The organism is Chryseobacterium sp. DT-167 (genome assembly GCF_058310155.1).
In genome coordinates this window covers 115,343-173,013 of record NZ_JBZEEQ010000005.1, presented here as the reverse complement: position 1 = coordinate 173,013, position 57,671 = coordinate 115,343, and the positions used below count along the sequence as shown (strand labels likewise).

The following is a 57,671-nucleotide window of genomic DNA, read 5'->3' as shown; positions in this document are numbered from 1 at the left end:
AATCTATTTATCAGATCGTTCGGAAGCTTAAAAAAACATACTGACAGCCAACAATGGAATATTCTGTATCAGTATATGCCAATTGAGTTTCAGCAGATTTATCTTAACCAGACCCGACTGGATGAGATCATGTTTAAGAAGAATTAAATTTTGCAATAGACAGCGCCCAAGCTTTTAGTTTGGGCGCTGTCGTTTTTATTCCTACACATAATTTCTTAAGGTATTAGTTATTCGTAAATTCAATCATTGAGACGAGAATATAATTCAGAGACTTTTACAAAATAAAATCCCCTTGCTTTCGCGCGGGGATTTTATATTTAAATCTAAAAATAATTAAGGATTCTGCTCATATCCCGCTACCTGAATTTGGGATAAAGGAATCTGATACAGATAATCATTGGTGGTAATGGTAAAATTATAATTAAGATCTGCAGCAGCCTGATTAATAACGGCAACTCCCGTATTCCAACGTACCAAATCGTGCCAATAAACTCCTTCACCGGCAAACTCTACTCTTCTTTCTTTACGAAGTGCTGTAGTGAAATCTGCAGCTGAGATTGATGTAGAAAGTGGAGACAAACCTGCTCTCTGGCGGATTCTGTTGAGATAAGGAACAGCTGTACTTGTACTTCCTTGTATATTTAAAACCTCGGCATACATCAACAGTACGTCTGCATATCGAATAACCGGAAAGTTGATGGGCCAGTCGTATCGATTGGTAAGAACCATTCCCGGTTCACGAAATTTAATGAAATAGTTTGCATTATCTGGCTGTCCGTTTTGCGCTATAAATTGAGTTTTAATGGTTAAAGCACGTCTCAGATCTCCCGTTTCATACGAGTTGATCAGCGATTGGGAGACTCCCAGTTCGGCCGAGCTAAACAAGCTTCCTTGAGGATTATACAGTGGATCATTGACACCAAAGGTCGGCGAAACATAACTTGGCAGATAAGAGCCTTGCGACAAACCACCACTGATATGCTGGATTTCGAAAATATGGTATTTGTTATCATTGGCAGTCTTAAATAAATCTGCATAATTAGTAGCAAATGTAACAAATTGTCCTTCCCCCTGAATGACTGCGAATAGGTGATCTTTCGCTTTTGCCAAATAAGAACCATTGTTGAGGGGATAGCCGGATCCTGTAAGATAAATTCTGCCTAACATGGCATGAGCCGCAGATTTTGTAATTCTTCCTTTATTTTTTGCGTCATATACATTTTTTAAACCCGCAACGGAAGCCTCAATTTCTGAAGTGATGTAATTGTAAAGAGTCGCCAAATCTGTTCTGGGTATAGTTGCTGCTTCTTGCGGACTTACGGGATGGTCAATTAGGGGAATTTTTCCAAAATTTCGCATGAGCTCAAAATGAGCATATGCTCTTAAAAACCGGGTTTCAGAACGGTACTGCTCCTTTATTGCCGGATCTGCAAAAGGCACTGCATCTATTCTTGCCAGGATATTATTGGCGTAAGAAATCATCTGATAGGCATCTTCCCAAAGAATCTCCATTTCATCGGTTGAAGAAGTATCCTGAAAACGGTTGATTGCGTAGTAATCTCTGTTTCCATTTTGTGAAATTGCATTGAAATTATTAGAACGAACTTCCGAAGCAAGTAAATAAAAATTAACATCAAAACCTCCTCTGGAGGAAGCATTTATCATCCCGGAATATACTCCTGACAAGGCTTGCTGAATTTGCAATTCGGTGGTATAAAAAGAGTTTTGAGTAATGTTATTTTCCGGTTCCAGCATCAGATCTTCTTCGCAACTGATCATTCCAAAGAGTAATGCTGAGACAAGTAATGTGTTTCTGAAAGTTTTAAATATATTTTTTTTGTAGGTTGTTTTCATTTTTAATAAAATTTAGAAGTTAAAGTTTAAGCCCATCATATACACCTTTGCATTTGGGTAGGCGCCATAATCTGTACCGTCTGACTGTACAGATTCAGGATTGTAACCACCATAATAATGGTCTTTCCTCCAGACGTTTTCCAGACTGACATATACTCTCAGGTTAGAAATTTTTAATTTGCTTGCTAAATCCTGATCAAAATTGTAACCTAATGTTACATTTTTTAACTGAATGTAAGTCGCATCATACAACCATCTGGTATCGAGAAGACTTCCTGTAGTTCCGTCTAAACGTGGTGTTTTTCCGTCTCCCGGATCTGCGTCAGAACGCCAGCGGTTTGCCCAGTTTCCCATCACGTTGGTTGTAGTTCCCATTCCTGTGCGATCGATTGCACGACCTAATAATGCATAACTGTACCCTCCCTTCTGACCCTGAAAGAATACTGAAAGATCAAAATTCTTATACGAAAATGTATTGGTAAAACCCCAATAGTAATCAGGAGTCGGCCCACCAATGATGTGACGGTCGTTTTCATTAATAATACCATCACCGTTGACATCTTTATACTTAACGTCTCCCGCAATTGCTCCGTTTGTTTTAGCAATTCCTGTATTATTGATATCTGCTGTAGAAAGTACACCAATAGCTTCATAAAGATAAAATGAATTGAGCTCTTCTCCTACTTTTATGATATTGGTACTGCTGCTGAAACCTGTATAAATAGGTGCATTATCTGTCCCTAACTGTAAAACTTTGTTATTATTGAATGCAATATTCGCAGAGGTATTCCATTTGAATTCTCCTGTTAAATTTTTTGTACTTAAATCCAGCTCAAGACCTCTGTTTTGAACAGAACCAACATTTTTCCACATCACATTATATCCGGTTACATATGGTATGGGCTGCTGCAGAAGAAGGTCTTTGGTTTTTTTGATATAGTAATCTGCTGTAAAATCAATTCTGTTAAAAAGCCCTAATTCAAAACCAAAATCAGATGACTGTGTTTTTTCCCAAGTCAGATCAGGATTGGGAATAGTGTTGGGTATTAAACCGTTAGACAAATTTCCTCCGAATGAATAATTTCCTCCGGAAAGCGTTCCAAATGCTCTGTAATCACCAATTGAATTATTTCCGTTTTCTCCCCAACTGTATCTTAATTTAAGGTTGCTCAACCAGCTTGCATCTTTTAAGAATTCTTCCCGATCCACTTTCCAGCCTGCTCCGAATGCTGCAAATGTTCCCCAAAGATTATTCCAGCCAAATCTGGAAGAGCCATCTCTACGGATGCTTGCCGATAGCATATACTTTTCTTTATAATCATAATTGACACGACCAAAGGTAGAAAGCAACATCCATTCTGTAGCTGTAAATTCTGAATTGAGCACCGATGCAGACTGTGTGAAGTTGAATGTTCTTAAATCGTCATTGGGAAAACCTTTGTTTCGGTTGTATTGAGAGGTTGATCTGTAATTTTCTGCACTATAACCGGCGATTGCATTAATATCATGCTCACCAAAAGATTTTTTATAACTTAATAAAAGTTCTCCTAAATATCTGTTATAGTTTACTGTTCTTCGGCTTCCGATACTTACCTGTCCCGGAATATTGGTGATGAGATCAAACGTCGGTATATAGCCGTTGTTAAGATTAAAATTATTAGTTGCTCCTCCTGAAATTTTTAAATTTAAACCCGGTAAAATATCGTAAGACATATACAAGCTGGATAATAGTCGGAACTCGCTTGTATCATTTACAGTCTGTTCCATAACCCCGATCGGACTTTGAGTAGAACCCGCCCATCTGTATCTCGTATTTTTCCAGAAATTGGTATAAAGACCTGCACTTAATTCTGCGACAGGAACCATTGAAAGCATTTTGTGTGCCTGATTGTCTTTTCCATCAACAGTATCTCCGTAACTTTTGGATAAACTTGGTCGTAAAGCAATTCCTGCTTTCCATTTATCTGAAATATTAACATCAATAACTGCACTCAGATTAAATCTATTGAATCCCGTATTGATAGCCAAGCCTTCCTGATCAAAATATGCCCCGGAGATCAGATATTTTATATTTTTATTTCCGCCCCGTACTGAAAGCTGATAGCTTTGAATGGATGCGGGACGGTAAAATGCATCCTGCCAGTCAATATTATCAACCTGATTGGTTCCCCATCGAGGATCAACCATGTAATTGATATTGGCAAGATTATAATCGGTGGTATTTGCTAAATTGAAATAATTTGCTCTGACCGCGTAACTGTCTGATGCTGAATGACCGGGAGCTAAAGCAACCCATCTTTTATTTATTGCTTCAGAAGCGTAATCAATCCATTCAGCGCTATTCATTATGTCAAGTTTCTTTTCAATCGTCTGAACACCATAATACTGTGAAAAACTAAATGCCGGTTTTCCGGATGCACCTTTTTTTGTAGTCACGATGACTACTCCATTAGAACCTCTTGATCCGTACATTGCCGTGGATGCAGCATCTTTCAACACTTCGATAGACTGAATATCATCGGGGGAGATATTTCCCATATCATCGACTACCATTCCATCGACAACATAAACAGGTGAATTGCTTGCAGATATTGAGGCTGTACCCCGCACTCTGATTTCTAATGGTTCTCCTGGTTTCCCGGAAGTAGCACGTGTCTTGACTCCGGCGATCTGACCGGTCAATGCCTGATCTGCTCTTGCAATTGGTCTGTTCTTGAAGCTTTCAGCATCTACTCTTCCGACCGCTCCGGTAACTTCTCCTCTGGTTTGTGTGCCGTAAGCGATGATGACAACTTCTTCAATATCTTTGGTTTTATTACCAGGACTGGGTTGTATAGTATCCTGATCCTTGACCTTCCCGGTCGTTTGTTCTTCTTGGGCGAAGACAAATCCTGTAGTACTCAGTAAAATACCAAGCGTTATTATAGATTTTTTCATTGGGTGATTTGGTAGTTAAAACAACTCTTATCTTTCTTATCGTTAAGAAATAACCAATAACATGATATTTCTCATATATTAATTTTATAAAAGTATACTTATCCACCATTTCCGCTATCCTGCAGTTACCTGCTCAAATCTCTTCTGATAGAAATACTTTCAACGGCAAAATGTATTAGACATCAAAGAGGATTTCTGAACCTGCTATTTTAATCAAAAAAAAATCCCCAAGCTTACGCTTGGGGATTTCATTATTGCCTGACTCACTGAGTCTTATTTTACTTCTTCAAAAATAACAATACTGTAAACCAATTACTTATAACATAAAGGTACAAATAAGGTATTGATTTCACAGTGTAAGTTTTGAAGTTGTATTCTACAAACCAATTTTCATCGTTTAATAATGTACCTATATCCATAAAAAATTTATAATGAATAGTTTAAAACATATATTTAATAAGGTTTATTAGATGCATTATATAAAGTTAAGCTCTCTGACATATTATAATAATCATAAGCCCATTTATATTTTTAGCATTATAAAGATTTATATTACTCAATTTACAATTAAGGTTGATAATTCAATACCTGACGATAGACTACTCGTAGCTTATTTAATATAAAAGAAGACTGAGCGCACCATACGGTAGCAGTGCATATAAGGAATGCACCCATGTAGAGTTTTTTCAAATTGTGCTTTATTTATTATGGTTATTATTTTATGTGTGAATTTAACTTTTTTAACACACATTATATTCACATTATAAAGATTTAATATGAATACTATCATATGTGATTTTACAAAGCTAAATGCTTTAACAGCAAATTTGACGTATTTAAATGATATATATCTAAAAGAACCCACTGCCAAAAAGTGGGTTTTTTGTTAACATATATATAAATCTGTAGGCTCGCATTATAATATATTGACTTTTTTAAAGACTATTTTTTATCTGATACTGAGCTTTGCCGAATAAAATATATAACTAAAAATATTACATCTACACTGATTAAATATACCCCATTTATATCTTGAAAATATGCTTGAGATGTGAAAAAAAGATAGATTAAATAATCTAAAAATATTAATAAAAGCAATAGCAAATAAATATTGATAGCTTGTTTTATTTTTAAGATATAGTAAACAGGAATAGCAAAAAAAATAGTCAGCAGCAATGAAAATAATGATATCCAAAGTATATATCCCACTGAATTACGTATTAATTCATAGGTACTTTCTGATTTGTCTATCACCAGCTTGGCAAATCGATTTTCTCTAAATGCTAAGATGAAAAAGAATACTAAATTTTTTAAAAATAGATACTTTAAAACGGAACTTTTTTTATTTTCGGTCATTTTAATTTCTTTTATAAAACATAGATGGATAATATGAGAAATCTTTCCTAGGAGCCGATACACCGCCTCTACCATAGTTTCTCTCTGTTTTAGAATCAGGAGCGGTATGTGTTTTAATATATGATGGCTGATTGTATTGCATTAAGGAACTATTTGTATTGTCTAATTTTAAAGTAGCCGAAGGAAAAACATTTGTATAAGCGTTAATGCTGAGGTTACCATTACTATTGTTAAAATTTTTATTTAGTTTTTGAGCTACATCTTCTACTTGATATTCCCACAAATTTAAACCAGTTTCCTCAATTGATGACACACTTAAATGTTGTTCAAAATTAACATTCATTCCGCCTGAATAATTATTAAAGTCAAATACATTATTACTTCCACCTTTTCCAGGATAAAATGTTCGAGGTGTTCCTATAGGTGTTGGTCCTGGAGTTACACTAGCAGTACCTACAATGCTTGTTAATTCTCCATTAGCATTTTCTCTTCCGGTTATGGAAATATTACTTGTCAATTTTACACCAGTTGCATCAAGACCTAACGAAACATATGAGGGTACATCCCATAGTTTTTTATCAATATAACTTGTAAAAGTAAAATTTAGTGTTTTTCCTAACCATGTTTCTCCGCTTTTTGCAGTGCCATAAGAATTTGCATTATTATCCCAGTAAATACTTCCGTCCTTTCTTTGTACAAAATCCGTGGGTGATGCTCTTAGTAAGATTGCAAAGTATTTCGGAATGACTACCGATCAGATTATTAATTATGAAGACGGAACTCCTACAGAGATTACTGTAGAAGATAAAACGATTCTTGAGCAAGTAAAACTAATACAGGAACTCGAACCCGAAGAAAAAACAATGGTCTTTAAAATGATTGATACTTTCTTAACAAAGAAAAAATTTAAAGACTTCTTTAATAAAAATGTAGCAGCATTATAAAACATAAAACCCACCGCAACTGCGATGGGTTTTTACCTATTGTTTTTTTTACATAAAAGAACGAGCTTTATTAGTATAAGCTACAATATACCTTTCACCATGTTTTTCTAAATAAATAAATTTATACAATTTTAGTTTTTCTGTGGGAAGCAAAATATTTTTGTTATCTATAGTTATTAAAACATCACTGCTATTTTCTAATATGCAGGAGTCGGCGAAACCTAGTTGCTCAAGAGTTTCTATCTTTCTGTCAAAAATAATTTTTTCGCCAATAGCAACTTTAACATGATTATCATTAAAGCTTTCTGTAAAATACAGTATGGTTTTTTCATTTTCTAATTCAAATTTTTTAATTAACAAATTTGATCGTTTATCATCTTCAAGTAAACTACCTTTCTCATACACTTGCTTAACATTTGAACAACTGTAAAGTAATAAAACTAAAAATGTAAATTGTAAATATTTAATTATTTTCATTTATCTTCTTTTTTCTGTTGTTGCTCTATTAAATCTGTTATTTGGGTTCTTTGGGCTGGGCTAATTTGAGTACCCTTAGGAGTAATTTTTAATAAACTTCGAGGATTCTTTGTTGTTTCTTTATCTGTGTGTCTTAATCCCAATTCATGACCTGTTTCATGAGCACCAGTAATTGAAACAGTAGCTATATTTGAATTCTCCCAGTCAATGTATCCATCTTTATTCCATTTTATACCACTTGTTAAACCCATATTGATTTGAGTTCTATTATTTTGAGTATCACCAATTTTATCGGTCAATCCATCTGTAGTAACATTTGCCTGATCTCTAGCATTCTCACTTAATTTGTCAGCTTTTTCAACCCCATTTAAGTCTAAACCCATATTATACTCCCATGAAATTGTAGCTTTTTCACTTTGATTAAAAGTAATACCTACTTGATTTCCAGCAGAATCTTTTCCTCCATAAGAAGAAGCTATTTGAGCCTCACGATCCCTTGTCAAAGCAGACATTTGCTGTTTGGAAAGAACTCCTGGTGCATTATTAACAGATTTATATGTAAGATGCCAATTAACGGTTTTATTTTCTAAATTTCGGCTTGATACCCATTCTAATCCTTCTAATTCTCTGCCATCAATAACCCTATTTTCAGCAAATGCATAAGGACTATTATAGGTAAATTTTTCGGCAAGCGGATCAATATTAAAGAACCTGCCAACATCAGGCATGTAATTTCTCCACTTAAACGAGTAAAAACCAGTCTCCTGCAACTCTTGTCCTTGGTACTTATATTTATAAGCATTCGAGCTATTTGCCTGCGCATTATGATCGAACAGCATTCCAAAAGGGTAATACGTATTGTTAGCTACAATCTCTCCAGGAATAAAACTATCATTACAAAAGCCTCCCGAGCAATTCGTTACTCTCAGATCTCTTCCCCGTATATTTCCGTCATGATCTGAATCTGCATAGCTGATTCTTACATTGCCCAAATGATCTGTGTAATTATATACATACAAATTGAGTAATGCATCATAATATCCTTCTGAGGTCGGGATGATTCTCAGTTTCATCTCATCATTCTGCATGGTTTCAGTCTCATCTTCCCATGCATAAGTATATTTATACTGAAAACCATCCAGATAATCCGTTTCCACATCACTGTAGAGCTTTTTTACTTTTACTCCGTCTGCACGGTAAGTATAATTGGTTACCTGTGAATTCTGAGTAATCTGCTTGGGTAAATTTAGAAAATTATATTGAATTGATGAAATACCTTTATCTGCGAATGAAGTGATATTCCCGTTGTCATCGTATCCTATATCTGTAGGGGTTGCTTTGTAGGGGTAACCTTGTGAAATCGTAACAGCATCAGAGATTTTCTGAAGTCGGTTGCTTGTATTACCGTTTTCATATTGATACGAAAGATTATCAATCAATAAAGAAGTAGTACCCAACCTGTGAGCAGTTCTCTTCAGGGTTTTGATATTCCCATTAAGATCATAACTTACTTTCTCGTTATACTCTTTTACAGAAGGGTTCATTTCATTCTGATAAAATCCTGCCGATAAACGGTTGAGACCGTCATAAACATAGCCATATCTTTTCAGGGGCTCATTTTCCTGCGTAGAGGTTTTCCAGTCTACTTCGGCAATGTTGCCGTTGTATTTCGGAAGTACTTGTAAAGCCGTATCTGTAGCATCGGGTGTCTGTAAACCGTCTACCTGATTGTATTTGATTTTATACCCGAATAAGTTATTTCCAAGATTATTAGGATCATTAATCTGAGTCATCCAGCCACGGATGTTGTATTTGTAATCAATATTTTGTAATGGTACTGCTGCATTGGTTCCCCCTACCTTTTTGGTTTTAAGCTGAGACAATTCATTGTACTCATTCTGAGCCAAAATTTCTTCTGTATTATTATCTATTTTATGCTTGTGCGTCAGTAATCTGTTCTGATGATCGTAAGTGAAAGTTTCTGTAATTAATCTTTCAACATCGGTATCTAATCTTTTATGATAGGTTTTGGTCTGCAAGACTGCACCTGCAAAATCAAGCTCAGATTCCGTCTTGATATAGCCTCCCAAATGATTGATCGCGTAACTTCCGACAGGTCTTCCTTTGGTATCGTAATAAGAATAACTTTTCGTCCAGTTGTCATCCTCAATGTTCTTTACCAACGTCATTACGGGAAGGCTTTTGGTACTTTTTCCCAGTGTTGTTGCATTATCAGTTAGGATCGTTTTCCCGTAAATCGTTGAAGGAAAAGCAGGGTTGAAGCTGTAGGAAGGATAGCTGTCGTAATAATTGACCGACAGTACCGTTTCAAGATAAGGAAACATTCCGTTGGAATAATAAATCTGCATTCCGTTTTTGGTAAATCCTGCATTGTCTTTACTTTCTGTGATGACAATATTTCCAATCATATTCTGCAACGCCGATCTGCTGCCTTCACCTCTTACGATACCTGTATAGATTACCCTTCCAAACCTGTCATATTTTGTAAAAATCCATTTATCTGTAGTATGCATTACTGCATCCTGTGTGAATACCAGTCGGTCTGCTTTATCATACACCATATATTCCCAGCCTTTTCCGGGAAGTTTCTTTTCTACCAATCTGCCGTCTCCGTCATAGCGGTATTGGTAGCAGAGATTATCGAGAGCAGTAAGATCCACAGTTCCTACGGATGCCAAAGGTGGTACTACAAAAGCAAGCTGATTGTATTTGTTGTAAACATAATACGTATCGGCATTTTCGGTTGCAGAAAGTATTTTTCTTACTAAGATGATCTGTCCTTTCCCGTTTTTAAATTCGATGGTCTTGTTGCCGTCTTCATCAGTCACCGTGTTTTTGTAAAGCTGTCCCTGAGAATAACTCCCGCCTTCACCGAGGACAGATTTTGTGGCTCCGTTTTCCCAAATCGTTGTGGTGGTGTATTTTTTTACCTCCCCGTTAATGTTGACATCATAGTCAAACTTTACGGGTTTGCTGTTCCAGTCGTTACCTACTTGTTTCTGCTCAAAAACTCTGTCAAGAGGTGAGTTTTCCAACACCTTTTCGGCATAGATTTTTTCAGAACCGTAAATAGAAGGCTGTGTCGCATTATTCAGCGGATTAGAGATAATCGCCCCATTCATCGTTTCGGACTGTGGAACAGGAAGAAAGTCTTTTACCTGTCTTCCGAAGCCATCATACTCGATATGAGTTACCACATCTTTTCCTTGTGGTGATGCTTTTACGTTCACTACCTGCTTCGGTCTTCCCAAACCGTCAAGATACTGTACGGTCTGAATCTGTTTGGCGGTAGAACTGGATGTACTTACAGGCTCAAGATACACTCTGGTCTGTACATAATTTTCTGTATTGGTTGCCTGTGCATGGTAAAAACCCGCTACAAACAGCATACTGATAGGGATAATAAGTTTTTTCATTGTGTTTTTATGGTTTGTAGTTGTATTGATATTCTTTTAAGATCTTTCCTTCTTCATCGACGATCTTATCAAGTCTGTTGGAAGAATCGTACCTGTAGATCTCTCTGATCCCGGATGGAGGGGTGAGACTAGTAACACCAATCAACGGATCATAAGTAAACGTTGCCATTTGAAAATCTTTAAAGCTGATGTCATTTCTTAGTGCATCTAATGCAGTAATCAGAATGCCTTCCGCAGAAGGATTTGTAGCATCAGAATCAGATGCATTAATGATGGCAGTGATCAAAGGATTGTTTTTGATGCTGTCATACAATGCGCCTTCAATCTTGGCTATAGGCTGGGTATTGTTATACCCCCAGATCACCGACGTAGGAACTCCATCTTTGGTGGTATACTGCAGAATATTTCCTTTGTTGTCGTACTGATTAAATGTTATCTCTGAAGAAGCATTTCCGCTTTCAAGATTATAAGATAATGCCGAGCTCGGAAAAAGGTGGGAAGCATCATCATATTTGGTTTCCGATTTTGAAATCAGTGTTCCACTGTCTGAAGGGGTTTCTTTCTCTACAACTGACGTCTCCAGAGGAATACCAATCATATTGGCATTGATAAGTCTTGTGTTGTTCTTTTCGTAGGAGTACTGGTAAGAGGTTTCGGTGACGCTGTTGTCATTAAAAATGACTGCTTTTTTAATAGGCATAAAAATATTGTTACCATAAGAAAAATTCTCTTCTGTAATACTATTATCAGATGCAAAAATATTTTTTTCTTTTCTTGATAATATTCTCATGTTATTGGTGAAATTATAATAAAACCCTGAAATAATTCCGTTTGTTGAAGACCCTGTTACAGGAAACTGGAATGAGTAAAAACCTGCCGGAAATGATTCTCTTGTTTGATTTAAATGAGAATAATCATAGGTATAATCAACTTTTTTGACTTCTTCATAAAGACCTGACGGATTTGTTTTATATAAGATTTCGCTTTGATTTTTCTTTCTTTCCCAATTATTATCTACATTATTCATATTCATGATCCACATACAATCCGGGCAGCCGTAATTAATAACAGGCGACGCCGCGCTGTTAGCATTTGATTCGTAGGTATGCAGTATTTTTTGAGTGGAATGATGAATGACATCTTCTGAATACTCTGTAATTTTTGAATAAACAGTATTTCCAACAGGTAAAAATGAGTATACATTGTCTGAATAGATGACATCTCCCGGAGCTGCTGTTATATGACCATACATTCCGTAAGTAGGCAAAAATGTGTAGCCTGAACTTAATTCTTTACCTTCAGAATCAAAATAGTTGTAGCTGAAATATTTTTTATATTTCAGTTCGTTATCATTAGAATACGATCTGATTTCTTTTATTCTCAACCCTCCGACTCTTTTTATCAGTGGTTGAAGATCTTCCTTAATGGTTAAGCTCAAATTAAAATCAGACTGGCTCTCGTAGTTTGGCTCTGGAAGACCCATATATTGAATTTTAATTTTGTAAGTCCCTACAGGCAGACTGATCCATCTGCCATTTGAGATATCAACCGGCTGATTGGTTTCATCCAAAAGGCTGTAAATATAATTGCATCCTCCAATATGATTTCCTCCGGGATCTATTGTATTAACCGGACATCCGGTAATTTGAAAATTTTCGAGCTGAAGATTACTGTGCAGTTTGCTGTTAATAGTAAAAGGAAACTCCCAGTATCTGAAGATATTATTATAAAATATTGAAGTTGATTTATTAATAGTGTATGCTCTTTTTTGATAGTTTGATTTGATATTGACAATGCTTAGCTGAGCAGTGTCATTCTGCGGTAAATAATCAAAGGCTGAAGCTGTATTGGGCTCAAATGTATATTCTGTAAATCCTCCTGTAGGATATGTTATTTTTTTTAGTATTCCGGCTGTTATAAATTCAGGATTTACACTTCTTTCAGCATTTCCGTCTTCTAATAGATTAATGCCATACTGAAAAAGCATTCTGGGAAATAAGCTGCTGTTTGGCTCACCATTGTAATATCCCCAATAATCTGTAGAGTAGGAGCTTTTGTGAGGAAGTACAGTGTCATTATATTCAAATCTGTATTTTTTTTGTTGCTGATTAATATCGCTGTAAGACTCCTCTACACTATCCAGCTTTAAACGATGGGTTTGGTTTGTGACAGGCATGGAAGTATATGCAAATGAATCTCCGGAACTGTTTAAATCCCCAATGAAATAAGAATGGTTAAGTTTTACTTTTTTTATGAATTGTCCTGAATTGGAAAAAACATTCATTTCAGCAATTCTTTTGGAATTATTTAAGTCAAGACGAATATTACTATCCGGAGTAAAGATTACGTATCCGGTCGAAAAGCTTATTTTCTTAAGATATTTTTCAGAATATGTTCGGGATGTATAGACCGTAGGCGCTATCTTTTCCCTGCTCTTAGTATTCATCCCTTTTGAGACCTGCTTTATCTGTGCAATGGTATCATATTCAAAACTCACAATATTACCTTTTGTATCTATTATCTGGGAAAGATGCCAGTTGGTATAGTGATTGGGAATAGGACCGGTAGGAGGAAGTAATGTTAAAGGGTCTGATCCTCCTGTGATGCTTATTCCATTATTTGTAGATAATTCTCTTGAATTTTCATCACCGCCAAAAATATACTTTATTCCGTCTGGTTCAATGATTTCCCAACCAATAATAAGTTTGGTAGAAGTATTATAAATAGGGATGATTTTATTATTAGACAAAGGCATCTCTACAAACTTATGAGTCGTTTGATTATAAGAAGTCTTGCCAGAAGAATTTGGGAGATTATAATAAAATAGGTCTGCCTGTGCGTCATAAGCGTTATCGCTGATGTTTTGTTGCAAAGATACCATGTCAGAAGAACTTGCATTAGCTATATATGATACAGGTGTTTGAGTATATGCAAAACCGCCTCTAAGGTTTAAGGGATTGTAATAGTCATCAGGTATCCCAAGCATAGAGCGCGAGAAAGAACCGCCGGCAGCAAGACTCCAGCCAAGTCCTATATTAGATGCATTTTCATTTACTTTTATTCCAGAACTATTGTATTTTAAATTTATAGGGATATTTATATCACCGGAGGTAATATGATATAATGGTACTGAAATATCGGGTATCCCTGTAGAGTAATCTACATTTTGATTTACAAATTTCTCAATTGCCGAGGCATTTGGCGTTGTTGGTAGAGACTGGATTCCCAATGATTGTGATTGAAACAAGCTCACAAAAATCACAGAGGTGATTCCAAAAATTGTTTTCTTCATTTGTTTTTATTTTTTAATTAATTTAGCGTTCGCAGTCTTATTCGTATCCGTTTTGATGGTCACCAGATACGCTCCCTGAATCAAATTCTGGGTATTGATCTTGGTTACTTTATTCTTGGTTTTCAGGCTTTGAAGCTGTCTTCCTCCCATATCATAGACAGTAATATCTGCTTCCTTGAACTCCAAACCGATTTCTACATAAGCATAATCTGAAACAGGATTCGGATAGATCTTAATATCCTGCTTCTCGATCAGCTGATCCAACTGTTTGTCTCCCAGTTTTACGATCTTCCAGTTCTCCTTTCCGAGTTCTTCCGCACTCGTACCCGCCAGAATAATAGAACCGTCTCGGTTGAGTTTAATATCAGACAATCTTTCTTCTTTTTTTCTCGATTCTCCTTTAACGTGCTTTCTCCACTGCTCATTGCCATTTTGATCAAGATAAAGCATCCAGAATGTTTCATCATCCGCTTCTATTCTTCCTTCCGCCTGAGTATAACCTCCCAATAAAATCCCCTGAGTTAAATCCTTATTCTTTTCTCTTTCATCTTTCCTCTGAATCACATTCATTCCTATCAGAACATCTCTATTCTTAAAGCTATAAGACTTTTGCCAAAGCTCGTCACCTCGGTCATTTAAAGAGATTAACCAAACATCGGTTCCTTCTTCAATTCCCACCGTTTTATTTCCCGATCTTTCGGATCTCGATTCTCCGCCAACGATGAATCCTGTAGAAGTCATTGCCAGAGTTCTTAAATGATCATCACCTTTCCCGCCGAAATTCTTTTCCCATTCTACTCTTCCTTCTTTGCTTAGTTTTATAATCCAGAAGTCTCCTTCTCCGAAGTTTTCGGTTTTCTTAGATCCGCCAACATTACTTCTCGAATACATTCCTAATAATGCACCTCCATCAATCGTTGGAATCATCTTTTCCACTTCGTCCAATCCTTTTCCACCCAGAATAATTTGTGAAAGTTCTCTTCCGTTTTTATCTAATTTTGAAACGATTACATCTTTTGATCCGTACCCTTTCGGAGCATTCTGTACATTTCCTGCCACAAAAAATCCAAAATCTGTGGTCTGAATCACCGCCTTTGCTTCTTCATCCTGAGCAGTTCCCAATGTTCTCTGCCACAGCTCGTCTCCGAATTCATTGATTCTGATGAGCCAAAAATCCGATCCGCCTTTGGAATCGTCTTTTTTGTCTAAACCTTTCCCCGAAAACGAGGTGCCAACTGCTAAAAATCCACCTTCCTGGGTAGCCACAGTAGCTGATAGGAAATCGTGATTCTGTCCTGAAAAATATTTTTCCCAGACTTCTTCACCCTGCTGATTCAATTTTACCAAATGAAAATCGTAGCCGTTATTCTGTTTTGAGGTGGCAGATGTAAGATTGGAGGCTGCAGATTTTCCTGCCATCTGAATGCTGCTGCCTGTAATTAAATATTGCTGATCGATGGTTGTAGTGACCTGCGAGAAAAAATCCTGAGTGGAGGATTTGATGTCTTTCTGCCAAACCACATCCTGAGCTGAAATGCCCGTCACTGTGCATAAGAATAATGCACTCATGTAGAGTTTTTTCATCATTGAGTCTTTTAATGATTGTTAATTTTTTGCTAATTTAATTATTTTTTAATACTTCTGAATTAAATTAATGAGATTTAATATAATTGAAAAAGATTGATTTTTCACAAAGATAGAGCTGTAATGCGACAGAACTTGACGTGTTATTTTTTTTTATAATTATTCTAGAAAATAATAAACGAGGTCTCATACACATACTTGGGAAGTGTCGTTTTTGGATTAAAAATGAAAGCAGTTGATATGCTTAGCGAATTTTGTAATGCAACATTACAGCTATAAAGTTTAACTTAATAGAATATAAAATTATGAAAAGCTATATAATATTATCTTCAATTCCGAAAATAAAGTAAAAATAGATTTACAAAAATTATATAGTTATCTTAAATCATTATTGTCATAAGTGACATTACTTAATTGTTTCTATCTTTTGCTCGAAATTCTATATTAACAAGACATCTGCACTTTAGCATATTATAATATACAATTAAAGATTTCACCTATTTGTTGATTAATTCAGTTTCCACTGAAAATTCTTATACTATTAATCTTAGCGAAAAAATGACGCTTTATAATCTTCATAGATACTCTTAATTCTGAGGTACATTTTGCTATTCCTGTAAATGAAAATGCCTCTAAAAAGCGTTTAACTTTTTTAGAGGCAGACTATTTTTGAAATGTTTTACTTTCAAAATTAAAAAGTATTACGATTACAAAGAGTGGTCGTAAAGACAGACAAAATTATTTGATTCTAATAGTTCAATCATTTTAATCTTTTTATCCATCTTCCAACATCCGACATATAAAACCTTGGGACATAATCATACATTTCCGTCTCTTGTAACTCCTTGCTGTTGTGAATAATTAAATACTTTGTGTATAGAGTAGCTATAAAAAGATCAGTAAAGCAGTAAGTATCACTATTACTGAGTATTTAGATATAGCCCTTTTACATTACTTGACGAAAAGATTAATGGTAAAATTCCGTCTCTTTCTTGCTGCCATATTGTTTTGAATTTACCATTTTTTAAAAGTACACCAAAACCATCACTTGGGTTTCTAGTCCTATAATAACTTGTATCTAAAATTAACTCAAACCTATATATATAATTTAATTTAATTTTAACAGATTTGGAATCAATTTTTAAATTAGGATTATCACTTGCAATAAATCCTTTTATGTCTTTATTAGAAATTAATAATATGTAGTTATTTTTTTCTATTCTATAAATTTTTTCAACTCGATAATTTCCACTGTAATTTTGTGAAAAAATATTGATTGATATTAAACATAAAATAATATAAAAATATTTGAAAATTATTTTCATAAACATATATATTTTTATTTTTTAGGTGGTATATTATATAAAATTATAGCATTACCGTTGGGTTTACTTAATATTCGAACTGGTTGGCCAGTTACTGGATCTCTCGACGTATAAGGATCGGCAGTTCTTACATGTCTTGGATCAATATTATCCGCACTTTTGTGCGCTTTGACATAGTTAGCGTACCCTTCAGTGCCTTTAATTGCTGGTCCAGATCCTTGTTGTGTTTCATAAGCTCTTTTACCCTCCTCAAACCCCTCTAATCCTTCATGAAGAACACCTACTCCTTCGGGAGTATTTTCAAACCCATCAACAGCTCTCGCAAAATTAGGATTTACTGTTTGATTAACTGTTACAGTACCATCTGCATTTACTGTGCTACCATCAAAAGATCCTGAACTTGACAGAAGATCTCCACTTCCATCCTGTATTGTAGGATCTAGAGTCGAGTTGAGATTTACTGTAATAACTTTGCTGTTTATTGCATTTAATAGTTCTTGATCGGCTTTTGTTTTTACCTCACCCCCAACGACACTAACTTTTCCTGAGTCTTTATCTCTACTGAGAGTCAGATTAGAGGATTTATCCAGTTGATTGAGAGTATCCTCAGAACCCTCACCATTAATAAATAGATCTTCGTTTCTCCCATCCGGATCAATAAATCTAATCGGATTGTTATATGCATAACGATAAGGCGTCCATCTACGATCCTTCTCAGCTAAAGGATCCACCACTCCCCATCTCCCAATATCGGGCATATAGAACCTTGCTCCATAATCATACATTCCCGTCTCTTGTATTTCCTTTCCGTTGTACTTATAATTGTAATAGCTTCCCAGATAACCCTTGTCTACACCACCTATATGATTAAGACCAAAAGCGTAATAATCATTCGTATCTGTAATTTCTACACTGCCGTCAGTCTTTTTAGCATAACTTACTCTCGCATTTCCAAGATGGTCTCTATACTGGTAAATGTAACGATTTTCAGTAAAACTGTAAAATCCTTCTGAAGTACCAACAAAATCCAGCACAAAAGCAGGCTCCAATCCTATTGGATGTGGATCCACCTTCCGATAGGCACGCTCTTCGTAAGCAAATTCAATTGGACAAAACAAACATGGAGTTGAAACCTGAGTTTGATTGTAATGAAACCCATCAAGATAATCGGTGATTTTTGTAGTGGTAGCTCCTCCCCGCTCGGGACTTGATGTAAATTTTTTCCTGAGCTTTACACCGTCTGCTCTATACAGATAATCCATGTTATAACTTCCAAGAGTAGGATTGTACGGTTGAAAAATTGACATTTTGGATGGAAGGTTCAAATGATCATAAGTGATACTGAATATCCCTTTATCCGGCATTGTAGTCATATTTCCATTACTATCGTAAGTTATAATTCCATTGCCACCTTCATACCCAATATTTAAAGATGTCTCAATAACTTGGGTGAGACGATTACCTTCATACTGATAGTCAAGATCATCTACCTTCATTGCTATCGTACTGCCCACATCAGGATAGGCAAATCTTTTGAGCGTTTTTATATTGCCGTTTTTATCATAGGTTAGATTCTCATTGTAATAAAAGGTATTGGGATCTGTCTGATCCGGTTCTGTATAGACAGCATCTAATAATCTGTTTAAACCGTCATACGAATAGGTATATCGTTTCCGGCTGTTAACTGTAGACATATTCCAATCGACTTCTGCAATATTTCCATTGTACCTGCCGGAACCGGCAGTGGTATATTCAGGATCTGTATATTTCATTTTATAACCGAAAAAATCAGTTCCAAGATTCGCAGGATCATTGATATGTGTCATCCAGCCACGGATGTTGTACTTGTAATCTACACTCTGCAAACCGCTGCCCAGACTCGTCCCTCCCACCTTCTTGTTTCTCAATTGCGAGAGTTCATTGTAATCATTTTGAGCCAGAATCTCTTCCGTGTTGTTATCTACTTTATGCTTATGGGTCAGCAGACGGTTCTGATGATCATACGTAAAAGTTTCTGTAATTACTCTTTCCGTATCAGAATCCAGCCTCTTATGCCGGGTTACAACCTGCTGTGGAGTCCCCGAAAAATCAAAATTGGATTCCGTTTTCGTATAGCCCCCAAGATGATTGATCGAATGACCTGCTACAGCTCTTCCTCTCTCATCATACCAGGTATAGTTTTTCGTCCAGTTGTCATCCTCAATGTTTTTTACAAAACTCATCACAGGCAGACTTTTAGTACTTATATTGCTGCCCGTACTGTCATCCGTAATCACAGGAGCACTAAACACAGTCGTAGGAAAAGCAGGATTGAAAGCATACGAAGCGTACGTATCATAATAGTTAACGCTCAGCAGTTTTACATACTTCGAATTATCAGGATATGTCAAAAATGCTCTGTAGTAAACATCCATCCCCTCACTTGTATAAGATACTCCCGAGATTCTCGGCGTATTGTTACTGCCAAAGGTTTCTACATTAGCCTGTTCAGTAGTACGTGTTCCTCCCGTACTGATTCCTGTAAGCACAATACGCCCGAACTGATCATATTTCGTATACAGCCACTGTCCTTTAGCCTCAAGATTGGCATCCCTGGTAGCTACCAGCCTATCCTGTTTGTCATACAGCATAAATTCCCAGCCTTTTCCGGGAAGTTTCTTTTCTACCAGACGATTTCTGGCGTCATATTTATATTGGTAGCAGAGATTATTTAAAGTGGTTGTATCAACGGCATTCGCCGTAACTGCCAGAGGCGGGATTACGTAAGCGAGCTGATTGTAATCATTGTATACATAATACGTATCGGCACTGTTGGTACCGTCCAGCATCTTTCTTACCAATACCGTCTGACCCTGGCCGTTTTTAAACTCGATCGTCTTGTTTAAATCTTCATCAATAACCGTATTCTTATACAGCTGGTTGGCACCGTATCCCGTGGATGACAGAACAATCAAGGACTCAAAAGTAGAGTAATTAAATGTTGCCGTATACTTTTTGACCTCTCCGTCTGCATTCGCATCATATTCAAACTTGACAGGTTTACTGCTCCATGCCGTACCTACCTGCTTCTGCTCCATTACCCTGTCTAAAGGTGAGCTGTCAAATTCTTTTTTCGCGAAAATGATTTCAGATCCGTAAATATCAGTCTGTGTTGCATTTGACAAAGGGTTTGTGACAATGGCGCCGCTACCCGTGCCGCCCTGGGGTACCGGAAGGTAATCCAATGCCTGTCTCCCGTATTGGTCATACACAATATGCGACACAACATCACGACCCAACGGTGAAGCCTTAATATTCACAACCTGCTTGGGTCTACCCAAACCGTCTAAATATTGAACGGTCTCTGAAGTTTTGGGATTGGAAAGCGCAGGATCCGTCAAATAGGTTTTTGTATACACATAGTTCTCATTGGTACTGAGGTTCAGGCTCTGTGCATGGGAGAGACCCACTACAAACAAAGTACTGATTGGAATGATTATTTTTTTCATGGTTTGATTTTAGTGTTTGTAGTTGTATTTGAATTCCTTCAGGACTTTTCCGGTAGAATTATTCTCCCTGATCTCCTTCAATCGATTCGCTGTATCATAAAGATAAACCTCCCGGATTCCTGATGGCGGGGTAATGCTTCTTACTCCGATTAGAGGATCGTAGGTATATGTTGTGACTTGATAATTAGCTAAATTTGAATCTTTTCTAAAATTATCTAAAGCAACAATCAGCGAGGCTTCATCATTATTAGCACCTAACGATGCATCTGTATCTGATGCAAATACAATTGCAGACGCCAGACTGCTTACCAGAGCATACGTTGATCCTGTAACCTTTGCTATAGGCTGAGTCCCATTATATCCCCAGATAATTGAAGTAGGAATTCCATCCTTACTCGTGTACTGTAGCAGATTGCCCTTAATGTCATATTGATCATAAGTTAACTCGGTTACAAAATTGTTTTGAAAATCCAATGATTTTATCGAGGTAGGAAAATAATTTGATGTATCATCATAAAGTGTTTCAACTTTACTAATTACTTTGTTATTCTTTGTAGTTTCGGTTTCCAAAGGAATACCTATCATGTTGGCATTAATCAATCTCGTATTTGATTTTTCATGCGCATATTTATAGCTTGTAATGTTAGAATCTCCTTCTGGTAGCAGTTGTGTAACTGAAGTTGGATAATCTCTCGTATTATAAATAGTATTGGTTGTCGTAGTTACTGAATTCTGTACACCATTTCTATACAAATAAGACTTCTCAATCTTTTGTATAGGTAATGTAATTCCGAATTTTTCAAAATTCTTATAGGGCGAAGCCAGGGCACAGCTTGTTACTCCATGATTTAGAAGATCCTGGCATCCGTAATATGAAAAAACTTCAGCGACCATATTACTTGAGTACAAATCTTTTAGCTTTACTCCATCATTCTTCTCAAATACTTCACTCACATAATCATTTATCGTCTCAGACAACAGTTTATTGGTTGAATCATATTTCTTTTCCGACACCAAATGACCTCTTAAATAATCCTGGTTGGGAATTGGAATCGGTGATAAGGTTACTAAAATGGTTGCCTCATTAGGATAATCAATGGGAGATCGGAATTTATATTCAGTCCTGCCTTTTTTGGTATTGTCGTTATCGATTTGCTCTACAGTCACATATTTGTAGCCTACATCTGCACCTTGTGTTTTCTGTACGGGAAGAATATTGTAATCTGTAGTCACATCGAACTGTGCACTATACAATATACTTGGATTGCTGATTTTATTTTGAAATGTATAATACTCAGTTAGTTTAAAAATTGGTTTTGGGAACACTAATGCTCCGCTGCTTCTTTGAGAATCTTCCAAATTTTTATAGTCATAGACATACTTCTTGGCAAAAGAAGTTGAAGTGGTGTTATCAAAATATGATAAATCTTTAATTCTTATCCCACCCCCTTTACTGATTTTAACGTCGACATATATTGGTTCAGTGGTATGAGCGACAAAAGTATCATTCGTTGGTCCTGCATTAGAAAAAGCAAAGTTTCCGGTTAAAGACGCATAATAGGTTCCTGGTTCTAGATAAACAGTAGGATTAAACTCTGATATAATCTGCCCATCCGGATTAGGATTTAGATTTGGACATGCAGGTGGTTGAGGTTTATTACATGTCTGAGCAGAATACTGAAATGTATAAACCGCAGGCGAAAAAGTATTATCCGGATTCTTTTTAAATATTTGAAAATTCCAGTTATAATAAATTAGATTGCCTAGCAATAAATCCAAATTAACTGTTTGTGCTGATTGGATAGTGAAAAACTCCTGCTTAAATAAGTTATTGAACTGTGAAAAACTTATTGAACTTTCAAAATTATTCGTTGTATTATATCCGGTGACCGGAGTCATCGTTTCATATTCTGTTGGGTTGTAACTAAATTCGTTCTCATCAAAGTTAAAGACAACCTTCCCTTTTGTAGGATATGTCATCGATTTAATGACGTCGGTAGCAATCTCATTCTGCAAGCTAAGACCATCAATTGTTTTATAATATCCCCAGTCATCCTTTTTCAATAAAGATACATTTGTATTATAATCTAATAAATACTCTGAGTTCAGGTTATCTGCATTCATATTAGTAACCTTTTTCAAGAGCAATTTTTGAAGCTGCATAGAACCGCTAAACGTCTGAAGATTAACGTTCGAGTAATCATAGTCAAATACAAACTTATCAGTGTATAAGTTTGCGGGTTGCCCAATAAAATTGGTTTGTATTGACTTCAGTTTATATAAGTTAGCAGGTTGTAAATAATTTGAATCCAGTCTGCCTTGTTCATAATTTAAATATATTAATCCTTTTCCTTTAACATCGATATTCGTTAGTAATCTTGTTTGAGAATTATTATATACGGTCTGACTTTCTAATGATCCCGGCATACTACCATCCGGACTTTGCATCTGACCGGTATCTGCAGCAGAATTGTTTGTATAATAGACATTGCTTGCAAGCCTTGTTGTTCTCGTGGGGGTTTCACTGTATTTAACCCAAGATAAAAGATCATAATTAAATTCAACCAAAGTTGTATTTTCCTGATCATTAATTTTAACTAAATGAAATGCTGTGAAGTAATCTGCAATATCCATTGTTGGGTTTAAATTACCTGTTCCAGTAGTCATTCCGATTTTAATTGTAGTAATATCCTTTTGTGATTTTTCTTTAGCATCAAAAAGATATCTTATGCCTTTATCATCCGTAATTATAAATGATTTAATTGCACCATACGTATCAATTTCTCCACAAACAATCTTTAGGTTATTTTTATCTAATTTTTCAACCTCATAAGTATTATCTGGTTTTTTCACAACATAAAATCTACCTGACTGGCCTGAGAAATTATATTGATACAAGTCATATTCAGTATCAAACTTACCAATTCCTGCATCAAAAGTATAATCATTAAAATTGAATGAAAAATCATTGTTGATAATCTTATAGGTAGGATTGTAAATGTGATGATAGATACCATACTTAACTTTTGGTGGAGATGAAAACGCAACATCCCTAATTTTTTCATCCGGGCCCCCGCCTCTTACGGTTCTGGAGATAGTTCCACCCGCTATTAAACTCCATCCCAAACCTGTCTCGCCAGCTCGGTCATCAGGTTTTGCATTTAAAGGATGATATTTTAGCTGAACATTTACAGCTACATTTTTATTGTTAGTTGGAATATTAAAAAGGGGAATATTAATATCAGGAACACCTGTATAATAACTCACAGGAACTTCCTCAAATTTCATAAGATTATTAGAAGTAGGTGCTGCAGCAAACATTTCGTTGATATTCCCAACATAACTTTTCGCTTCTCCGCCAGATGGGAGTTGGGCGTTGATTGTAGAACCAGTTAATATCAATACTGCTGTTAATATAAAATTTTTCATAATTATTTCTTGATAATTTTCGCGTTGGCAGTTTTATTCGTATCCGTTTTTATCGTCACCAAATACGCTCCCTGGATCAGGTTCTGGGTATTGATTTTGGTCACTTTGTTTTTTGTTTTGAGACTTTGAAGCTGTCTTCCGCCCATATCGTAAATTGTAATATCGGCTTCTTTAAAATCAAAGCCAATTTCCACATAACAGTACTCTGACACAGGATTCGGATAAATCTTGATATCCAGTTTTTCAATCAGTTGATCCAACTGTTTGTCTCCCAGTTTTACGATCTTCCAGTTTTCTTTTCCGAGTTCTTCCGCACTTGTTCCTGCTAAAATAATAGAACCATCACGATTTAATTTGATATCAGATAACCTTTCTTCTTTCTTCCTTGATTCTCCTTTAACATGTTTTCTCCACTCCTCATTGCCGTTTTGATCCAGATACAACATCCAAAAGGTCTCATCATCTGCCTCAATTCTTCCTTCTGCCTGAGTGTAACCTCCTAGTAAAATACCTTTTGAGTTTTTATCGTCTCCGGTTTTTATCATATTCATTCCCATCAGGATATCCCGGTTCTTAAAATTGTATGATTTTTGCCAGAGTTCTTCACCTCTGTCGTTTAAAGAAATCAGCCAAATATCGGTTCCTTCTTCGATGCCTGCAGTTTTGTTTCCCGATCTTTCTGATCTTGATTCCCCGCCGACGATATATCCTGTAGAAGTCATCGCTACAGTTCTTAAATGATCATCACCTTTCCCACCGAAATTCTTTTCCCATTCTACTTTTCCGTCTTTGCTTAGCTTTACGATCCAGTAATCTCCCTCTCCGAAATTTTCGGTTTTCTTAGATCCGCCTACATTACTTCTCGAATAAATTCCGAGCAACGCACCGCCGTCAACCGTTGGAATCATCTTCTCAACTTCGTCTAAAGCTTTTCCACCTAAAATGATTTGTGATAATTCTTTTCCATTTTTATCAAGTTTTGAAACGATCACATCTTTAGAGCCGAAACCTTTCGGTGCATTCTGAGTATTTCCTGCCACAAAAAATCCAAAATCTGTAGTCTGGATCACCGCTCTGGCTTCCTCATCCTGAGCAGATCCCAGCGTTTTCTGCCAAAGCTCATCACCGAATTCGTTGATCCTGATCAGCCATATATCAGATCCGCCTTTAGCGTCATCTTTTTTGTCTAGATTTTTTCCCGAATAAGAAGTTCCCGCCAATAGAAAACCACCTTCCTGAGTAGCAACGGTAGCTGAAAGAAAATCGTGGTTCTGCCCTGAGAAATATTTTTCCCAGACTTCTTCACCTTGCTGGTTGAGTTTTACCAAATGAAAATCGTAACCGTTATTCTGTTTGTTTTCTGAAGTAAGCTTCTTCGATTGAATAGAGCTTCCTGTAATCAAATATTGCTGGTCGATAGTTGTGGTGACTTGTGAAAGAAAATCCTGCGTGGAGGATTTGATGTCTTTCTGCCATACCACTTCCTGTGCGTATAGTACACCGGCTGTGCATACCAGTAATGCACTCATGTAGAGTTTGTTCATGATTTGGTTAATAATTTTATTGTTGCTAATTTAACTTTTTTTAACACATATCACAATAGTTTGATACAAATTTGATCATTACTTAATATTTACTTATCAAAGCTAAATCACCGAGGCGTCAAAACTTGACGTATTATTTTTTGTCTAAATTCTATATTGTAAAGATAATTTTCTCCCGAGTTTTTTTCAAACTAACAATTATTCTAAAAATTAGGGGATATAGTTTTTATTTTCGCTCAAATCTTGTGCGCCGACCCGATACAGTATCTAAAGAAGTCTTTATTGATGGTGGTTTATACATATCGAGGTGGACAAAAGTGGTACACAATTAAGATGCTGCAACATCTTTTTTTTCTACTGCACGAATCTCGTCATGTTAAGTACTTGTAAAACAGTATTTTACAATGTTTGATGATAAAATTTAAATGCACATTTGTACTACTTTTGCACACCTCCAACTTTATAAGTTACTAAAAATCAAATAGTTAAAATTTCCCGAATGCTACAGTGATAATTGATACATTTCGCCTGTACACCTCAAATTTTATCAATTTTAAGGAAGAAAATAATCTGCAATTCTAAAAGTTACTGCTCAAATTTAATATTAAAACTTTTTAAGTAATTGACTTTTTAATTCTTAAAAGGAAATCATAATACCGCTTCTTAATAGAAGTTTGATGGAGAATCACTTTATCACATTTATTTACAAGTTCAATTTATAAGAAATTGAACGACCTCCACCCGATTTGAGAAAAACTCCAATTTCGGAAAGATGTTGTAAATCTCTTGTTGCAGTGGCTTTAGAAATTTTATTAATAGAAATATACTTTTTTGCATTCATTCCTCCAACAAAAGAATTTCCTCCCATTTCTGTCATTTTCTGAATAGCTTTTAATTCTCGTTCGTTAAGTTGACTTTTAAATTGATCAAAAAACAAAGTTTTCTTTAAAGTAAAAAGTGCTTGATTTTTAGAATCCAGTAAAGCATCTTGCAATATTGAACAAAAATAAAGCATCCAGCTACTTACTTCAAGATTTCGCTGAGCCAGCTTTAATTCTTCATAGTAACGGTTCTTATCCTTTTCAATAGACTTTGAAATGCTAATAAAAACAGGTGTTCCAAGTTTCTCGGACAAGGCTTTTTCTGCTAAAGCACGTCCGATTCTCCCATTTCCATCTTCAAAGGGATGCAGGGTCTCAAAATATAGATGCGCTAACGCCGAAAGCACAATACCTTCTCCGATTTTTCCAAAGTCGTTCACTTCAAAGTCATTATACCATTTCAAAAATTGTTGTATCATCAATGGCAAATTCTCAGAAGGTGGAGCTTCATAATGGATGATGAAATCACCAAATTTACCCGACACCACTTGCATTGGCTCTATTCCCATTCGAAATTGTCCGGCATTAATTCCTCTTTCATTTTCCATTAAGATATGATGCCAATCCAAAAGTATTTTTTCGGAAATTGGCTTGTAATAGCTGTTTTGAACTTCTATCATCAAATGTGCAATGGCATTTGCCTTTTTGTTCCGGTTATTTTGGTGGTAATCTTTGATGCCTAAATTGGCTTTCAGTGAGGACATCACATCTTCTCGACTAAAATATTCGCCTTCAATTTCTGATGTTTTTAGTGCTTCAGAAAGCATTACTTCAGCAAATAAGTCTTGTTTATTTTCTTCAGAAAAGCCCATCACAATTCCATTTATTTCTCCCAAATCGTGCGCAAACTGTTGAATCAGCGGAACGATTTCTTGCTTATTAAATACGAATTTCGGGAAATCTTTAGATTGCCAAATATATTCCATGAGGTGATTAAATAACTTATTTGGCTCAAATATACTAAAATTTATGAGCCGATTAAAAACATTAATCGGCTCATTATGATATGTTTTAATAAACACAGCATAATTTTAACTATCAATATTTATTCATTTTAAAATTCTCTTCTTTATGCAACACTTTTCAACCATTATAGTTGTTGAAACTAACAACTTTATACTTAAAGTTGATATATTTATAAAGTATTACAAACTACATCTAATTCAACCGTTCCTCCAACAGCCCTTTCCAAGTTGAAAACCCCTTATTAATGTCCGAATAATCGTGTATGATCCTTGAAAAGTATGTATACAGACACAACTATCCAAAAAAATAGCGGGCTCAACTTCCAGCTCAAAGCAATCCCTGATAAACTCATTATCAGCAAAATCACAATATCCTTTTTCTGAAAAACAGTTATAGTATGAATTTCCTAATTTCATATTATCGAGTTTAGATTTAGACAGCAGTTTGCATGACAACAAAATCGTATATAATCACGTTACTTAGCATTTACAGCTAAAGTATCCCACGTATTGATTTCATAAAGAACTGCAGCGTCACCATCGTTATTCCAAACACTATTTCCCAGGCCCCAAAAATATAGATATTCTGTTTTTCCTTCACCTAAGTTATTAATCTGGTTACTACCTGATTTCGTATGAAGAACTATCTTATCACCTTTTTTTACTGCCTGATTTAAGAATTCGTAAACATGCACCCACTTATTGGATATCGTATTGATCTTACTAAAGGTAGTATCCCGGATGATATAATACTCTAGATTCACATCTTCCAGTACATCTATCAGTACTTTTTCAGAATTGTGAGTACCTCTGTCGACAATTTTAGTCATTTTTAATTTCATGAGTTAGAGCGTTTAAGTTTTATAAATTTAGTTCCTCACTTATATAAAGAGGCATCGTCTAATATAAGGTATTTCATTTATTTAGTTCTGCGGTAAAAATAAAATTATAACCCGGAGATACATTACGGTTTCCCGTAATACTTATTAGAAGAAAATTTTGATAAAATTATCATGGCATCTCCTAAAGGCCGGGCTTTCCGCTATATCTCCCTAAAGGAGGATGCCGCTGCAATCCCTTATGCAAAAATAACTAACGAAGAGTAAATTATTAAAATAGAGATATTTTATTTATCTATTAAGAAAACTTTTGCGTTTCTTTTTCTGATTTAGAATGTTAAAATTTAATTGAATGAGTTCTTTCGTTTCATTATCTAATCCCATTACTCCGTAAAACTCCATAGGTTGAAAATTATCATTCATGATCCGTTTTTCGCCATGCATAGCCCAAAATATATCTAAGCCCGCTTGGTCCAGGCTTTTTAATAAAACTTCCTTATCAATTATTAGCTGATTTCTTCCCCCGAACTGGACAGATGGATCGAAGCAAACCAAATTTCCCTGACTGTCAACAAATTCTCCGTCTTTATCTCCGTCTTTCAATTGCAGGAGTTCATAAATTAACTTTGATGGTTTCAGTATATTTACTGTTCCTTCATTTGACTTGTCAAATTCCTTGTCCCAAAAATAATTAATTGTACTTACAGAAACCTTTCCTAACAGCTCACGGCGGTAGAAGATTTCCTGGTATTCATCTTCTGACTTATAATCTTCCATTGCAGGTGACCAATAATACTCACGGTGAAACATAGTGTGCCTCTCAGATGATTCTGGCATCCATCGACCGGTTAGATCAGCCTTTTTTAATCTATTTATAGTGTTCGCCTGGCTTTCTTTTTTTACGATGTAGCTGCGAATTTGCATCCAAAAATCTTTGTATTTTTCATGAAATGACTGATCATACTCGTCATTCCTACTGTTCCAATCAGGAAAAATTTGAAGGCAAAGCCACTGCTTACCTTCAGAATCTATAATCTCAGCAAATTTTGTCGGATCAGGAATATTATCACGACTTTCGAGCCACTTCCTATTGTTCTCGTGCAACCATTTACTAGAATCAATTTTTGGTAACCACTCTAATTTCATTTTCTTAGGAGGAACGGTTAAAAAGGTCGGGTCAATATCCCTTACATATGGATTCCAGGCACCTTTATACGTACTGCTAGCATTAGTCAATTCTCCTTTGCCATTAAAATTTAAGTAGCTGTCCGCCACTTTCGCCAAGATTTCAAAGAAGGCGATCCATTGGTATTTTTTGCCTATTCGTTCCTGACTGTATGATCTACCTCTACCCTTTTCAATATTATTATCAAAATTTCCGTGTTTATTTTCATCATAACCATATTTGGTGAAAATATATTTTACGGCAAGATTGCTCAAACCATCTGCATCGGCTTCTTTCCAAGCTCTTAAGCCCGACTCAAACACATATCTACCAAAATCTCCGTATGCCGATGTACCACGACCATATTCGGTTACCATAGATCTTACAATAGTATCAGAACCTCCATATTTTTTAATTTCTAAACCTTTTAATAAGTTATCAATTTCCTTATTTGAGGGCAGCTTTTTTGGAATTTTACTTGTGTAGGTAGCAGCGATTCTAGCTTCATCGTATGATAAATTTTTGACATTTTTTCTAGCAAACTCAAGAATCAGACTAGCGTAATCACGTTTTAATATATCTGGTATGACTTCCTTAAGACCAAAGAAATTTTTATAAACATAGTCAGATATATTCACTATCAATTCCGGATCTCGTTGTCTCACAATTACTCCGAACGCAACAGCATAAACCCTCTGGGTTATATACGGATCATTTATGCTTTCGAATATAGACATCCATTCTACGACTTGAGATGGTAAATGCAATAAAACATTTAGGATGCTCTTTGTTGCAGTATCCCTTAGCTCTCTATTTACACTGGTTAAAAACCAAGTGAGCGCTGTTAGTCCCATTAAAGCTGATTTATGATCAGCTGTAAATTCGGTAAACTCTAACCCCCACTTTATTAGCCGATTAACTGGTCCCGTTTCCTCTAAATAAAATCTATCGTTTATGTAAATACTCCATGTTGCATCACGGTCAGGCATGCTCATTTTACTCAGTATTTTGTGAAGAAAAAGGGCGTCTAATGATTGGTTCAGATTAAATGTCATCAAAAGATTGGTATCCCAGAAAGCGTATAAATTATCACCATTTTCAGCTAAAAGGAGATGATAAAATTCTTCCAAGTCATTAACAGCAACAGTCTTCTGACGCCATAAAAAACTATGTAGAACAGCATTTATAATCGATTTCTCATTTTTAATGTCAGAGGGTATTAATTCTGTATATATCTTGTCGGAAAATCGATCAATGGCTAAGGTTAGCGCAGCATTGACCAGCCCCTGATTTTCAAGTCTAGTTTTTTCGTCTTTTAAAAATAAGCGAATGACTCTCCTGTTAAAAACTTGATTGTGGGTTTTTAGTTTGTTACGAATATTACCTATAAATTCTTTAGCCCGAAAATGATCACCTAATCTTTGGTAAGCAAATGCTATCCGATAAATTGGGGTATAAAAATAATCATCAGAAAGCCGTATTTCATCAATCAGCACATTTTCATTAATGAGATCATCCAAGAATCTTTTTCTTGTTAAATATTTCCCAACCAGTTCTTGTGTAAGATCAAATGCTTTTTCATAATCTAAGCTCTCAATTTCGTTGTGCGTAAGCATTACATTTGCCATTTTCTCTGTTACACGTTTTACCAAATTCAGTTTATAATATGCATAATCATACTTTTCCGTCTGTCCAAGTTTTTCATTAACATACTCTATATAATTTGAAAAAATAGAGCTAATATCAACTTTCCCATTTCTGATCAATGAAGAATCCTTTTGCAAACTTAAGCACATCAGTCTCAAAAATAAAGGATTTGAAAATTCCTCACTTAGCACAGGCACTTTAGGTTCATCGATGTTGTAGTAGTTTGAGAAGGCAACTAGAGCTTCGCGTTCATTACCTCGAAATCCTTCATGTACAACTGGTGTAAAATAATTCCAAGCAGTTTCATTTTTTCTTAACACTGTTACATATGTTTGTCTGTAACTCATCGCTAAAGCAATATATGGGAATGCAACAAGTTTTGCAACGAAACTTTCCAAGTCATTCGGCCACAAACCCAGCCCCTGCCCTTCATTTATTGCATCCACTAAAATTAGAACACGCTCGCCCATTAGTCTCCCTTTTTCATTAAGCATATGCAGAAACTCTGTGACTGTTAAATCCTTCACTGCAAGTTGCGCAAGAATCTGTTTCCACGGTTCCTGTCCAGAAGTAAAATTTTGACCTAGAAAAAAGAGCGTTGGTTTATTATCCTTAATCCTCGAATTAGCAACATCCGCAAAAAGATGTGATTTTCCCGCTCCCGCCTCTCCGGAAATCATTAAATACGGATTGTTGGTCAAATGCAAGTCCCTAGATTTCCCTAACAATATTTCAGTGCGTTGATTCAAAAAGGTACAAGCATTAAACGCGTCGTCATAAAGTGCTTTACCTGTTTTTATTTTTTTCTGCAAAAAGTACATAATCGATGATAGCCCGTACGTACGATCATATAGTCTTCTAAGTAGAGATTCAGTATTTACCTTATTTTCAAGCGTACTTCCTCTTCCTAGTTTGCGATTAACTTCTTCGATCAGTCTAGTTACGTCATCTAAAATATCTTTGAATGTTTCGCCCTTTTCAACATAACTAATTTGTTGATGTTTAGCACAAAATCTTCCAAATATCGTGTTACTTGACCTATATAATGATCTAAATTTTGACTGAAAAATAGCATAAGCATCATTGACTGGCATGATTGCATCATTTAGCCTATTTTTTAAATGCTGGTCGTGACTAATCGTATTAAAATAACTTGCTATGTCAAGCTCAATGTTCAATAATGGTGTGTAACGCGGTCCTAATTGCTCCGATCTGCCCTTGATGTTTTCCAAAAATAAATCCCATGGAAGTATAGTTTCCAAACCAATATTATAAATCTTAAGTCCCTCAATCTTGGTTTTGAGCCATTTTGATAGTGATGCAACTATAAATCTATTGCCAGTTTCTCTATAATCTGTAACAATTCCTAAAATATAAATCTGACCATTTATTTTTCTAACTAAGGCACTTCCTGAAAAACCTTTTACATTTTCGCTGGAAAAACTATTACTAGTACTATAGGTTGCATGGCTCAGCACTTCAAGTCTTTGATCATTGCTGTCATCAGGAATAATATTTACATGATCAGAAACTGATTTCTGAGCATTGAAATGTGGAAATCCCTTAAAGTGCCAATTAGAAAGATATTCTGCATCAAAATCTACAATATAGCTTACGGGTAACTCTCCAGTAATTGACTCGATGTTTTCCCTTTTTAATTTAAGCAACGCTAAATCCGGAACCTCTTTTTCATCTGCGATAATTTCATCATCTACGCTCAAGGGATAGTTAATGCCGCGATCCTCCTTTTCAAAATAAAGGGTCAAATCTGCAGCAATAGGTCCAAGCTTGGATTTTTTAGCAAAAAGACAGTGCCTTGCGGTTAGAATGTAAATATACTTGGACGTTACACTTGGAAGAAAAAGGAATCCGCTTCCTTGATATCTCGACTTCCTGCGGATCATAACGATGTGAGCTGATATGTTTAAATCATTCATTATCATATAAATTTATAGTTCAACATATCGTTTTCCCGCCTTAGGATATCGCACTGTAAAATTATATTCCTTAAGCCGATCCTTATCTATTTTAAAAATTGACCTAATCGCTGCATTGTCGTAATTAAAAATAAATTCTATAGGATCTTCTTTATTTCTTTCATCATGACAAAGAATCTTAGCCAAAGTTTCTTTATCCGGCAAATAATGACCTGCGAGTCCATCACCAGAAATGACATAACAGCTGCAATTTATGAGGCCAAGCAGTTCTTTACTGATATTGTATCTGCTGCCGTGATGTGCAAGCTTAACGTAATCAAAAAAAAATCTTCTCTGCCCTGGTACTAACCTTTGTTCTAAAGCAGAAACAATTTTTGATGCAGGGGCATCTCCAAGAAACAAAATACTCTTTTTTTCATCTTTTAGTATAAAAGCAATACTGCTTTTGTTAGTAATATCATTACTATTTTCTATACAGTATTTTTTAGCGGCAAGTTCATCAATCGTGTAATCATAATCGTCGGAATCCTTCTTTGAAATCTGCACTTCACCCACAGGTTTTTTATATCTCTCAAGCTCCTCTTCCCAATGTATCTTCAGCTCATTGAAAGTTTCTAAATCAGGTGATAAAACATCAATTGATAATGAACCTTTTTCCCATTCTGTTCTATTTATTAGGTTGCATTTCAGTGAGGTTTCATTCTCCAGCAATTTATCCCGTATTTCCATTGCTTTACCGACACTGACTGCTGTACTCTCTGATGCAACTTCAAAATGGTCAAAACAATTAAGCCATACCTCTTCGAGCTTAAATTTCTTCACCATTTTCGGGTCCCGTAAAAAGGCAACCATTCCATTAATGTGATCTGCATCAAGGTGAGTTAAGATCCAAAGATTTGCCTTTTTCCCTGGTAGTGAATTTAAACCTGCTTTTAAACATTGAAGATAGGTTCCTATATAACCACCGTCAATGACAATGTTGACAGGATTTTCTTTATCATTATTTGAAATCGTAATAGCGTCTCCGCAACGAACTTGATGAAATTTGATCGTCATAGTCGTTTAGTTTTTGGAAATGCAAGATATGAAAATCTATATTCATCAATCCTGGTGTAATAAAGAGCAACTCCAATTTAATAAATAAAATTAATTTAGTCTTTTTTAAGCTGGTATTCGAAATTAAGCTAAAGCAAATCAACAAGATATTTTCCAATTGATTCGTTCAGTTTCCCTACATTATTAAATATAGAAATCCTTCCCAAACAGCATTGATGATGAGGATCTTTGTCAATGGGGACAAAGGATTTAAAATCATTCAGATTACTGTTGTTTGAAGGATAGAGTAGGAGAGATCTTTTACTTTTCCAGTATTCATTATACACATACATCTGTCTCAAATCTTGTGTCGATGGCTTCGATTGATCAATATTTTTCCATTTGGTATCGATAATTAAAATTTCTTTTTTTTCATTATCTATTTTCTTTTCTAAAACAATATCCGGGCGAATCGTTATACCATTCCAAAAGCCTTTAGAATTTTGTCCATAAACTTCAATATCACTTCCTTGTGCGGCTTGTTTTAATCTTACCAAAATATATTCTTCCCAAAGACTGTTCATATCAAAAAGCAGTGCCAGCATCTTTTCAGAACCGCTTGAAATGTTCGGAGCATAGTTCAGAATAATCAGTCTGGCAATCGCCAAAGCCGTTTCATAGGGTGCAGTCTTCATCGATTTCGGAATCTTGCTGAAGGTATTCTCATTAGCTTTAATGGCTATCACTTCGGGAAAATCCAGCTGTACCATTTTGCATTTGCTGTAGAGATAATTGCCTTTCGATAATGAAGCTATAATTTCCAGAGCCTGCCCTAAAATATGATGAATCAAGTGATCTTTATCATACACCTGATGTGTGGTGTAAAACCTTTCTTTATGAACAAGGTTTTTCTGAATGTGTCCCCCAAATTCTAATTTGCCTTTCAGGGCTTTTACATTCCCTGTCTCTTTGTAATACTGTCTAATTAATCCCTGATGCATCAGCAATTGTACTTCATTCAGAAACCACTCAAAATAAATATCCAAAAGATGAATCGACTGTCGTGAAACATTGGCCTGACCAACCTGCTGAATTTTTAATTTCTTAGTGACTTTCAGCATTTCCAAAAGTACATCGCGCCATTTGGTTTTGTTTTCTTCTGGTTCGTAACGGTCAATTTTTGGAAGAATCTCAATCGTCAGATCATCTACCTGAATAACACCGACGAAGTGTTTAAAAACCACACCGTTATCAGAACCGCTGTTTCCGGGCGGCTAATTTGATTGTTTCCCATCTGTATGTACAGGGGAAATGATCAAGGATTTCTTTTACCTCACCGAAGAAATCCAATACAAGCTGGCTGATGAAAAAAAAGATGAAAGGGGAATCTTCAACCGTTCAAAAACAAACACCACGGCACGTCTTGTCTTTGACCGTTTCAAGGGAGAAATCCCCACCGATATTCTGGGATGCCTGAACAATACAATTCAATCCACCTTTTCCAAAAACAAAGCCGACTACTGGCAGGGATCAAAATCCTTAATGAACTTTAAGAAAGATATTCCCATTCCGCTTCCGGTCAAGTGTATCAGCAAAATGAAGTATGATCCAGATAAGAAAGCATTTACCTTCAATATGTTTGCAATTCCAGTAAAAACCTACCTAGGAAAAGATTTCTCTGATAAACATTTGATCCTGGAACGCCTTCTAAGAGAAGAGATCAAGCTATGCAACTCACAGGTCCAGCTGAAAGGCGGGAAAATATTTTGGCTGCCCGTCTTTGAATTTGAAAAGGAAGACCACGGTTTAAAACCCGAAATTATTGCTGAAGCTTCGCTGTCTCTCGAACATCCAATCGTGGTTAAAGCCAACAATGTGCGGATGACTATTGGCTCGAAAGAGGAATTCCTCTACCGCAGATTGGCGATTCAGGCGAGTAATAAAAGGATCAGAGCCGGAATCGCTTATTCCCGTTCAGGACATGGAACCAAACGGAAACAGAAGGCAATGCACAAAACAGAGAATCTGGAAAACCGTTTTGTCAGTCATCATCTTCATCTGTACAGCCGGAAGTTGATTGATTTCTGCATCCGGCAGCAGGCAGGCACACTAATTCTTAAAGATCAGGAAGACAAAATCGGGATTGCAAAAGAACAGGAGTTTGTACTTCGCAACTGGAGCTATTATGAATTGCAGACCAAAATAAAATACAAAGCACAAAAAGCCGGTATCGAATTGATCATCGGATAGCTAAAAAATGAGGGTGCTTGTAAACCCGTAGGGTGAGGTCTAGAACACTCACTAAATACCGGAACTAAATACTTTTTCCGGTGTATACAACGGCGTGGGTTTCTTTTTTCTTCAAAAATGAAGAAAGCATAAACAAAATAGCAAGGGTTGCCAATTGGGAAATCCTACAACATAAAAGGTGTTATCACTCAATCTAGCAAGATTGCTTGCTTGATTAGTTGCTTCTCTGGGTCCCTGCTTCCTTGCTTTCTTGATTGCTATCAATTAAAGAAATTACTCTGCAATACGTTGCGGTTATTAGAGTCTCTTTCTTTTATTTTGAATTGGAATATCCTCAGTCTCATAATTCGTTTTGTCATTACCGAATTGTAACAGAGAGAAAAGCTGATTAACCATCTCAGTATCTTTAAAAATCTCACTGAAGGCTGAAAATGGAACCGTATTTTCCTGTGAAATTTTCTGTGCTATTATTTCCATTTCTGATATCAACTTTTGCTTATCTGTTCTATCCAGGTGTGGATTTCTAAATTTTGAAAATTTGATTTCCCTCTCAAGAATATTAATAACAGAATCCAAATATTTTTTCTTTTCAGAAGCAAAAACTGTCGGGTTGGACAATAGAATATCGCTTTTGTTTTTGAATAAATGTACTTGTTTTTTTAAATCATCCAGCTTTGTATTGAGCTCAGTAATTTGTTTTGACTTAGATTCCAACTCCGTTTTATTCTTTAGAATTGTGCTTTTGTAAGTTCTAAATGCTTTTTCATAATTCTCAATGGTCTTGTCAGTCTTAATTTTTTTAAAACCTAAAAAATCATTTTCCTTGACAACCAGCTCCTCCGATTTCTTCGAACCCATTTCAGATTTCATCAAATCATATCTTTCTTCCAAAGCTTTTAGATCTTCTTCTTTCTGCTGAATCTTAAACTCAATCGCTTCCAATCTTCCTCTGGAACCGGAAATCCCTCTTTCCATATTCAGGCATTCAGCTGTCAGATCCTGCATTTTTGAATAGTGGAAAGATTGGTGTTTAAGTGTTTTTCCAGTTTTCAGATCCTGCCAGTCAGCTACCAGATGAGCGTGGTAATTGGATTTCCATTCTTTCGTGTCTTTATCAGTATGTCCTTCATCTTTGTGAATGGTGATCTGAAAAACACGGATGCTCAATTCTTCTTCCAGTCTCTTGGCTAAGTTCTGAAGTTCCAGCATCGTTGTATCTTCTTTGATCACCACAACCGCTTCCCGAACAGGCATTGCATTCTTCTGTAATTTCCTTCCGGATTTTTCTTTGCAATAGGCTTCGATCTGTTGGATCCTATCAGCTATTTTCTGTTCCATCCAATATTCATTCTTTGGCGTCAGATCTTTACGGATGTAATCAAAAGTTTTCTTCCTGAAATTATGGGTTTCAGAATCGGATTTAACTGCTTTGAAATTAATGGAGGTCTTCATTCCTTTTACATCTTTAAAGTTTTACACTTTTATTGTTTGTGCATTTAAATTTTTGCTGAAGAGTGCTGTAGTTATATCACGCAGCATTAATTTTTACCTGTGTTTATTTTACACACCTTCGATAAAAATAGTCCTGGTGTTTTTTACACAGGTTCAAGAAGCTAACCTTATATTATTTTACCTAGGTTAAAAGCCTCGCAGAGCGTATTTGAAACTTTGTTGGAAGGCACGACCTTCAAAGTTGCGAATGCGCTCCTAACTTCTGCGAGTAGTTGGTAAAAACATACAATGCGCATAATCAGCGTTTCCTTTTAAAACTATTTGTGTTTTTGATCTCAAGCTCCTGGTTTCTCACTTTTAGTTTGTCCGAATCTTTAAGTTGTTCGGTTCTTTTCTTTGACTTATTAGCTACATTATTTTTTATCCTGTGTATCAAAAATTCGTTGAGATCTTTATGGTTGGAATAAATTCCGGAGTGATCTTTTGCTTTTGGAAAAGATTTTAAGATCTGAGATTTACATTTTATCCCGGCAGTATCGTTATCCAGAAAAAGATTGATATTAGGATAGTTTTTGAGATGTTCTATAGATTTATTTAAAAGAGCAATGGAGTTCATTACAAGAATATCTCCTTTAAAAGATTTCTTCATTTCAATAAAAGACAAGGCATCCATAAAGCCTTCAAAAACGGCTACACCTTTAATATGTTCATCTTGCACTTTTGGTGTGTTCTGTCCATCGTTTTTGAGATCGATTATTGAAATATCCTTTTTCAATAATGAACCTTTGTAAAAAGCATTACGCAATTCAAAACCGCCAGATAAATTCTCAAAACCAATGGCGTAGAGTTTCTTGTTTCCGATGGTAAATCGTACCTCTCTTATATAATCATAGACTTTAGGACTTAATCCACGTCCCTGCAAATACCTTTTCAGGTTTGGATTCCGGAGATCCACTATTTCATCAATTGTATAATTTGGTTCCAATTTTTTAACATGTTGTTGATGATGAAAGGAAGAAAAATTTTGTTTTTGCGCCCAGTCCAGAACTTCATTGACTGAGGTATTTAAATATTTCTTCATAAAGTCGGTATTGTTCCCGCCGACACCCTCGGAATGAAGATACCAGACATTAATTCTTTTATCCAATTTAAAAGATGGTTGGGATTCGCTGGCAAAGGGGTTGAGATACCAAGCTTCTTTTTCATTTTGTTTCGTGGGAAGGTGTCCGAGAGAAAGGAGGACTTCTTCCAACGGGATTGTATTAAATTGTTTGCAATTCATAGATGTAAATTTTTCGTGTTTTGAGTGAGATATTTTTTGTTGAATTGTTGAGAAAACCTTGTAACTTATTGATTTAATAATATTTAATTACTCAACAAAAGTTCAACAATTCAACAAACTAGTGGTTTTACCCTCAACAAAAGTTCAACAATTCAACAAACTAGTGGTTTTACCCTCAACAAACATTCAACAAAAAGTGAAGTTTAAAAGTTTGTTGAGGATTTTGTTGAGTTTAAAGTGTCTGATTTTCTATTCATTATCAATCAATTCAACATTTCAACACGTTTATTGAGAATAAAATCTTTTTTTATGGTGAAATAGCGACCAACTGAATTGTTTTGATAGAAAATCCCTGCAAAATCAAGGTCGTATCTGATGTAAGTCAAACCATTATTTTGTGGATTCAATTTCCAAGTTTCTTTTAAGAGAATTCGGATATCATTTCTCGTCCAGTAAGTTGGGCGAAACATTCTATTCATCATATTCAGCAAGTCTTGCGGAACGACATTAATTTCTTCATCATCGTTGCTTTCAAAAACTCATAAAGCAATTCTATAATCTTAGATTCGAGTTTGTTGTTGTTTTTAAAAACTAATTTCTGAAGTGCTTTTGTTCTGATCTCATCGGCAGAAAACCACATTCTTGTTTTCTTTTCTGTTGAAAATGGTCTTTCAATTAAATACCGAAGGAAATAGGGTATTTCGGAAATGAGGTTATTCAAAAATTCAGTGTTTTCAGTTTTGATAGGATTGATTTTCAGAATCCAAAATCGGATTTCGTTTTCATCGATTTGAATAAAATTCTCTTCATTATTGGAACACAGAATAAACTTGGCGAAAAAATCGATTTCTTCTCTGTCTTTGCCTTTGGCTTCGAGTTTATCTTTATTAGTTGTCGATAGATATTTCAATCTTTCAGTGATTTCTTTTTTGTCGAAAAAAACTTCATCGATTGCTACCAACAACATTGCTGCCCAATCGGAATTGAATTGACTGCCGAATGAATCGCCTTTTATGTAAGTCATATTCAATCCGAAAATCTCCCTCAGCCATTTGATAAATGTTGATTTTCCGGTAGCTCGTTCTTTGGACACCAAACATAAAATAGGTAGAATTTGTGTTGGAAATTGCAGAAGAATTTTCAGATAATCCAAACCCATTTCAAGTTGTTCTCCGAAAATATGTTCTATAAAATTCAAAGAAAATGGAATGTTATTTTTTAAATTTTCCTTTTCTGATGAAGGAGCAAAGGGAATTTCATTGTAAATATTATAGAAACCTTGAACAATTTGCTTGTATTCTAGATGCTCCGGAATACAACAAAAACCGTCAAATTTTGGCACAGTTGAAACATACGTTTTTCCGTGATCGCTCACAATTGTTTCACGATTCCATCGAACCAAAACAGAAGTCTTATCGCCCGAAATTAATGGCTTTTCTATAACTTTATAATAAGTTGTTCCAACTCGGATGTAGGGAATTTTTTGGCTCATCTTTGTAGATTTTGGTTAGAATCTACATTTGCCGTTCTTGAATTTTTTCTGAAACTAGCTTCTGCTTCAGATTGAATCTCTTGTAAGGTTTTCTTCTTTCCTTTAGAAATCCAATCCAATAATTCATCCTCAAAAAAATACAGTTTCTTGCCATTTTTATAACAAGGAATCAATCTTTTCCGCACAAGAGTATAAACAGTAGGTTTAGCCTTACCTATAATTTGGCAAGCTTCTACAATATCAATCGGAATTCTTTTTACGGGAATTATCGGAGGATCTTTCTTTTCTACCAAAAATTTAATTTCAGCTATTTCGCTAACCAGATGCGCAACTGCTCTTGGCAGGTTTTCAAATGAAATGTCATTGCTATCCATAACTATTGTTTTTAATTGTTATGGTGCAAAGAAAAAAAGTGATTCCTCTGTGATCGCTATAAACACGCAATCACAGAGGAATCACTAAACATACACTTCATTTTGTGATTTTTTATGTTTTTTGGTAGTCTGTCAAGTCTTCTTGAATTTTGATATTACCTTTTTGAGGTTCATCTTTCAAATGTGACTTAATACTATCTAAATCAATATCGTCAAGCGAAACAAATAGAGTTTTTAATAATTTTGAAATTTCTTCCTGTTTTATCGGTCTAAAATAATTCCAAATATTCCAACCGAAATGATAAAGGTCTAGATTAGTTAATCCTTTTGTGTGGACAGAAATATAGTTAGGAATCCCTTCTTTTTTTGAATATAAACTTACGGCGTTACAAAGTGCATCCAGATCTTCATCTGTTACATATAATGCAAATTGATTCCTAGCATAATCCAGAGCAATTTGTAGTTTTACACTTTCATTCTGTTGCTTTTGCTGGAGTTGAGTTTTTCGTATAAATTCTAGATTTACGGATTCTGTAGTTTGATTCACAAAGTTTTCCTCCGAATTTTCGACTAAATAGATTGGTGTATTTTCATCAATTATTTGTTTTTGCTTCTCCCCTATATTATCAAGATTTTCAGATGGAATAAAATCTTCAGTAGAATTTTCAGAACTGCCTTTTTTAGGGAAAATCTTTCTGAATAAAACAATTATCCCATCGAGAAATAAAATTATAAGCGCATAAAATAATATACTTAATGCTGTGATTGACCAAAATACAATATTTGCGGTATATTCGTCACCACCTTTTCCAAGAAAAGAAATTCTTGCTAACGCTCCCCCTACTACACATACTAATAGAACGGAAAGGTAGATGACAAGATATTCGAAAAATTTCAAGTGCATTTTATAAGTTTTTTAGTTGAATAGCGGTCGAAGCTTTATTTTTCTTTTCATCAACAACCTTTGCGTAAACCTGCGTAGTTTTTACGTTCGTATGACCAAGCATTTTACTCACTGTGTAAATATCGGTTCCACTCGAAAGTTGAAGCGTTGCAAAAGTGTGTCTAAAATTATGAAAAGTTATTTTTTTAGTAATTCCAGCACTTTCAATCCACTTCTTGAGTGGTCGGGAAATCCAAGCCGGATTAGTCAGATTTTTAAAAATCAAATCATTTGGAAGACCTACTTCACCACAAAGTTGTAATGCTTGTTTAGACATCGGCATATATTCTACACCTTTTGTCTTTTTTTGAGTAAAATTTATTTTTGCCTGATCGTTTTCAATACTTATTTCGTTCCACGTCAGTTTCTGAATATCGGAATGGCGTAGACCTGTTAACGCTGAAAAAAGTGCTGCTCGTTTAAGAACTTCAGGTTCACAGGGAGTTTCAACTAAAGTATTAAGTTCATCAAGTGTTAAATATTCTCGTCTTGATTCCTCGTGCGGAATCGCTTTTATTTTAGCAGAAATGTCAGTCGTAAAATATCCATCAATAAAAGCTTGTTTTAATGCAGCTTTGAATACAGAAAAATAAGTTGAAGCCGTATTTTGAGAAATAATCTCTTCCTTGTTACTACCACTTTTTGCAGTCAACAAATATGATTTAAAGTGTTCACAGAATTTTGTGTTGATCTGCGAAAACATAATTTTTTCACCTCCAAAATCTTTTAGAAATTCTATCGAACGATACCAATTTATTTGAATAGATTCGGAATTGTTTTTATGTCGTTTATTAACCAGCAAATCAAAATATTTAACAAAATTCTCCTGCGATTTTTCTTTTTGTTCTATTTGAATTTTGTCGAGTTCGCTATAAAGTTCAATATTGTCATACTCTCTCTGACGTAATTTACGCATAGAATCTGCATAGAACATTGTTTCCCGATCATTTTCGCTTTTGCAAACGATAATACCATTGTCATCTCTTTTAGGTTTAAATGAAACGGATTCTTGGGTTGTTCTTGCAGGTCTTTTCTTATCAAAGTCTACGGTTGTGACGCTTCGGTTTAAATATTCTCGGATTCTTTGAACTTTATCTTTACCAGGAATCATCACAGGATAACTTTCCAAATAAATAAACCATTCTTTTCTGAATTCGGATTTTCGCAATCGTACGGTAACTTTGGTTTTTAATAACTCTTTCATTTTCCGTCAAAAATTTTATCAATTAAATTTTTAGGAACATACACGAAACTTCCAACTTTCTTTGTAGGAATTTTGTTTCTTTTAATTAGGTTTGTCACAGTTCCTGGATCAGCGTGGAATTTTGAACTAATTTCGGAAATTGTATAACAATTACCAACTTCAAAATTGGGTTTCTCAGGAATTTCCTTCGTCTTATATGGCATTTCAACTGCTGAAAATAAATCTTCTAAATCTGATCGCTTAACACGAGTTAATCTTACTCCAAAATTAACTCCCTTTATTATTCCCCGTTTTATCAATCTGTGAATGGTATCTCTCGATATTCCAAACATTACAGTTGCTTCAGCAACGGATAAAAATTCACGAGATTGAACTTCTGCAATTTTATTCACATACTTTTTCAATAGTGTTTCTTTTTCCACTCGTTCTTTTTCCTGCTTTTTGCGCTCTTTTCCCGATTTATTAGCGCAGGAAACAGTACAAAAACGAGTAGTAACTGTCTTTGCTTCAAAGGGTTTTGAACACTGCTCGCATACCCTTGGTATTTTTAGTTTACTAAATCCCATTCTGAAATAACATCCTGAACATTCTCTGTTTTTTGGCTTCTAAAATAAAATAAGACGCATAAGACGCACATTAAATCCAAATAACACGCGGTACAAATGAGATACAAAATTACAACAAAAATCGATTAAAATCAACTATTAAGAAAAAATACAAAAACAAAAAAATCGCTATAAACATTACATTTACAGCGATTTGCTAATTTATTTCGATCGATATTAGTCGATGATAATTGCTAATTATTTGACTTCTTCAAAGTCTGCATCCTGTACATCTTCTGCACCGCCTGCATTTCCTTGGTTCTGTGCTCCTGCATCTGCATTTTGACCTTGTTGTCCTGCTGCATACATTTCTTCTGAAGCTGCCATCCAAGCTGCGTCAAGAGCTTCGGTTTTGATTTTTACATCATCACCATTTTTCGCTTCGTAAGCAGTTTTCAATTCTGCGTGAGCCGATTCGATGGCTGCTTTTTTATCAGCAGACAGTTTATCACCAAATTCTTTTAACTGTTTCTCAGTCTGGAAGATCAATCCGTCAGCTTTGTTGAAAACCTCAACCTCTTCTTTTCTCTTCGCATCAGCTGCAGAGTTTTCCTGAGCTTCTTTTTTCATTCTTTCGATTTCTTCATCAGAAAGACCAGAAGATGCCTGAATTTTGATTGACTGCTCTTTACCGGTTCCCTTATCTTTTGCAGAAACGCTCAAGATTCCGTTTGCATCGATATCGAAAGTCACTTCGATTTGAGGAACTCCTCTTTGTGCTGGTGGAATATCTGTTAAGTCGAATCTACCGATTTCTTTATTATCGTTAAACATAGGTCTCTCACCCTGTCCTACTCTGATGCTTACAGCCGGCTGATTATCAGAAGCTGTGGAGAACACCTCAGATTTTTTAGTTGGGATTGTAGTATTCGCTTCAATCAATTTAGTGAAAACAGAACCCATTGTTTCAATACCTAAAGAAAGCGGCGTAACGTCTAATAAAAGTACATCTTTTACGTCTCCAGTCAAAACTCCACCTTGAATAGCTGCACCAATTGCTACAACCTCATCCGGGTTAACACCTTTCGATGGCTTTTTACCAAAGAATTTTTCAACTTCCTCCTGAATGATCGGGATTCTTGTAGAACCACCTACCAAGATCACTTCGTCGATATCCGAGATAGAAAGACCTGCATCAGAAAGCGCTTTTTTACAAGGCTCCATAGAACGTCTTACCAAGTCTGCAGATAATTGCTCGAATTTAGCTTTCGTTAAAGTCTTCACCATATGTTTAGGACCTGTAGCTGTAGCTGTAATATAAGGAAGGTTGATTTCTGTTTGAGGAGAAGAAGACAATTCGATTTTTGCTTTTTCAGCTGCTTCTTTCAATCTTTGTAATGCAATCGCATCAGATTTTAAGTCAACACCTTCTTCAGCTTTAAATTCGTCTGCCATCCAATTGATAATTACATCATCAAAATCATCACCACCTAAGTGTGTATCACCGTTTGTAGACAATACTTCGAAAACGCCGTCACCTAAATCAAGGATAGAAACGTCAAAAGTACCACCCCCAAGGTCATAAACTGCAATTTTCTGATCTTTATGAGATTTATCTAAACCATAAGCCAAAGCAGCTGCTGTAGGCTCGTTAATGATTCTTTCTACTGTAAGACCTGCAATTTCTCCAGCTTCTTTTGTAGCCTGTCTTTGAGCATCATTAAAGTAAGCAGGAACAGTAATTACCGCTCTTGTTACTTCTTGCCCAAGATAATCTTCAGCAGTTTTCTTCATTTTCTGAAGCGTCATAGCAGAAATCTCCTGTGGAGTATATTCTCTGTCGTCGATTTTTACTTTTACAGTATCGTTTGGTCCGCTTACAACTTTATAAGGTACTCTTGAGATCTCGGCAGAATCATCTTTAAAATGTGTTCCGATAAATCTTTTGATAGAATATACTGTTTTCGTAGGATTGGTTACAGCCTGTCTTTTTGCAGGATCTCCAACCTTTCTTTCACCATCTTCTGTAAATGCTACGATAGAAGGAGTCGTTCTTTTACCTTCCGAGTTAGGGATAACTACGGGATCTTTTCCTTCCATTACTGCTACGCAAGAGTTGGTTGTTCCTAAGTCAATTCCGATTATTTTACTCATAATATTTATATTTTTCTAATTTTTAAGTTTTAATTACACTCTCACTTTCTCAATATCTGTACCATTAGATTTTTTATGACAAATTGACAGCTTTCATTATTTAAATAAATTTTAAGACCAGTACACATCATTCATATCTTAATGATAATCTTATTTATTTTACTAAATTTAAACAACCTGTCATATTAGATTATATGAATAAGATCTGCTTTTATCTGACACCCTATTTTTCAACTAAAAATTTAATTAAGAATTAACTTTGAAATCAATTAAGAGAACCGTTTTATTATTATTTTTGATAAATTTTATGAATACGTATGTCAGTACATTTTAATCCCAGAGATATTACCTGGTTAGCGTTTAATGAAAGAGTTTTACAGGAAGCGATGGACGAAAAAGTTCCTTTGCATCTCAGAATAAGATTTCTCGGGATTTTCTCAAATAATTTAGACGAATTTTTCAGAGTACGTGTTGCAGGATTGAAGCGTGCAATGGATTTTAAAGAAAAAGTGATTGCAGAATCATTTTATCAGCCTCCTTCAAAAATCCTTCAGAGAATCAACGAAATCGTCATCACCCAACAGGCAGATTTTGACAAAACCTGGAGAAAAATTCAGGTGGAAATGGCTGAGCAGAAAGTTGTCATTAAAACTGCAAAAAATCTTACTGTAAGACAAAAGGAATTTGTAAGACAATATTTTGATGAAGTGGTAGAATCAAACGTAATTCCAATCCTTCTTCACGAAAACACACCCATGCCTTATTACAGAGACAAAAGTTTGTATTTGGGGGTAGCAATGAGAAAAAAAGACTGGCAATATCATAGTAACTATGCGATTATTGAAATTCCTTCCCGTTTTGTGGGAAGATTTGTCTTATTGCCTACGGAAGATTTAGAAGAAAAAAATGTCATGCTTTTGGAAGATGTTATTACCTTCAATCTTCCGCATATTTTCTCTTATTTCGGATATGACGAGTTTTCTGCCAATGCATTTAAAGTAACTAAAGATGCAGAAATGGATATCGATAATGACATCAAAACCAATTTCGCAGAAAAAATAGAAAAAGGTCTTAAAAACAGACGAAAAGGTAAACCTACCCGTTTTGTTTTTGATAAAGATATGGATAAAGCTCTGCTTGAGTTACTGATCCGAAAATTAAATTTGAGCAAAAAAGACAGCATCATTCCGGGTGGAAAAATCCACAATTTCAAACATTTTATGGATTTCCCTGATGTATTTGAATATTACAAGAAACCTGTTGAGAGAACTTCATTTACCCACCCTGCCTTTGAACATGGTGAAAGAGTGACGGATGTTATTTTGAAACAAGACGTTTTATTGAGCTTCCCGTATCACACATACACTCCTGTGATTGATCTTTTGCGTGAAGCCGCGATGGATCCTGATGTGAAGTCTATACAGATAACGGCTTATCGTTTGGCAAGCAGCTCAAAAATCATTAATGCATTAATTTACGCTGCAAGAAACGGAAAAGATGTCACGGTAATGCTCGAACTTCAGGCAAGATTTGACGAAGAATCAAACCTGATGTGGAAAGAAATGCTGGAGCCGGAAGGTATCACAGTCCTGATCGGACTTCCAGACAAAAAAGTGCATGCTAAATTGTGTGTCATCAAAAAAAGAGTTCATAATAAAACACTTCAGTACGGATTTATCAGCACAGGAAACTTTAACGAAAAAACAGCAAGAATCTATGGAGACCATCTCATCATGACTTCCGACAGAGGTGTCATGGCAGATATCAATAAAGTTTTTACTGTACTCAAGAAACCAAAGGAAGATTATTTGTCAGTTTTAAAAACCTGCAAGCATCTGTTGGTCTGTCCTCAGTTTATGCGTGAAAAAATTGTACAGCATATCGATAAAGAAATTGAAGAGGCAAAAGCCGGACGCAAGGCTGAGATGATCATCAAAGCCAACTCAGTCAGTGACCGTGGTCTTATTCTGAAAATGTACGAAGCCGCAGAAGCCGGTGTTGTGATCAGAGTGATTGTGAGAGGTATTTACTGCGCCATTAACCAGAAAAGTTTTAAGCAAAAAATAAAGGCGATCAGTATTGTTGATGAATATCTGGAGCATGCACGGGTAATGTATTTCTACAACAAAGGTGCAGAAGATATGTATATTTCTTCTGCCGACTGGATGAACAGAAATCTGGATTACAGAATAGAAGCTGCTGCAAAAATCACCGATAAAAATCTGAAAAAAGAATTGAGAGACATTCTTGATATTCAGTTGAGAGACAATGTGAAAGCAAGGATTCTGGATAAGAAACTGAGCAACGAGTACATCAGCAATAATCAAAAAGAATGCAGGTCACAGATAGAAACCTATAATTATCTGAAAGCAAAAACAACAGGAAAAGAGCTTCTGTAAACGTTTTAACCTAATTAAATCGTCACAAACAAAATATTTTTGTACATTCGATTTTTTAAAAACAATTTACTTTAAATTAAATTATTGAAATTCAATAAAATACAAATCAAAGAATGATCATTGCAGCGATAGACATAGGAAGTAATGCAGCCCGACTTTTAATCAATGAGGTAAAAATCCAAAACGGAAAGCCTGAATTTATTAAATTAAATCTTTTACGAATACCCCTGCGATTGGGGATGGATGTTTTTACTCTCGGAAAAATTGGTGAAGAAAGAGAAAAAATGGTATTAGATTCAATGAAGATTTTCAGCGATCTGATGAAAGTGTACAAAGTTGAACATTACAGAGCCTGTGCAACAAGTGCAATGCGTGATGCTTCTAACGGAAAAGACATCATTGAAAAAGTAAAAAACACTTCAGAAATCAATATCGAAATCATTTCCGGTGACGAAGAAGCAACGCTGGTCTATGAAAATCACGTTGCAGAAGGTCTCGACAAAGATTTCGCTTATCTTTATGTAGATGTAGGTGGTGGTTCTACGGAATTGACGTTCTACGAAAACGATACGATGATTTACGAAAAATCTTTCAATATCGGAACCATCCGACTTCTCAATAATCTCGTAACAGAAGACAATTGGAGAGAAATGAAGGATGAAATAAAAGCCAACATCAACAGCAAAAAGCAGATCGTTGCCATCGGTTCCGGCGGAAACATCAACAAAGTGTTTTCTATGAGCAAAACCAAAGATGGCAAACCGATGTCAATCGCTTATTTGAAAAAAGCTTACAAAGAATTTAACGATCTAACCGTTGAAGAAAGAATGACAAAATATGGCTTCAGGGAAGACAGAGCCGATGTTTTGGTGCATGCTTTGAAAATTTACAACTTCGTGATGCACTGGGCTGAAATCAATAAAATATATGTTCCTAAGATCTCGGTTGCAGATGGTTTGATTCACAATATTTATGAGAGAGTTTCCGGGGAGAAATAACTAATTTAGATTTATACTTTAGGAGCTGATTCCTGCTTTCCACTATATCTTTTTTGCAGTTCCCTTCGGCTACGCTCAGGGAACTGCAAAAAAGGATGCCGTTTCAATCAGGGCTAAAAATGATCGGTTTCAATTCGCAAGATGTCTTACAGTCCTTAAATCTGGATAAGATAATTTCAAACTATCGTCAGTTCGCTACAAAATTCTTTTAGAATTTTGTAGCGAACACTTTTCGGATCAAATAACCATAAAGTTTGTCATTCCGTAGGAATCTCAACAATGCTTTTGTAAAATACAATCAGAATAGTTCAATATTCATGCTTATTTTTTAATCATTTTTAAAGTAAATCCCAAAAAACAAACGTCATTTAAAATAACTAAAATAAACTTTAAATGAAAGTAATTCTAACAGGAGCAACAGGAATGGTAGGTGAAGGAGTTTTAATGGAATGTCTTGAAAACCCCAATATTTCTGAAATTCTAAGTGTCAGCAGAAAACCATCCGGAAAAAAACACGCAAAACTGAAAGAATATCTCGTCCCCGATTTTTTAAAAATAAACCTTAACGATGAAAATTTAAAAGGTTACGATGCCTGTTTTTTCTGTGCGGGAATCAGCAGCATGGGAATGAGCGAAGAAGATTACACCAAAATTACTTATGACACAACGCTACATTTTGCTAAAGCAGTTTTAAATCAAAACCCTGAAAGCACTTTCAATTTTGTGTCAGGAGTTTACACAGACAGCTCCGAAAACGGAAAATTTATGTGGGCAAGAGTAAAAGGAAAAACCGAAAATGATTTGCAGAAACTCGGTTTTAAAGCAGTCTACAATTTTCGTCCGGGGTTTATGAAACCGGTTGAAGGTCAAAAGAACGTAAAAACGCTTTTCAAACCTTTCGTCTGGTTTTTCCCGATGATTTTGCCTTCCAAAACATTATCGCTACATCAGGTCGGTGAAGCGATGATCAATTCAGTAAAACGAGGTTATCCAGAATCTATCCTCGAAATTGAGGATATTAAAAATCTGGCAAATTAGTTACAGATTTGATACGAATATTTAATTATTTGTTAAGATTTAATTAAAACCCTCACCCATATAATTCTTCATTTTTGCACAATCTAAATATTGTAAAAATGAAGAACAAATACCTTTTCAGAAGTTTATTACCCATTGCTGCATTGTTTCATGGCACAGTTTCCGGACAGACTTTGATTCATTACTGGAATTTTAACAACAACGCATCGGTTGCAGCCATTACGACCCCAACCTCAACGCTTTTAAACGGATCTATCGCTGCAGTTTCCACAGGAACGGGAAATACAGATACATTCATCGATTTTGCAGGTGGAACCTCACAAAACTTTAATATTGAAAATTTAAACGCAAGAAACGGAGATCCTTCAGGTACACATTTGAGATACAATTATCCGATCAACGGGAATGTACAGTTTAATTTACCAACCACCGGATATAACAATGTAGTTATAAAATTCACCACAAGAAGATCAGGTTCGGGAGCGGGAAATCAAAATTGGTCTTACTCTTTAGACGGAACCACTTTTGTACCTTATCAGACTGTTACTTCTCAGGATGCCAATCCTCAATTGATTACGTTTGATTTTTCAACAATCACTGGAGTTTCCAACAACCCTAACTTTAAACTAAAAGTAGAATTCGCTGCAGGTGCAGGTGGAGCTGTTGGAAACAACCGTTTCGATAATTTCACGGTAGATGCAACGGCAACAGGAGGAGTTGACACTACTCCACCTACTGTAACCTATTTACCTGCAAATAATGTAACCAATGCTTCTACAACAACAAATCCTACCGTTACATTCAATGAAAATGTAAGACTGCTTGACAACTCAGCAATTACCACCGCCAATGCCCAAAATTTAATCGAATTAAGGTTAAGCAATGCTACGGGAGCTGTTGTCCCTTTCACTACAACTTTTGCCAATAATCAGATTACGGTGATTCCTACAGGAGGTTTGATTCCGAATCAGGCATATTATTTAGCTCTAAAACCAAATATGGTGGAAGACACAAGCGATAACGCGGTAACTACAGCCACCTCTACAACCTTCACTACAGCAGGAACATCAATTTCTTTAGATAAAACACTGGTAAAGGTTAACGAAAATGCAGGAACGTTGGCTTTCAAGATCAATGTTAACAATCCTTCAAATGCGACAGTGAATCTGGCTGTAAAATCTGCACCTTTCAGTACAGCAAACAGCAGTGATTTTACTTTAGCAAATCAAACCATCAATATTACTCCAACTACTACAAGTGTTACAGTAAATATTCCAATCATCGATGATACTTTGGAAGAGCAGATGGCTGAATATTTTGTTTTAAGCCTTGAAAATCCTGTTGGGACAACCATTTCCGGTGACGCTTCATCTACGGTTTATATTGTTGATAATGATAAAGCAGCTCCGGTTGCCTCAAATCAGGTTCAGTTAAATTACATCGGAAGTTTTGATCCTTCAGGAACCAACAACAGCTCGACCGAAATAGTTGTTCACGATCCTGTTTCCCAGAGATTATTTACAATCAGCTCATTGACAGATGTTTTTGACATCATCAATTTCGCCAATCCACTCGCACCTTCTGTGATCAGCACAGTAAACATGCTTCCATATGGTGGAATCACAAGTATTGCCGTGAAAAACGGAATTATTGCAGTAGCTTCTCCAAACGGAACCAATGCACAAAGCAATGGATCTGTTGTTTTCTTCGATATTAACGGGACTTTCCTGAAGCAGGTTTCTGTAGGAGTTTTACCGGATATGATTACTTTTTCACCGGACGGAACAAAAGTAATGACCGCCAATGAAGGTGAACCTAATGATGCATATACTTCAGATCCTGAAGGTTCGATCAGTATTATTGACATTCCTTCTTTAACGGTTGCGGGAATTCAGGCACTAACACAAACGAATGTAACTACACTTGGATTTACACAGTTTAACGGCCAGGAAGCAACATTGGCTGCTTCAGGAGTAAGAAAAGTAAAATCTACAAGCACTTTGGCTCAGGATCTTGAACCGGAATACATTGCAATAAGCGCAGACAACCAGAAAGCATGGGTTTCTTGTCAGGAAAACAATGCCGTGATTGAGGTAAATTTAGCTACAAAAGCAATCACAGGCATTTGGGGATTGGGTAAAAAAGACATGAGTCTTCCAGGAAATGGTTTTGATGCTTCTGACAATAATGGAGAAATATTAATCGCCAACTGGCCAGTAAAAGCTTATTATAATCCTGATGCAATGGCTTCTTATAAAATAGGAAGTACAAACTATATTATTACCGCAAACGAAGGAGACGAAAAAGATTTAGGAGGATTCAGTGAAAGAACTACTGTAGGTGCAGCAACTTACGGTTTAGATTCTACAGTTTTCCCAAATGCTTCAGTTTTAAAATCTTCAAATAATTTAGGAAGATTCAGAGTAACGAGTGTGAACGGAAATACAGATGGCGATGCAGAATACGAAGAAATTCATGCTTTGGGAGCTCGTTCGTTCTCAATTTTCAATGCAGACACAAAACAAATCGTTTATGACAGCGGCGATCAGTTCGAAAGATACATCGCAGCCAATCATCCATTGATCTTCAATGCTGATAACGAAGCAAACGGCGCTAAAAACAGAAGCCGTGCAAAAGGTCCTGAACCGGAAGGAGTGACTTTAGGAACAATCGGAACCCAAACTTTCGCTTTCATTACATTAGAAAGAACGGGAGGTGTGATGGTTTACAATGTTACAGATCCGGGTAACGTAACATTTGTTGATTACAAACATTCAAGATCTACATCTGCATTTGGAGGGGATAACGGTCCGGAAGGAATCACGTACATCTCACCTGCAAACACAACTACAGGAAAAGGGTATGTAATTGTTGCCAACGAAATCAGCGGAACTTTATCAATGTACGAAGTAGCTCCTTCACCAACTTTATCTACAGGAGAAGTAAAAACTGAAAAAGCAACATTCAATATCTTCCCGAATCCTGTGAACAAAGGAAATACATTGTATTTCAACCGAGCACAAGGTTACGAATTATTTGATATGAGTGGAAAACTTCTTGGAAAAGAGAAAAATGCTTTAACGATAGATACTTCAAAACTAAACACCGGAGTTTATTTAATTAAAACTTCAGAAGGTGAAGTAAAAAGAGTCATTGTAAAGTAACTTTTATATATTTGATTTTAATGTGGCTCCGGTTTTTTTCCCGGGGCTTTTTTTGTTGAAACAATTTTCATCCTTCTTTGGAAAGTTAACCTTGTCAAGGTTATTATTCATAATGCATATTAACCTTGACAAGGTTTTACAATAAATTTTCATTACTTTCACTAAAATTAAATTTCAATGTTCGGATTTTCATTAGATTCAGGTCAACATCCACCTGAACTTATTACAATTATAGAGGATGTGAAAAATTTGGAAAGTAATAAATCAAGTATAGCTTACCGAAAATTGCGCCTTACAAATGTAGAAGATGTTACCCATCTAAAATCCTCAATAGACAATGCTACTCTAACCTATGATAACAATGGATTAATTCATTACTTAAATGAAAATCAAAAGGTCATTACTTCTATATTCGTCAGTAATGTTAAGATAATTAAAGCCAAGAAAAAGAATGTTACTCTTAGTGGTTTTGTATGGCATAAACCGAAAGGCTTTTTGAAAGCCTACGAAATGTTTAGCAAAAATAAAATAAACCAAAAAGATGTATGGAGACAATTCAGAAAAGACGAACTGCAAGGTTGGCTGGTTTTTGCTTTAAACAATGTAAATTCGGAGTCTTCACAAAAAAAATTAAAAATCGAAATCGACGGAAATGATTTTCATAATCTCACTGAATTCTTTTGTTCTCTCGGTGAAGAAATTAATGGAATTGCAGGTTATTTTGGAAGAAACATTCCTGCTCTTAAAGATTGTATGAGAGGTGATTTTGGAGTAGAATCAGTTCAAGAACTGACATGGAAAAATCATCAGAAAAGTAAAAAGTTTTTTAAAACAAAATTCAATGAAATTTTAGAAATATTTGAAGAGTTCAAAATCATAATTAATCTGGAATAAAAAAAGACAGACCTTCACAGGTCTGTCTTCAAAAAATATATTAGGGTATTTTTTATTCTACGTTCACTACTTTTAAGATCTCAGGAGCGTGTTGTTTGATAGTATTTTCAACGCCCAGTTTCAGGGTTGAAAAGTTCAGCGAACAGCCGGAGCAGTTTCCCAAAAGTTTTACATAAACAGTGTCTTCTTTCACATCAATCAACTCAATATCTCCACCGTCTTTGTTCAGAAACGGACGAATACTTTCAAGAGCTTCCATTACTTTGGTTACGGTTTGTTCGTGTGCTATATTTGTCTCCATATTTGAATTTGGTTTTTCAAAAATTAATTTTGAAATCATTATTATTTTTTTGGTGAGCAACCTGCCATTGTCGTGATTTTCACGGCTTCTGTAGGCGGAAGAAATTTATTTCTTTCTACTAAGCTCTCTACCATTTTTCTTGCAGTATCTGTATAAATTTCTGCAATCTTTGAATTCTCCTGAAGCGCTGCAGGTCTTCCCACATCTCCCGCTTCTCTGATGCTCTGGATCAACGGAATTTCACCAAGAATAGGAATATTCAAGTCTTCAGCTAAATATTGTGCTCCCTGATTTCCAAAGATATAATATTTATTGTCAGGTAATTCTTCCGGTGTAAAATATGCCATATTTTCTATCAATCCCAAAACCGGAATGTTGATACTTTCCATCTGGAACATCGCAATCCCCTTTCTAACATCCGCTAAAGCAACGTGTTGAGGTGTACTTACGATCACCGCGCCCGTTACCGGAACTTCCTGAATGATCGATAAATGAATATCGCCCGTTCCCGGAGGAAGATCAATCAACAAGAAATCCAATTCTCCCCAAGCTGCATCCCTGATCATTTGGTTCAAAGCTTTTGAAGCCATTGGTCCTCTCCAGACTACCGCTTGGTTTGCTCCTGAGAAATATCCTATGGAAAGCATTTTCACACCATAATTTTCGATTGGTTTCATTAAGCTTTTTCCGTCGACGTCAACAGAAATTGGCTTCTGTCCTTCTGTATCAAACATCGTTGGAACAGACGGTCCGTAAATGTCGGCATCTAAAATTCCAACTTTAAAACCCATTTTTGCTAAAGTTACTGCAAGATTGGCAGCAACCGTAGACTTACCAACACCACCTTTTCCGGATGCGATGGCGATAATATTTTGAATTCCGGGGATTTGTTTTCCTTTGATCTGACTAAGCTGAACTTCACTTGGCTCCGGAGAAACTATTTTTAGTTTTAAATTAATATCTTCTCCAAATTCACTTGCAAAAGCCTGCTTCATTGCCGCCTCAAGTTTCTTCTTTTCGTGCATTGCCGGTGAATGAGCGGTCATATCGATATATACATCGCTGCCCATTACCTGAAAATTTGTCACCAAGTCATCTACTTCTATTTCTTTAAGGAAATCCTGAACCTTTTCTTTAGTCAACATAAAATATAAATTGTCTACAAATTTACGGAAATTTTAGCTATTTAGAATCAATAAAAGGGGTGATAGATAAATTCTTTCGTGGAACAAAATATTGTAGTATTTTAGGACGATTTAATTTTAAACTCATGCAAAAATTTTTACTCATCCTTTTAGGATTGATCAGTCATAATTTATTTTCACAAAATTATTCGCAATACGTGAATCCTTTCATCGGAACGGGTGGTCATGGTCATACTTTTCCTGGTGCCATCGTACCTTTCGGGATGGTTCAGCTTTCCCCCGACACAAGAATCGACGGAAGTTGGGACGGCTGCAGTGGTTATCATTATTCGGATTCTGTGATCTACGGTTTTTCTCATACGCATTTAAACGGAACCGGAGTTTCTGATTACGGAGACATTATGCTAATGCCAACGATGGGAAATCCGGGACTGACTCCTAAAGAATATTCATCAAAATTTTCGCATACAAACGAGAAAGCAACGGCAGGATTTTATTCAGTTAAATTAGACAAACACAATATCGATGTTCGTTTAACGACAACAAAAAGAGTCGGTTATCATGAATACACGTTCAACAAAGCCGGAAACGCCAATATTATTTTAGATTTAAATCACAGAGATAAATTGCTGGAAGGTGAAGTGAAAATAATTGACAGCAAAACCATCGAAGTTTTCAGAAGAAGTGAAGCTTGGGCGACGAATCAATATATTTATGCAAGAATTGAGTTTTCAAAACCGATGAAAATTTCAAAGAAAGATTTTAACGGTAAAAATGAAAATAATACTTTCTCTGGGACTAAATTAGCTTTAGCCTTCACAACTGCCGTTAAAAGTGGCGAAAAAATCAGTGTGAAAGTTGCGATTTCTCCGACAGATTATGAAGGTACCGGAAAAAATATGCTTGCCGAAGGTAAATCGAATGATTTTGAAACTATAAAAAAACAAGCCGAAACAGACTGGAACAAAGAACTTTCGAAAATAGAAGTTAAATCTGCCGACAAAGACAAGCTTAGCGTTTTCTACACCGCTTTATATCACGTTTTCACGCAACCGAATATCAATATGGATGTTGATGGGAAATACCGTGGAAGAGACAATAAATTTTACATGGCGAAAGATTTCGGATACTACTCCGTTTTCTCGCTTTGGGATACTTTCAGAGGAGCGCATCCCCTGATGACTTTGATTGACAGAAAAAGAACGTCCGATTTCATCAATACTTTTATCAAACAGTATGAACAAGGTGGAAAACTTCCCGTTTGGGAACTCGCTTCCAACGAAACGGAATGTATGATCGGTTATCATTCGGTCTCTGTGATTGCAGATGCGATGGTAAAAGGAATTACGGGTTTCGATTATGAGAAAGCTTTTCAGGCTTCAAAAAATTCTGCGATGTTGGATATTTTTGGTTTAAATGCCTATAAGCAAAATAATTACATAAGTATTGATGACGAACATGAAAGCGTGTCAAAAACCCTGGAGTACGCCTATGACGATTGGTGTATTGCTCAAATGGCGAAAATTTTAAATAAAAAAGAAGATTACGAATATTTCATGAAACGTTCTCAAAACTGGAAAAACCTTTACAATCCGAACAACGGTTTTATGCAGGCTAGAAAAAACGGAAACTGGTACGAACCGTTTGATCCTAGTGAAGTCAACAACAATTATACGGAAGGAAATTCTTGGCATTATTCATATTCCGTTCCGCAGGATATTCCGGGATTAATTGAAGCTCATGGCGGAAAGGAAAAATTTGAACAATTTATTGATGCCATTTTCTCAGCTTCTGATAAAACGACAGGAAGAGAGCAAGTTGATATTACAGGATTAATGGGGCAATATGCTCAAGGAAATGAGCCGAGTCATCACATTGCTTATCTTTATAATTTTGTTGA

Annotated in this window: 35 protein-coding genes and 1 pseudogene (2 of these 36 running past the window's edge); 9 read left to right on the top strand and 27 right to left on the bottom strand. The window is 35.7% G+C overall.

All coding sequences use genetic code 11. From position 1 onward, the window contains the following. On the top strand, nucleotides 1–147 hold the 3' portion of the coding sequence (locus AC4FQ5_RS08850) for a DUF7674 family protein (protein WP_491142549.1). It extends 252 nt beyond the left edge of the window; 147 of the gene's 399 nt are visible here — the last part of the coding sequence; the start codon falls outside the window, past its left edge; it ends in the stop codon at nucleotides 145–147. Between the two features lie 186 nt (nucleotides 148–333). Here the strand turns inward: AC4FQ5_RS08850 and AC4FQ5_RS08845 are convergent, their stop codons facing one another. The 4 genes from AC4FQ5_RS08845 to AC4FQ5_RS08830 all read right to left on the bottom strand — a co-directional run bounded on the left by AC4FQ5_RS08845 (nucleotide 334) and on the right by AC4FQ5_RS08830 (nucleotide 6,664). Then, nucleotides 334–1,854: a RagB/SusD family nutrient uptake outer membrane protein gene (locus AC4FQ5_RS08845; RefSeq protein ID WP_491142547.1), complete on the bottom strand. Its 1,521-nt coding sequence runs from the start codon at nucleotides 1,852–1,854 to the stop codon at nucleotides 334–336. Nucleotides 1,855–1,866: 12 nt separating this feature from the next. Then, nucleotides 1,867–4,791: a SusC/RagA family TonB-linked outer membrane protein gene (locus tag AC4FQ5_RS08840; RefSeq protein ID WP_491142545.1), complete on the bottom strand. Its 2,925-nt coding sequence runs from the start codon at nucleotides 4,789–4,791 to the stop codon at nucleotides 1,867–1,869. Nucleotides 4,792–5,733: 942 nt separating this feature from the next. Further along, entirely contained in the window at nucleotides 5,734–6,147 is a 414-nt protein-coding gene (locus tag AC4FQ5_RS08835) for a hypothetical protein (RefSeq protein WP_491142544.1), read from the bottom strand. A 1-nt stretch (nucleotide 6,148) separates the two neighbouring features. Beyond that, nucleotides 6,149–6,664 carry a hypothetical protein gene (locus tag AC4FQ5_RS08830; protein WP_491142542.1) on the bottom strand — a complete coding sequence of 172 codons (516 nt, stop codon included), beginning with the start codon at nucleotides 6,662–6,664 and terminating at the stop codon, nucleotides 6,149–6,151. Between the two features lie 226 nt (nucleotides 6,665–6,890). Between AC4FQ5_RS08830 and AC4FQ5_RS08825 the strand changes: the two genes are divergently transcribed. After that, nucleotides 6,891–7,091, top strand: a complete 201-nt coding sequence (locus tag AC4FQ5_RS08825; RefSeq protein WP_491142540.1) for a hypothetical protein — start codon at nucleotides 6,891–6,893, stop codon at nucleotides 7,089–7,091. A gap of 48 nt (nucleotides 7,092–7,139) precedes the next feature. On the opposite strand, the gene AC4FQ5_RS08820 is transcribed toward AC4FQ5_RS08825, so the two are convergent. The 13 genes from AC4FQ5_RS08820 to AC4FQ5_RS08760 all read right to left on the bottom strand — a co-directional run bounded on the left by AC4FQ5_RS08820 (nucleotide 7,140) and on the right by AC4FQ5_RS08760 (nucleotide 35,380). Next, nucleotides 7,140–7,568, bottom strand: coding sequence for a hypothetical protein (locus AC4FQ5_RS08820; protein WP_491142538.1), 429 nt, complete (start codon nucleotides 7,566–7,568; stop codon nucleotides 7,140–7,142). Further along, a complete protein-coding gene (locus AC4FQ5_RS08815; RefSeq protein WP_491142536.1) occupies nucleotides 7,565–11,005 on the bottom strand; it encodes a DUF6443 domain-containing protein in 3,441 nt (1,146 codons plus the stop codon). The genes AC4FQ5_RS08820 and AC4FQ5_RS08815 overlap by 4 nt, the downstream gene beginning before the upstream one ends. A 7-nt stretch (nucleotides 11,006–11,012) precedes the next feature. Beyond that, nucleotides 11,013–14,297, bottom strand: coding sequence for a SpvB/TcaC N-terminal domain-containing protein (locus AC4FQ5_RS08810; protein WP_491142534.1), 3,285 nt, complete (start codon nucleotides 14,295–14,297; stop codon nucleotides 11,013–11,015). 6 nt (nucleotides 14,298–14,303) lie between these two features. Beyond that, the gene (locus AC4FQ5_RS08805) at nucleotides 14,304–15,884 is read right to left on the bottom strand and encodes a T9SS type A sorting domain-containing protein (protein WP_491142532.1); all 1,581 of its coding nucleotides are present in this window, start codon (nucleotides 15,882–15,884) and stop codon (nucleotides 14,304–14,306) included. A gap of 917 nt (nucleotides 15,885–16,801) precedes the next feature. Further along, nucleotides 16,802–17,206: a hypothetical protein gene (locus AC4FQ5_RS08800; protein WP_491142530.1), complete on the bottom strand. Its 405-nt coding sequence runs from the start codon at nucleotides 17,204–17,206 to the stop codon at nucleotides 16,802–16,804. A gap of 14 nt (nucleotides 17,207–17,220) precedes the next feature. Then, nucleotides 17,221–20,694 (bottom strand): DUF6443 domain-containing protein, encoded by a 3,474-nt coding sequence (locus AC4FQ5_RS08795; protein WP_491142528.1) that lies wholly within the window; start codon nucleotides 20,692–20,694, stop codon nucleotides 17,221–17,223. A gap of 9 nt (nucleotides 20,695–20,703) precedes the next feature. Beyond that, a complete protein-coding gene (locus AC4FQ5_RS08790; protein WP_491142526.1) occupies nucleotides 20,704–24,123 on the bottom strand; it encodes a hypothetical protein in 3,420 nt (1,139 codons plus the stop codon). A gap of 2 nt (nucleotides 24,124–24,125) precedes the next feature. Then, nucleotides 24,126–25,667 (bottom strand): T9SS type A sorting domain-containing protein, encoded by a 1,542-nt coding sequence (locus tag AC4FQ5_RS08785; protein ID WP_491142525.1) that lies wholly within the window; start codon nucleotides 25,665–25,667, stop codon nucleotides 24,126–24,128. Nucleotides 25,668–26,370: 703 nt separating this feature from the next. Further along, nucleotides 26,371–27,570: a Fic family protein gene (locus AC4FQ5_RS08780; RefSeq protein WP_491142523.1), complete on the bottom strand. Its 1,200-nt coding sequence runs from the start codon at nucleotides 27,568–27,570 to the stop codon at nucleotides 26,371–26,373. Nucleotides 27,571–27,989: 419 nt separating this feature from the next. Next, nucleotides 27,990–28,355 (bottom strand): lamin tail domain-containing protein, encoded by a 366-nt coding sequence (locus tag AC4FQ5_RS08775; protein WP_491142521.1) that lies wholly within the window; start codon nucleotides 28,353–28,355, stop codon nucleotides 27,990–27,992. A 288-nt stretch (nucleotides 28,356–28,643) separates the two neighbouring features. Beyond that, entirely contained in the window at nucleotides 28,644–33,101 is a 4,458-nt protein-coding gene (locus AC4FQ5_RS08770) for a hypothetical protein (RefSeq protein WP_491142520.1), read from the bottom strand. Between the two features lie 12 nt (nucleotides 33,102–33,113). Beyond that, on the bottom strand, nucleotides 33,114–34,157 hold the full coding sequence (locus AC4FQ5_RS08765) for a ComEC/Rec2 family competence protein (RefSeq protein WP_491142519.1): 1,044 nt from the start codon (nucleotides 34,155–34,157) through the stop codon (nucleotides 33,114–33,116). Nucleotides 34,158–34,285: 128 nt separating this feature from the next. Further along, nucleotides 34,286–35,380, bottom strand: coding sequence for an McrC family protein (locus tag AC4FQ5_RS08760; protein ID WP_491142517.1), 1,095 nt, complete (start codon nucleotides 35,378–35,380; stop codon nucleotides 34,286–34,288). Between the two features lie 67 nt (nucleotides 35,381–35,447). On the opposite strand from AC4FQ5_RS08760, the gene AC4FQ5_RS08755 reads away from it, so the two are divergent. Further along, a complete protein-coding gene (locus tag AC4FQ5_RS08755) occupies nucleotides 35,448–36,386 on the top strand; it encodes a nuclease/transposase family protein (RefSeq protein WP_491142516.1) in 939 nt (312 codons plus the stop codon). A 297-nt stretch (nucleotides 36,387–36,683) separates the two neighbouring features. Here AC4FQ5_RS08755 and AC4FQ5_RS08750 read toward each other — a convergent pair whose 3' ends face one another. The 8 genes and pseudogenes from AC4FQ5_RS08750 to dnaK all read right to left on the bottom strand — a co-directional run bounded on the left by AC4FQ5_RS08750 (nucleotide 36,684) and on the right by dnaK (nucleotide 45,832). Then, complete coding sequence (locus AC4FQ5_RS08750) at nucleotides 36,684–37,838, bottom strand: hypothetical protein (protein WP_491142515.1); 1,155 nt, start codon at nucleotides 37,836–37,838, stop codon at nucleotides 36,684–36,686. A 298-nt stretch (nucleotides 37,839–38,136) separates the two neighbouring features. After that, on the bottom strand, nucleotides 38,137–39,120 hold the full coding sequence (locus AC4FQ5_RS08745; protein WP_491142514.1) for a DUF8464 domain-containing protein: 984 nt from the start codon (nucleotides 39,118–39,120) through the stop codon (nucleotides 38,137–38,139). A 263-nt stretch (nucleotides 39,121–39,383) separates the two neighbouring features. Next, nucleotides 39,384–40,612: pseudogene (locus AC4FQ5_RS08740) on the bottom strand (primase-helicase family protein). Beyond that, nucleotides 40,609–40,986 carry a helix-turn-helix domain-containing protein gene (locus AC4FQ5_RS08735; protein WP_491142513.1) on the bottom strand — a complete coding sequence of 126 codons (378 nt, stop codon included), beginning with the start codon at nucleotides 40,984–40,986 and terminating at the stop codon, nucleotides 40,609–40,611. The pseudogene AC4FQ5_RS08740 and the gene AC4FQ5_RS08735 overlap by 4 nt, the downstream one beginning before the upstream one ends. A gap of 112 nt (nucleotides 40,987–41,098) precedes the next feature. Beyond that, a complete protein-coding gene (locus AC4FQ5_RS08730) occupies nucleotides 41,099–41,890 on the bottom strand; it encodes a DUF2214 family protein (protein ID WP_491142512.1) in 792 nt (263 codons plus the stop codon). 1 nt (nucleotide 41,891) lies between these two features. Next, complete coding sequence (locus AC4FQ5_RS08725) at nucleotides 41,892–43,133, bottom strand: tyrosine-type recombinase/integrase (protein WP_491142510.1); 1,242 nt, start codon at nucleotides 43,131–43,133, stop codon at nucleotides 41,892–41,894. Next, on the bottom strand, nucleotides 43,130–43,699 hold the full coding sequence (locus AC4FQ5_RS08720; protein ID WP_491142508.1) for a helix-turn-helix domain-containing protein: 570 nt from the start codon (nucleotides 43,697–43,699) through the stop codon (nucleotides 43,130–43,132). The genes AC4FQ5_RS08725 and AC4FQ5_RS08720 overlap by 4 nt, the downstream gene beginning before the upstream one ends. A 237-nt stretch (nucleotides 43,700–43,936) precedes the next feature. Then, complete coding sequence (dnaK, locus tag AC4FQ5_RS08715; RefSeq protein ID WP_491142506.1) at nucleotides 43,937–45,832, bottom strand: molecular chaperone DnaK; 1,896 nt, start codon at nucleotides 45,830–45,832, stop codon at nucleotides 43,937–43,939. Nucleotides 45,833–46,149: 317 nt separating this feature from the next. Between dnaK and ppk1 the strand changes: the two genes are divergently transcribed. The 5 genes from ppk1 to AC4FQ5_RS08690 all read left to right on the top strand — a co-directional run bounded on the left by ppk1 (nucleotide 46,150) and on the right by AC4FQ5_RS08690 (nucleotide 54,325). Then, a complete protein-coding gene (gene ppk1 / locus AC4FQ5_RS08710; protein ID WP_491142504.1) occupies nucleotides 46,150–48,231 on the top strand; it encodes a polyphosphate kinase 1 in 2,082 nt (693 codons plus the stop codon). Between the two features lie 113 nt (nucleotides 48,232–48,344). Next, nucleotides 48,345–49,229, top strand: coding sequence for a Ppx/GppA phosphatase family protein (locus AC4FQ5_RS08705; protein ID WP_491142503.1), 885 nt, complete (start codon nucleotides 48,345–48,347; stop codon nucleotides 49,227–49,229). Between the two features lie 393 nt (nucleotides 49,230–49,622). Continuing rightward, nucleotides 49,623–50,267: an NAD-dependent epimerase/dehydratase family protein gene (locus AC4FQ5_RS08700; RefSeq protein WP_491142501.1), complete on the top strand. Its 645-nt coding sequence runs from the start codon at nucleotides 49,623–49,625 to the stop codon at nucleotides 50,265–50,267. 98 nt (nucleotides 50,268–50,365) lie between these two features. Further along, complete coding sequence (locus AC4FQ5_RS08695; protein ID WP_491142499.1) at nucleotides 50,366–53,431, top strand: choice-of-anchor I family protein; 3,066 nt, start codon at nucleotides 50,366–50,368, stop codon at nucleotides 53,429–53,431. Nucleotides 53,432–53,608: 177 nt separating this feature from the next. Next, the gene (locus AC4FQ5_RS08690) at nucleotides 53,609–54,325 is read left to right on the top strand and encodes a barstar family protein (protein ID WP_491142497.1); all 717 of its coding nucleotides are present in this window, start codon (nucleotides 53,609–53,611) and stop codon (nucleotides 54,323–54,325) included. A 52-nt stretch (nucleotides 54,326–54,377) separates the two neighbouring features. On the opposite strand, the gene AC4FQ5_RS08685 is transcribed toward AC4FQ5_RS08690, so the two are convergent. Next, the gene (locus AC4FQ5_RS08685; protein ID WP_491142734.1) at nucleotides 54,378–54,626 is read right to left on the bottom strand and encodes a NifU family protein; all 249 of its coding nucleotides are present in this window, start codon (nucleotides 54,624–54,626) and stop codon (nucleotides 54,378–54,380) included. A 41-nt stretch (nucleotides 54,627–54,667) separates the two neighbouring features. Then, nucleotides 54,668–55,771 (bottom strand): Mrp/NBP35 family ATP-binding protein, encoded by a 1,104-nt coding sequence (locus tag AC4FQ5_RS08680; RefSeq protein ID WP_491142495.1) that lies wholly within the window; start codon nucleotides 55,769–55,771, stop codon nucleotides 54,668–54,670. 125 nt (nucleotides 55,772–55,896) lie between these two features. Between AC4FQ5_RS08680 and AC4FQ5_RS08675 the strand changes: the two genes are divergently transcribed. Further along, a protein-coding gene (locus AC4FQ5_RS08675; protein ID WP_491142493.1) for a GH92 family glycosyl hydrolase crosses the window boundary here: on the top strand, nucleotides 55,897–57,671 show its 5' portion. It continues 1,027 nt past the right edge of the window; the window shows 1,775 of its 2,802 coding nt (coding positions 1–1,775); it begins with the start codon at nucleotides 55,897–55,899; its stop codon lies beyond the right edge, outside the window.

Bases quoted from the DNA above. Each gene is read 5' to 3' on its own strand.
- AC4FQ5_RS08845 (WP_491142547.1), bottom strand. From the start codon at position 1,854: ATGAAAACAACCTACAAAAAAAATATATTTAAAACTTTCAGAAACACA.
- AC4FQ5_RS08840 (WP_491142545.1), bottom strand. From the start codon at position 4,791: ATGAAAAAATCTATAATAACGCTTGGTATTTTACTGAGTACTACAGGA.
- AC4FQ5_RS08835 (WP_491142544.1), bottom strand. From the start codon at position 6,147: ATGACCGAAAATAAAAAAAGTTCCGTTTTAAAGTATCTATTTTTAAAA.
- AC4FQ5_RS08825 (WP_491142540.1), top strand. From the start codon at position 6,891: ATGACTACCGATCAGATTATTAATTATGAAGACGGAACTCCTACAGAG.
- AC4FQ5_RS08820 (WP_491142538.1), bottom strand. From the start codon at position 7,568: ATGAAAATAATTAAATATTTACAATTTACATTTTTAGTTTTATTACTT.
- AC4FQ5_RS08815 (WP_491142536.1), bottom strand. From the start codon at position 11,005: ATGAAAAAACTTATTATCCCTATCAGTATGCTGTTTGTAGCGGGTTTT.
- AC4FQ5_RS08810 (WP_491142534.1), bottom strand. From the start codon at position 14,297: ATGAAGAAAACAATTTTTGGAATCACCTCTGTGATTTTTGTGAGCTTG.
- AC4FQ5_RS08805 (WP_491142532.1), bottom strand. From the start codon at position 15,884: ATGATGAAAAAACTCTACATGAGTGCATTATTCTTATGCACAGTGACG.
- AC4FQ5_RS08800 (WP_491142530.1), bottom strand. From the start codon at position 17,206: ATGAAAATAATTTTCAAATATTTTTATATTATTTTATGTTTAATATCA.
- AC4FQ5_RS08795 (WP_491142528.1), bottom strand. From the start codon at position 20,694: ATGAAAAAAATAATCATTCCAATCAGTACTTTGTTTGTAGTGGGTCTC.
- AC4FQ5_RS08790 (WP_491142526.1), bottom strand. From the start codon at position 24,123: ATGAAAAATTTTATATTAACAGCAGTATTGATATTAACTGGTTCTACA.
- AC4FQ5_RS08785 (WP_491142525.1), bottom strand. From the start codon at position 25,667: ATGAACAAACTCTACATGAGTGCATTACTGGTATGCACAGCCGGTGTA.
- AC4FQ5_RS08775 (WP_491142521.1), bottom strand. From the start codon at position 28,355: ATGAAATTAAAAATGACTAAAATTGTCGACAGAGGTACTCACAATTCT.
- AC4FQ5_RS08770 (WP_491142520.1), bottom strand. From the start codon at position 33,101: ATGAATGATTTAAACATATCAGCTCACATCGTTATGATCCGCAGGAAG.
- AC4FQ5_RS08765 (WP_491142519.1), bottom strand. From the start codon at position 34,157: ATGACGATCAAATTTCATCAAGTTCGTTGCGGAGACGCTATTACGATT.
- AC4FQ5_RS08755 (WP_491142516.1), top strand. From the start codon at position 35,448: ATGATCAAGGATTTCTTTTACCTCACCGAAGAAATCCAATACAAGCTG.
- AC4FQ5_RS08750 (WP_491142515.1), bottom strand. From the start codon at position 37,838: ATGAAGACCTCCATTAATTTCAAAGCAGTTAAATCCGATTCTGAAACC.
- AC4FQ5_RS08745 (WP_491142514.1), bottom strand. From the start codon at position 39,120: ATGAATTGCAAACAATTTAATACAATCCCGTTGGAAGAAGTCCTCCTT.
- AC4FQ5_RS08735 (WP_491142513.1), bottom strand. From the start codon at position 40,986: ATGGATAGCAATGACATTTCATTTGAAAACCTGCCAAGAGCAGTTGCG.
- AC4FQ5_RS08730 (WP_491142512.1), bottom strand. From the start codon at position 41,890: ATGCACTTGAAATTTTTCGAATATCTTGTCATCTACCTTTCCGTTCTA.
- AC4FQ5_RS08725 (WP_491142510.1), bottom strand. From the start codon at position 43,133: ATGAAAGAGTTATTAAAAACCAAAGTTACCGTACGATTGCGAAAATCC.
- AC4FQ5_RS08720 (WP_491142508.1), bottom strand. From the start codon at position 43,699: ATGGGATTTAGTAAACTAAAAATACCAAGGGTATGCGAGCAGTGTTCA.
- dnaK (WP_491142506.1), bottom strand. From the start codon at position 45,832: ATGAGTAAAATAATCGGAATTGACTTAGGAACAACCAACTCTTGCGTA.
- ppk1 (WP_491142504.1), top strand. From the start codon at position 46,150: ATGTCAGTACATTTTAATCCCAGAGATATTACCTGGTTAGCGTTTAAT.
- AC4FQ5_RS08705 (WP_491142503.1), top strand. From the start codon at position 48,345: ATGATCATTGCAGCGATAGACATAGGAAGTAATGCAGCCCGACTTTTA.
- AC4FQ5_RS08700 (WP_491142501.1), top strand. From the start codon at position 49,623: ATGAAAGTAATTCTAACAGGAGCAACAGGAATGGTAGGTGAAGGAGTT.
- AC4FQ5_RS08695 (WP_491142499.1), top strand. From the start codon at position 50,366: ATGAAGAACAAATACCTTTTCAGAAGTTTATTACCCATTGCTGCATTG.
- AC4FQ5_RS08690 (WP_491142497.1), top strand. From the start codon at position 53,609: ATGTTCGGATTTTCATTAGATTCAGGTCAACATCCACCTGAACTTATT.
- AC4FQ5_RS08685 (WP_491142734.1), bottom strand. From the start codon at position 54,626: ATGGAGACAAATATAGCACACGAACAAACCGTAACCAAAGTAATGGAA.
- AC4FQ5_RS08680 (WP_491142495.1), bottom strand. From the start codon at position 55,771: ATGTTGACTAAAGAAAAGGTTCAGGATTTCCTTAAAGAAATAGAAGTA.